This is a genomic window from Bradyrhizobium australafricanum (assembly GCF_020329495.1).
GTDB lineage: Bacteria > Pseudomonadota > Alphaproteobacteria > Rhizobiales > Xanthobacteraceae > Bradyrhizobium > Bradyrhizobium australafricanum.
The window spans coordinates 1-56774 of record NZ_JAGKJL010000003.1 but is presented as its reverse complement, the minus strand read 5'-3'; the positions used below and the strand labels follow the sequence as shown (position 1 = coordinate 56774).

Here is a 56774-nt window from a genome sequence, read left to right as displayed (position 1 = left end):
GAGCGGCAGGGCGTGTACCGGGGCAGTGCCGACGACAAACGCGACGGCTTCATCCATTTTTCCACCGCCTCCCAGGTGGCCGAGACCGCGCGCAAGCACTACCAGGGGCAAACTGGCCTGTTCCTGGTCGCGGTCGATGCCGATGCGCTGGGCGATGCCCTGCGCTGGGAGCGGTCGCGCAACGACGAGCTGTTCCCGCATCTCTATGGCGAGCTCGACCTCGGCGCGGTCATCGAGATCCTCGACCTGCGCGCGCGCTCCGACGGTGGCCACGACGTTCCGGAGCTCAAGCCGTGATCCGTGCCTTCGACGCCTTCTCGCTGCCGCTGCTGCGTTGGTTCGATCCCGAGGATGCCCATCGCATGGCGATCCAGGGCCTGAAGCTGCTGCCGCCGATCCGGCAGCGGCCGGATGATCCCAAGCTCGCGGTGCGCGCCTTCGGACTCAACTTTCCAAATCCGATCGGCATGGCGGCGGGCTTCGACAAGAGCGCGGAGGTGCCCGACGCGCTGCTGCGGCTCGGCTTCGGCTTTGTCGAGATCGGCTCGGTGACGCCGAAGCCGCAAGGCGGCAACCCGCGGCCGCGGCTGTTTCGCCTGGAGCGCGACGAGGCCGTCATCAACCGCATGGGCTTCAACAATGACGGTGCGGAGGCCGTGCTGCGGCGGCTCGCCGCGCGCGCCAGCGCCGGCGGCATCGTCGGGGTCAATGTCGGGGCCAACAAGGATTCGCCCGACCGCGCCGCCGATTATGTGAAGCTGATCGAGACGTTTGCGCCGGTCGCGAGCTATTTCACCGTCAATGTCTCCTCGCCGAACACGCCGGGCCTGCGCAATCTGCAGCAATCGGCGGCGCTCGACGATCTGCTGGCGCGGGTCATCGACACCCGTGAGCGCGTGCGCAAGAACGCCGGCGACTCGCCGGTGCTGCTCAAGATCGCGCCCGACCTCAGCCTCGCCGAGCTCGACGACGTCGTGCACATCGCCCGCTCGCGGCGCGTCGACGGCATGATCGTCGCCAACACCACGCTGGCGCGTCCCTCGACCTTGCGTGAGGAGAATCGCGCCAAGGAGCAGGGTGGCCTGTCGGGCCGTCCACTGTTCCGGCTGTCGACGCGGATGGTGGCCGAGACCTATGTCCGTGTCGAAGGCGCGTTTCCGCTGATCGGCGTCGGCGGCATCGACAGCGGCGGCGCCGCACTGACCAAGATCCGTGCCGGGGCCAGCCTGATCCAGCTCTATTCCTCGCTGGTCTACAAGGGCCTCGGCCTCGTCGACGACATCAAGCGCGATCTGTCCTCGACCCTGCTGCGCACCGGCCGCGACTCGCTGTCGGAAATCGTCGGTGCCGACGCCGCGACGATTACAGCCGAGGAGTGGCCGGTGAGGTAGGTGCGGGTAGCCCGGATGAAGCGAAATCCGGCTGCGCCCTAACCTCCCCTTGAAAAGGGGAGGTCGCTTTGCTCGCCAGAGCAAAGCGGGTGGGGATCAGCTCTCTCCATGAGCTGCGTCGCCTGTGGCTGACCCCCATCCCGACCTTCCCCCTTTCAGGGGGAAGGGGAAGAGAACTTCGTAGCCCGGATGAAGCGAAGCGAAATCCGGGACGGACTTCCCGCGGATGCAGACCCCGGATTTCGCTTCGCTGCATCCGGGCTACGGACTTACGCCGTCTTGAACGTCTTCCGCAGCAGCGCCGGATAGCGCAGGCCCTGCAGGCCGCCGCGCGCGACGTAGAAGCCGAGCAGCGCGATCCACAGGCCGGTGTTGCCGAACGAGCTGAGCGCCCACCAGGTGGCGAGGAAGATCGCAAGCGAGGCCAGCATCAGATTGCGCATCTCGCGCGCCCAGGTGGCGCCGACATAGATGCCGTCGAAGCCGAACGCGAACACGCCGGGCAGGGGTGCCAGGATCACGAACGGCAGGAACTCGCGCGCATAGCGGCGCACGTCGTCGCTGGTCGTCATCAGATTGATCAGCGCCGGTCCGAACAGCGCGAACAGCACCGACACCGCCAGCGCAAAGCCGATCCCCCACAGCAGCACCAGCCGGGTCGAATCGGAAAAGCCGCGTGGATCGCGCGCGCCGAATGCGCGGCCGCACAGCTGTTGGGCGGCATTGGCGAGACCGTCGAGGAAGAAGGCGCTGACCAGCAGGAAATTGTTCAGCACCGAATTCGCCGCCAGCGTCACGTCGCCTTCGCGCGCGCCCTTGGCGGTGAAAAACAGGAACACGACGATCAGCGCCGCGGTGCGGACCATGATGTCGCGATTGACCGCCAGCATGCGCATCAGCTTGGCGCGGTCGAACAGCGTCGCCGCGGGAACGGCGAAGCCGCCTTGCGAGATCTGCCACGCCACCACGATGCCGGCGGCGAAACCGGCGGTCTCGGCGAGCACGGCGGCGATCGCGGCACCGGCAATGCCGGCGCCGTAGACCTGCACCAGCAGCACGGTCGCGGCCATGTTGATCAAATTGATCACGATCTGCAGCGCCAGCGCCAGATTGGCGCGGGCCTGGCCGACCAGCCAGCCGAGGATGACGTAATTGGCGAGCGCCAGCGGCGCCGACCAGATCCGGATCATGAAATAGGCTTTGGCCGCGCGCGTGACGCCTTCGCTGCCGCCCATCAGCTGGAACGTGACCGCGGCGAGCGGCACCTGCAGCGCGATCAGCGCCGCGCCGATCAGGCCGGCGACGATGAAGCCGCGCACCAGGATGGCGGCATATTCCTTGATCTCGCCGGCGCCCTGCGCCTGTGCGGTGAAGGCCAGCGTGCTCATGCGCAGGAAGGCGAACAGCCAGAACAGGCAGTCGAAGATCACCGAGGCCATCGCCACGCCACCGAGCAGCGCGGCGTCATCGAGCCGGCCGATCGCGGTTGTCGAGACGATGCCGATCAGCGGCGTGGTCAGGTTGGCGACCATCGCGGGGCCGGCGATGGCGAATACCTGGCGCGTCGTGATTTTCGGGTGGATGGGTGCGTGCATGGCTACAATTGCGGGGAATATACGCTTCTATCGCGTCAATCGTCGCGCGGCCATGCCGGAATTGTTCTCAGAGCAATGCGATGGCGGAGGGGCAGCGGGCAAGGCATTGCATGCTCAGAGCACCACGACCATGCCGTCGCTCGCCGCCGTGTAGGGCAAATCGTCGATGCGGCCGAGCATGTCGTCGCTCATATGGGTCAGCACCACGCGCCTGGCGTTGATGGCGGGCAAATGCGCTTCCAGCGTCTTCAGGCTGAGATGGTTCTTGACCATTTTGTCGTACATGTAGGCTTCGGCGATGAAGAGATCGGCGTCCTGCGCCGCCGGGATCAGCGCGTCGGTCCATTCGGTGTCGGCGCTGTAGCTGATGATGCGGCCTTCCGCCCCGACGCGATAGGCGAGGAACGGCCCGCCGGATTCGCCATGCACGACAGGGTAGGGCGTCACGATCACCTCGCCAAAGCTGCGCGTTTCGCGCGGCGCCAGCGTAACGACGGATAGATCGAAGCGTTGTTTGGTTTTGGAGGAATGCTCGAACATCACCTCCATCACCGCAGGCAGTTTCGTTTCGATGCCTTCGGGCCCGGCGATCACCAGCGGCCGGGTGCGGCGGGAGAACTGCGCGTCGAGCAGGAAGAACGGCAGGCCGGCAAAATGGTCGCCGTGGAAATGCGTGATCAGGATCAGGTCGATCGCGTCGCGGTCGATCTCGAGCCGCTTCATCGCCGGCAGCGACGAGGCGCCGCAATCGATCAGGAAATTGCTGCGCGCGCCGCTGACGTGGAAACAGGTGTTGAAGCGGCCGCCGGAGCCGAATGCATCGCCGCAGCCGACAAATCGCAATTGCATCGGCTGCGAACTCCCTGAGATCAGCGGCCGCGCGGCGCGCCGAACAGCCGCGACAACAGCCAGATCGGAATCACGATGACGGCGCCGAGCAGGAAGTAGCGCCAGGCCCAGTTGATCGCGTCGAAGCCGAAATCCCAGATGCTCTGGAACAGCCTGCGGATGCTGTTGAGGATGTTCCATGGATCGAGGCCGATCGCGGCGAGCACGACACCGACCAGAATCGACAGCAGAATCAACCGGAACGCCACAGAGAGCGGCGATCCGCCGAGAAAGCGGTACAGGCCGTCACTCCGGCCGGCCGGCAAGTCCCGGATGTCGTTTGGCATTGCTGTCTCCAATAGCGTTTTCGCGCGAAGTGGGCACCGGTTCGCGTGAAGAAAACGCGTCAAAACAAAACCTAGACCTCGGTTCCGATTCCATCAGAACCGAGGTCTAACGGAATCGCCCGCATTATAGGTCACGGCGGTGCACATGGGAAACCCGCGCACCGCGATCAATGGCTGTCATGCGCGCTTGGGATTTAACTTCCTGTCATGGAGATTAACATCCGTTCAAGCGTCTCCAGCCGGTCGGCTTCGCGCGGCGGCTTGTCCCAGCGCAGGCGGCTGATCCGGGGGAAGCGCATTGCGACGCCGGACTTGTGACGCGGCGAGCGCTGCAAGCCCTCGAAGGCGACCTCCAGCACCAGCCCCTGATCCGGCTCATGCACGACATGCCGCACCGGGCCGAACTTCTCGGTGGTGTTGCGGCGGACGAAGCGGTCGATCTGCAACAGCTCCTCGTCGGTGAAGCCGAAATAGGCCTTGCCGACCGGCACCAGCTCGTCGCCATCATCGCCATGGGTCCAGACCCCGAACGTATAGTCGGAGTAATAGGACGAGCGCTTGCCGTGGCCGCGCTGGGCATACATCAGCACCGCGTCGATGATGTGCGGATCGCGCTTCCACTTCCACCACGGACCTTTCGGCCGTCCAGGCAGATAGGGCGCGTCGCGCCGCTTCAGCATCACGCCTTCGACCGCGTCGGCATCGTCGCCGGCGCCGGCGCTCTTGGGATCGGCACGCGCCGCGGCTAGCTCTTCCCAGCTCGCGAACGGGACGGTCGGCGACAGATCGATGCGCGGATCATTCAGCTTGGCGACGAAGGCTTCGAGATGCGCGCGGCGTTCGGTGAAGGGCAGCTCGCGCAGATCGTTCTCGTCGTCGCCGAGCAGGTCGTAGGCGCGCAGGTGGATCGGAAATTCCTTGATCAGCTTCGGCGAAACGACCTTGCGGTTCAGCCGCTGTTGCAACACGTTGAAGGTCTGCACGCGGCCGTCGCGCAGCACCAGTAACTCGCCGTCGATCGCGCCGGGCAGATACAGCGACGGCACGAGATCCGGAAAGCTGCCGGTGATATCCTCGCCGGTGCGCGAATAGAGCCGCGCCTGGACGTGGCCGCGCGCATCGCGGCCGGACACCGCCTGCACCCGGATGCCGTCCCATTTCCATTCCGCGCTGAAATCGGCGGCGTCGAGGTTGGCGAAATCGCCATCCTCGATCGCATGCGCCAGCATCACCGGGCGGAACGGCGCAGGGTCGCGGTTGACCGGTTTGTCTCCGCGGCCCTCGAGCCAGGCGAACAGCTCGAGATAGGGCGGCGACAAGCCCGGCCACAGCAGCTCGATCTCGTGCGGGTCTTTGTCGCCGAGCGCCGCCGCCGCGGTCTTCGCCAGCCGCGCCGAGATCCCGATCCGCATCGCGCCGGTGACGAGCTTCAAGAGCGCCCAGCGCCCGGTCTCGTCGAGCTCGTCCAGCCAGCGCGCCAGCTGCGCCGGCAGCTCGGCCTTGCCGAGCGTGCGCAATGTGGTGACGACGTCGGTGAGGGTTGGAGGAGGCGGGTTGTTGTGGCGGGCATCGGGCGGCAAGCTTTCTTCACCTCTCCCGCTTGCGGGGGAGGTCGGATCGTTCGGCTGCGCGTCAGCGCGGTCGGGCGATCCGGGTGGGGGCTGTTTCCGCTTGTTGAACGTATGGAGAGACCCCCACCCCGACCCTCCCCCGCAAGCGGGAGAGGGAGAAGATTTCGGCCACATCAGCGCGACCGTCTCCGAGAGGTCGCCGACGTAATCATAGGAGTAGCCAAACAGCACCGGGTCGGCGCGTTCGGTGATCAGGTCGCGGATCAGGCCGGGCTTGGCGTGCTTGAACGACAGCGCGCCGGTCAGCGCCGCCAGCGCGTAGCCGCGGTCGGGGTCCTCGGTCTCGCGGAAATAGGCGACCAGCAGCTTGATCTTGTTGTTGCGGCCGGGCTCGTAGGCGAGGCGGTCGAGCAGCTCGGCAAAACGGTTCATGTTTCCGCCTCGCCGGCGGGCTGGGCCTCGCCGGTCAGTGCGGCCGTCTCGCCTTCATCCTCGTCGCCATAGCCGACCAGGTCGAGCGGCCGCGCGGCAAGGCCCCTGGTCTTGCACCAATGCACCAGCGCATCTTCCTGGCCGTGGGTGACCCAGATCTCGCCGGCGCCAGTGGCGGCGATCGTCGCCGTCAGCCCGTCCCAATCGGCATGATCCGAGATCACCAGCGGCAGCTCGACACCGCCCTGGCGGGCCCGGGCGCGAACGCGCATCCAGCCCGAGGCGAATGCGGTGACTGGATCGGGAAAGCGACGCGTCCAGACATCGGATGTCGCGCTTGGCGGCGCCAGCGTAATGGTGCCGGCAAGCTCGGCCTTCTTCATGCCGCGAGCGGGCCGGAGCTCGCCGAGCGCAATGCCGCGCTCCTGATAGTAGTAAGTGATCTTCTCCACCGCGCCGTGCAGGTAGATCGGCGCGTCGTAACCGGCCTCGCGCAGCAGCGCGATCACGCGCTGCGCCTTGCCGAGCGAGTAGGCGCCGACCAGATGCGCGCGCTCCGGGAACAGTTTGACCGAGGCCAGCAGCTTGTTCACCTCGCCGGCGGCATCGCCATGGCGGAACACCGGCAATCCAAACGTCGCCTCTGATATGAAGACGTCGCAGGGCACCAGCTCGAACGGCGCGCAGGTCGGGTCGCGCGCATCCTTGTAGTCGCCGGAGGCGACGATGCGGGTGTCCTTGCAGGTGACCGATATCTGGGCGGAGCCCAGCACATGACCGGCGGGATGAAACGTCACCGTGACGTCGCCGAGCCTGATCTCCTCGCCATAGGCGATCGCCTGCACAGAGCCGGCGAAGTTCTCGCCGTAGCGCAGCCGCATCATGTCGAGCGTTTCCTGGGTCGCGAGCACAGCGCCGTGGCCCGCCCGCGCATGGTCGGAATGGCCATGGGTGATCAGTGCCCGCTCGACCGGCCTGACAGGATCGATGTGGAAGCCGCCGGGCTTGCAGCAAAGCCCGGCCGGGACGGGCATCAGGATGTCTTGCGGGCGCATCGCCCCTATATAGGCGCTCGACCCGCGATGTTTAGCCGGATCCGCGGGCTTGACCCGTGCATCCATCTCCGGAAAAAGTCCGTGCTTTGATGGATGGCCGGACCCGGCCGAGATTGGTTCCTTAAAGCGAATGGCCCCCCGCCTGTTTCTGTCCTCCGGCGACCTCGTCGCCGACCGCCGCTACGAGTTCGCGCGCGACCTGCAATTGAAGGGCGATCTGCCGGCCGCCGCCGAGCTGCTCGAACAGGCGATCGAGCTCGTGCCGAAATTCCCGTCGGCCTGGTACACGCTGGGCAAGATCCGCCTGGAGCTCGGTCAGCGCGAGGCCGCGATCGCAGCGTTCCGCGGCGCGCGCGACGCCGATCCCGAAGACCGTCATGGCGCCGGCCTTCGTCTGATGCAGCTCGGCGTCGAGGCCGTCAGCGCGATGCCGCCGGGCTATGTCCAGACGCTGTTCGATCAATATGCGCCGCGCTTCGAGGCCGCGCTGGTCGGCGATCTCGGCTATCGCGGCCCGGCACTGCTGTTCAAGGCGGTGCTGTCGGTGCGTGCGGGCGCAAAGAAACCGGCCTTCTTCAAGCGTGCGATCGATCTCGGCTGCGGCACCGGGCTGGCGGCCGGCGCATTCGCCCGGCATGTCGATCGCTTCATCGGCATCGACCTGTCGCCGCGCATGATCGACAAGGCGCGCGCCACCGGCCTCTATGCCGAGCTCGAGGTCGACGACATGTTGAAGGCCATTTCGGCCAAGCGCGAGGCCAGCGCCGAATTGATCCTGGCCGCGGATGCAATGGTCTATGTCGCCGATCTCGCGCCGGTGCTCGCCGAGGCCAGCCGTGTGCTGGTGGCGGGCGGCGTGCTCGCCTTCACGGCCGAGACCCATGACGGCGAAGGCGTCATCATCGGCGAGGGACTGCGCTACGCCCACAGTGCAGCTTACGTGCGCGACTCCGTCGCTGCCGCGGGACTGACGCTGGCCCAGCTCGACGATCTCTCGGCGCGCAATGAAGACAATATTCCGGCACCCGGACTCGTCGCCGTGGCCGTGAAGCGGTGACGCACCCTCTCCCCTTGTGGGAGAGGGGCGCTTCGCGCAGCGAAGCTGGGTGAGGGGTCTGCCTCCGCGGATAGAGCCCCCTCATCCGGCTCGCATCTTCGATGCGAGCCACCTTCTCCCACAAGGGGAGAAGGGAAGAGTCATTCACGTTACGCACCCAAACTTGAGTCTACACGCTACGCATTTGCCGTGACGCGGCATTGCGCCGCAAAATCATGACTTCGCGCTTGCCCGGCGCAGGGCGGAATGCGAGAGCTTTTCGCCTCAGGGAGAGAAATAATGAAAAAGCATACACGGCGCGAGTTCGGCGCCACCGCATTGTCTGTGATCGCCGCGTCCGTGCTGCCCGCGCCTTTCGTCCGGGCCGCCGACAAGAAGTACGATCCGGGTGCGAGCGACACCGAGATCAAGCTCGGCCAGACCGTGCCGCATTCCGGCCCCGGCTCGCTCTATGGTGTGCTCGGCCGCGTCGGCGAAGCCTATTTCCAGATGCTGAACGACAAGGGCGGCATCAACGGCCGCAAGGTGAAATTCCTCACCATGGACGACGCCTACAGCGCGCCGAAATGCGTCGAGGCGACGCGCCGCCTGGTCGAGCAGGAGGAGGTGCTGGCGCTGTATGGCTCGCTCGGCACCGCGCCGCAGACCTCCGTGCATAAATACCTCAATTCCAAGGGCGTTCCCCAACTGCTGTTGAACACCGGCGCCTCGAAGTGGAACGACCCGAAGAATTTCAAATGGACCATGGCGGGCCTGCCGCTCTATCCGACCGAGGCACGCGTTCTCGCCAAGCACGTCGTCAGCGTGAAGCCGAACGCCAAGGTCGGCATCCTCTACCAGAACGATGATTTCGGCCGCGACTTCCTCGGGCCGTTCAAGAAGGTGCTGGCCGATGCCGGCGGCAAGGCACAGGTGATCATGGAGCAGACCTATGATCTGACCGATCCGACGGTCGATTCGCAGCTCATCAATCTCTCGAAGTCGGGCGCCGACGTCTTCTACAACATCACCACCGGCAAGGCGACGTCGCAGTCGATCCGCAAGGTGACCGAGCTCGGCTGGAAGCCGCTGCAATTGCTGTCGGCGGGCTCGACCGGTCGCTCGATCCTGAGCGCCGCTGGCCTCGAGAACGCCAAGGACATCGTCGCGATCCGCTACAACAAGGAAGTCGGCGTGCCGCGCTACGAGAAGGATCCGGACGTGATCGCGTTCGAGGAGCTGCGCAAGAAGTACCTGCCGAACATCGACCCCGACAACACCATCGCCTTCGCCGGTTACGGCCAGGCGGCGACGATGGGCGAAATCCTGCGCCGCTGCGGCGACGATCTGACCCGCGCCAACGTGCTAAAGCACGCCACGACGCTCGCCGGTTTCCACTCGCCCTATTTCCTTGACGGCATCAATTACAGCTACACGCCCGACGACTACACGCCGATGAAGACGCTCTATGTCTCGATCTTCAACGGCAAGGATTGGGACCTCTCCGGCCAGCCGATGACGGAGTAGTTGGGTAAGCCTCGCTCTCTCGTCCCCCTCGCCCCGCTCTTGCGGGGAGAGGGCGGGGTGAGGGGCTTCCCTCCGCGAGGCGGTGTGTGTCGAAAGACCTGTACCCCCTCACCCGGATCGCATCTGGCGATGCGACATAGCCGAAGCTTCGCTTCGGCGTTTCTTTGAACGGCCGCCAAGGGCGGCCTATGCCTCTCCCCGCAGGCGGGGCGAGGTGACTTCCAGGCGCTTCGCAGCGCACGGAGCGCGCTGGTAGTCCTGCCACCTGCCGCCATTTCCGCTCCGCCCTCGACGAAGCCGCCTGAACCACCTACCTCTTGGGCGTGTCGACGCTCGATCTCTTCTCCGTTCCGCCGTCGGAAACGGCCGATCTCCTGCCGCGCCGGTTTCGCGACTGGTTTGCTTCACGCGGCTGGTCGCCGCGCGAGCATCAGCTCGCGCTGCTGGCGAAGGCGCGCGAGCAACGCTCCGCGCTGCTGATCGCACCCACCGGAGCGGGCAAGACGCTGGCGGGGTTCTTGCCGACACTGGTCGAATTGGCGGGCGAGCCGGGCGGCTCCAAACTGTCGCGGCAAACGAGCGAAGGCGCCATCGCGGCCGATCCAAGGCCGAAAGTCGTCTCCACCGGCCGCGGTGTTCGCCGCAGCGACGGGCTGCACACGCTGTACATCTCGCCGCTGAAGGCGCTCGCGGTCGATATCGCGCGCAATCTGGAGACGCCGGTCGCCGAGATGGGGCTGCCGATCAGGATCGAGACCCGCACCGGCGACACGCCGGTGTCGCGGCGGCAGCGGCAGCGGCGCTATCCGCCGGACATCCTGCTCACCACGCCGGAGCAGCTGGCGCTGCTGCTGGCATCCGACGACGCGCCGTTCCTGTTCTCTTCGCTGAAGCGCATCGTGCTCGACGAGCTGCATGCGCTCGTCACCTCCAAGCGCGGCGATCTGCTGTCGCTCGGACTTGCGCGGCTCTGGACCATCGCGCCGCAGATCCGCGCCATTGGTCTGTCGGCGACGGTCGCCGAGCCGGAGCAGCTCGCGCGTTTCCTGGTGCCGCAGCCCGGGGGCCAGAATGCGTCCGCCGACGTCGTCACCGCCGGCGGCGCGGCGCCGCCGGTCGTCGAGATGCTCGACACCAGGGAGCGGCTGCCGTGGTCCGGCCACAGCGCGCGCCACGCGCTGCCCGAGGTCTACGAGCTGATCAAGCGCAACAAGACCACGCTGGTGTTCGTCAACACCCGCAGCCAGGCCGAGATGCTGTTCCAGGATCTCTGGCGCATGAATGACGATGGCCTTGCGATCGCGCTGCATCACGGCTCGCTCGACGTCGCGCAGCGCCGCAAGGTCGAGGACGCGATGGCCGCTGGAAAACTGCGCGGCGTGGTCTGCACCTCCTCGCTCGATCTCGGCGTCGATTGGGGCGATGTCGACCTCGTCATCAATATCGGTGCGCCGAAAGGATCGTCGCGGCTGATGCAGCGGATCGGCCGCGCCAACCACCGCTTCGACGAGGCCTCGCGCGCCGTGCTGGTGCCGGCCAACCGCTTCGAGGTGCTGGAATGCCGTGTCGCGATCGACGCGATCGCCGAGAATGCGCAGGACACGCCGCCGCTGCGCTCGGGCGCGCTCGACGTACTGGCCCAGCACGTGCTGGGCTGCGCCTGCGGCAAGCCGTTCCTGTCCGATGAGCTCTATGATGAGGTCAGGACCGCCGCGCCCTATGCATCGCTCGCACGCACCGATTTCGACGATGTCGTCGATTTCGTCGCCACCGGCGGCTACGCGCTAAAGACCTATGAGCGTTTCGCGCGCATCAAGCAGGACAAGCAGGGCCGCTGGCGCGTCACCAATCCGAAGGTGCGGCAGAGCTATCGCCTCAACGTCGGCACCATCGTCGAGGAGACCATGCTGAAGGTGCGGCTGGTGCGCTCGCGCGCCGGCGGCCAAGGAAAAAGTAGCGGATCGACTGGCGCGATCGCCCGCGGCGGCCGGATGCTCGGGGAGATCGAGGAGGTCTTCATCGAGGGCCTCGTGCCCGGCGACACTTTTGTCTTTGGCGGTGAGGTGGTGCGCTACGAGGCCTTGGTTGAAGACCAGGTCTATGTCTCCCGTGCCAATGATAAAGATGCGAAAGTGCCGTCCTATATGGGCGGCAAGTTTCCGCTGTCGACCTATCTTGCCGAACGCGTCCGCAAGCTGCTGGACAACAGCCGCGCCTGGAACGGATTGCCGGATCAGGTGCACGACTGGCTGTCGCTGCAGCGGAAATTCTCGCGTGTGCCGGCGGTGCGCGAGCTCTTGATCGAGACCTTTCCGCGCGGCGGCAGCCATTATCTGGTGTGCTATCCCTTCGAGGGCCGGCTCGCGCATCAGACGCTCGGCATGCTGCTGACGCGCCGGCTGGAGCGCGCCCGCGCCCGTCCGCTCGGCTTCGTCGCCAACGAGTATGCGCTTGCGGTCTGGGGCGTCGGCGATCTCTCCTTCATGATCCGGCACGGCAAGCTCGATCTCAATGCGCTGTTCGATCCCGACATGCTCGGCGATGACCTCGAAGCGTGGCTTGCGGAATCCGCGCTGATGAAGCGGACCTTCCGCAACTGCGCCATCATCTCCGGGCTGATCGCGCGCCGCTTCACCGACGAGGAGAAGTCGCGCCGCCAGGTGCTGTTCTCGACCGACCTGATCTATGACGTTTTGCGAAAACATCAGGCCGATCACGTGCTGCTGCGTGCCGCGCGCGGCGATGCCGCCACGGGGCTGCTCGATCTTCGCCGCCTCAGCGACATGCTTTCGCGCATCCACGGCCGAATCACCCACAAGGATCTCGACCACGTTTCTCCGCTTGCCGTCCCCGCGCTGCTGGAAATCGGCCGCGAGTCAGTTTATGGCGAAGCATCCGACGAGCTTCTGGCCGAGGCGGCCGAGGAACTCGTGCGGGAGGCGACGACGTAACGCTGGTACTCTGGGGAACAGGACGTGACGGCAAGCGCGCTAGCTTTGCGAGACGGTGACGACATGCGCGTTTCGAGGGTCACGGTGGCAGATGTCGGCTTCGTGGCGGATTTCTCCGGCGCGCTGTTCTGGGAACAGCAGAGCCTGCTCGTGGTCTCCGACCTGCATCTGGAAAAAGGCTCGAGCTTCGCCAGCCGCGGCGTGCTGCTGCCGCCCTACGACACGGTCGCGACACTGGGCCGGCTCGCTGCTGTCATCGCGCGGCACGATCCGCGGCAGGTGATCGCGCTCGGCGACAGCTTTCACGATCGCGATGCGCATGAACGCCTGTCCAATCCGGACCGCGAGGCGCTCGCGGCGTTGCAGCTGCGGCGCAACTGGATCTGGATCTCGGGCAATCACGATCCGGCGCTGCCGTCCGATCTCGGCGGCGTGGTCGCGACCGAAGTCGCGATCGGTCCGATCGTGTTCCGCCATGAGCCGACCGGCGCCGCCGGCGAGATCGCCGGACACCTGCACCCCAAGGCGCGGGTGCCGACCCGCGGCCGCTCGATCGAGCGCCGCTGCTTCGCCTGTGACGGCGAGCGCGCGGTGATGCCGGCGTTCGGCGCCTACACCGGCGGCCTGAGCATCCGCGATGGCGCGTTCACACGGATCTTCGGATCGCCCGGCTTCATGGCCCATGTGCTCGGCGACAACCGCGTCCACGCGTTCGTCGCGTCGCGGTGTTATTGAGGGGCGCGTACCACACACTCGGTGTCGTCCCGGGCAAGCCAACGGGTCGGCGCGAAGCGCCGCCCGATGACAGGCTCCGCGCGACCCGGGACCCATAACCACCACTGTTCGAGATTGCGCAAAGCTGTGGCCCCAGCGCGGCATCACAACTGCATGCGGTGGTTATGCGTCCCTGCTTTCGCACTAGGGCATTTACACATCTCTTCGAGGCTAGAAAACCGACTCATCATCAAGGGGTTAGCTACTAGGCGAGAGCCGAAATCGGCGGGCGCAACCCTAGTGCAGATGAGTAAGTTCTCTGCGGTTTTCGGCCAACTCTTTGAGAAGACTCCGGAAAGACTGCGGAGGATATGTATATACGCTAGTGCTTTCGCAGGGACGACAGCAGAGATTGTTGCGCGACCTCGCCCTAAGCCGCCTTCGCCTGCACGCTTTCGCAATACTCCGCGAGCCTGTCCGCCAGCCGGAGTGTCGCCGGGCTGGCTTCGGGCGCGGCGACGAGGGCGACCTCGGTGCGGTCGATCGGCGTAAAGCCGTCCTTTGCGGTCAGCACGCGATGCTCCGCCTGGATCGACATTTCCGACAGGATGCTGAGCCCGAGGCCCGCGGCGACCGCGGCCTGGATGCCGGCGAGGCTGGAGGAGGTGTAGGCCATGTGCCAGTTGCGGCCGGCGCTCTCCAGCGCATGGATGGCGCGGGCGCGGTAGAGACAGCCCGAGGCGAAACCGATCAGCGGAACCGAGCCGGCCGTCGTATTGCGCGGGTGGCTCTTGCTGGTGACCCAGTGCACGCGTTCCGGCCACACCGCGATGCCGCCCTTCTCATTGGCGGCGCGCTTGATCAGCGCGAGATCGAGATCGCCGCATTCGAGATCACGGTACAGGAACAGGCTCTGGCCGGAGCGCACGTCGAGCCGCAGATTCGGATGGCTGCGCGCAAAGGTCGCGAGCAGCTTTGTTAGCCGATAGGCGGCAAAATCCTCGGTGATGCCGATCCGGATCGCGCCTTCGCTGCCGGGGCGCGAGAGCACGTCGCGGGCCTCTTCGGCGAGCGACAATAGCCGCCGCGCATAGGTCAACAGCCGCTCGCCGGCTTCCGTCGGGGTGACGTCCTTGCCGCTACGGATCAATAGCGGCTGGCCGACATCCTCCTCCAGGCGCTTGATCTGCTGGCTCACCGTCGACTGCGTGCGGTGGACGCGCTCTCCGGCGCGGGTGAAGCCGCCGGCATCGACCACCGAGACGAAACTGCGCAACAGCTCCAGGTCGAGCATCGCAGCCTCCATTTGTAAATCCACTGCACGCCATTCTATCATTTAATTTCCAAATATCAAGGCGCGGGCCTAGATCATGGCCGAAGGAGAATTCGCCCATGTCCGCCGCTACCTCGATGGCCGCCCCCCGCGCCCGCTTCAACACCCTGCCGCTGCTGATTGCCCTGTTCTGCCTGCTCTGGAGCTACGCGTTCGTGGCCGGCAAAATCGGCGTCACCGACTGCCCGCCGCTGATCCTGCTCGCCGCGCGGTTTTCGCTCGCCGGGGTCTTGATCCTCGCCATCTCCTGGCTGCGCCGCGACCAATGGGATCTCACCTGGCGCGATGCGGCGGTGTTCGCCGTGCTCGGCGTCGCCAACAACGCGCTCTATCTCGGCCTCGGCTATACCGGCCTGAAGACGGTCTCCGCCGGACTTGGCGCGCTGATCGTCTCGGCCAATCCGGTGTTCACCGCCATGCTGGCAGCGCTGTTCCTCGGTGAGAGCATGACCTTGCGCAAGGTGATTGGTCTCGTGCTCGGCATCGTCGGCGTCGCCTTCATCGTCTGGCATCGCATGTCGGTCGGATCGGACAGCCCGCATGGCATCTTGTTCACGCTGGCCTCGCTCGCCTCGATCGTCGCCGGCATCGTGCTGTTCAAGCTGCTGGCACCGAAAGGCAGCCTGTGGATCGGCAACGGCATCCAGAACATGGCCGGCGGCCTTGCGGTGATGCCGTTCGCCTTCACGCTCTCCAGTGTCAGCGACATCGTGCCCAGCATGCGGCTTGCCGGCGCCTTCGCCTTCCTCGTGCTCGGCGGCTCGATCCTCGCCTATCTGCTCTGGTTTCATCTCCTGAAAGTGTGTGGTGCGACCGCCGCAAGCGCCTATCACTTCCTGATGCCGCCGCTCGGCATGCTGTTCGCCTATCTCGTGCTCGGCGAGCATGTCGAATTTCGCGACCTGCTCGGGATCGTTCCGGTGGCGCTCGGCATTTACCTAGTGACCCGCCCGGCGGCAGCCGCGGCCAACAGGAGTAGGACGTGAGCATCACCATCACGCTGATCGGAGGTCCCACCGCCCTGATCGAGATCGACGGGTTCCGCCTGCTCACCGATCCGACCTTCGATGCGCCCGGCGAGTATCAATTGCCGCATGTGAAACTGGAGAAGCTGACGGGCCCCGCGCTCGGCGCGCGCGATGTCGGCGCGATCGATGCGGTGCTGCTGAGCCACGACCAGCATTCCGACAATCTCGACCATACCGGCCGGGATTTCCTTAAAGAGGCGAAGCGCGTGCTGACGACGGAGGCCGGCGCCAGGCGGCTCGGCGGCAACGCCGAGGGCTTTGCGCCCTGGGCCTCGACCGAGTTGCAGAAGGGTGGCCGGACCCTCACCATCACCGCGACGCCGGCGCGGCACGGACCGGCGGGGATCGAGCCGTTGTCCGGCGACGTCATCGGCTTCGTCGTGCAGCCGGCAAAACCGGGCCGTCCGGTCTATGTCAGCGGCGACACCACCTGGTTCGACGGCGTCGCCGAGGTTGCGCGGCGCTTCGACTGCGGCGTGGTGCTGCCGTTCGCCGGCGCCGCGCAAACCCGCGGCCCCTTCCATCTCACCATGGACACCAATGACGCGATCGAGACCGCGCACGCCTTTGCGGACGCGGTGATCGTGCCGGTTCATACCGACGGCTGGGCGCATTTCCGGCAAAGCGCGAACGACCTGCGCGCGAGCTTCGATACGCTCGGCTTCGGCCGCCGTCTGCGCATCCTCGAACCCGGCGTCGCCACGGTCATCGAGCCGTAGGTTCGCCTCAGGAACCTTGCCGGTATCCGGCTCGTTGTCAGACGGCTGGAACCGGACATGACGCGGCAAGGGACAATCTCACCACACGACAAACATGACGATGCGCCGGCGGCGAAGCCTCGGCGCCAGCCGTTCAGTTTCAGCCGTGTCCTGAAGACGCTCGGCCCCGGGCTGATCACCGGCGCTTCCGACGACGACCCTTCGGGGATCGGCACCTACAGCCAGGCCGGCGCGCAACTCGGCTACGGCATTGGCTGGACCATGCTGCTGACGTTTCCGCTGATGAGCGCGATCCAGGAAATCTCGGCGCGGGTCGGCCGCGTCACCGGGCATGGCATCGCGGGCAATGTATGCCGGCATTATCCAGGCTGGCTGCTCGCCGTCGTGGTGACGCTGCTGTCGATGGCCAACACCATCAATATCGCGGCCGACCTCTCGGCCATGGCCGATGCGGCAAAGCTTCTGATCGGCGGTCCGGCCATTCTCTATGTGGTGCTGTTCGGCGTCACCTCGGTGGCCGCGCAGATCTTCATGAACTACCGGCGCTACGTCACGATCCTGAAATGGCTGACGCTCAGCCTGTTCGCCTATGTCGCGGCGCTCGCCTTTGCCAAGGTGTCGTGGATGGAGGCCCTGGCCGGCGTGCTGCTGCCGCGCATCAGCTGGAGCGCCGACTATTTCACGACCATCGTTGCGATCCTCGGCACCACGATCTCGCCCTATCTGTTCTTCTGGCAGGCCTCGCAGGAGGCGGAGGAGCAGCGGCTCGACGCCACCAAGCATCCGCTGATCGAACGGCATTACGGCGCCCAGCACGAATTCTCGCGCATCCGCGCCGATACCATTACCGGCATGGCGTTTTCGAACCTGATCGCATTGTCGATCATCGTCACCGCCGCCGCATCGCTGCACGCCACCGGCAAGACCGACATCCAGACCTCGGCGCAGGCCGCCGAGGCGCTGCGCCCGATCGCCGGGCCGTTTGCCGAGGTGATCTTCGCGCTCGGCATCGTCGGCACCGGCCTTCTGGCGATTCCGGTGCTCGCGGGTGCGACGGCTTATGCGGTCGGCGAGGGCCGGCGATGGCGGGTTGGGCTGACGCGCAGGCCGAAGGAGGCGATCGCGTTCTATTCGGTGCTGGCGCTGTCGGGCGGCATCGGCATCGCGCTCAACTTCACGCCGATCGATCCGATCGCGGCGTTGTACTGGAGTGCGGTCGTCAACGGCGTGCTCGCGGTGCCCGTGATGGTGCTGCTGATGTTCATGGCCCGCCGCCGCGACGTCATGGACCGCTTTGTGGTCGGCGGCTGGCTGTACTGGCTCGGCTGGCTCTCGACCGGAGCGATGGCGCTCAGCGTGATCGCGATGGGGATCGGCTTCCTGCTGTAGCTTGTTCGAACTCCTCAACCCTCGCCGAACAGCGAGCTATCGATCTTGGTCGTCGATTTGACCTTTCGCAGGATGATCGTCGTGCGGTAGCTCGCGATATCGCTGTCCGGATGCATGAGGCGATCGAGGATGAACGATTGGTAGCGCGCGAGGTCCGAGGACACGATCCGTAGCGAGTAATCCCAATCGCCGGCAATCATGCAACATTCGACGACCTCCGGAAGGTCGATCACCTTCCGCTCGAAGCGCGTGAAGGATTCCCTGTTCTGTTGCTTGAGACGGACCTCGACGATCACGTCGAACCCGAGTCCAACCCGCGTCGGGTCCACCAGCGCCACATAGGAATTGATGACGCCGGCCTCTTCGAGGGTGCGAACGCGTCGCATGCAGGGGGCGGACGAGAGGCCGATCCGCTCGGCCAGCTCGAGATTCGTGATCCGCCCCTCGACCTGCAGCACGTCGAGGATTTTACGGTCGATCTCGTCAATCACGATCGCGGTTCCCATTTTTTTTCGCATTTTCGATCTTTTGCGCAATTGATTGCAGAAGAAGGGCTGAAATGCATCTCAAATCGCAATGTCATTGCCCTCGCGCGCGCATAAGATGTGGTGCGAGGGTTCTTTGATCGCCGCGACCGAGCAGCAAGGAGCGGGCATGGCCGGAAATGACGACAAATCCTTTTGGGATCGCGCGCGGCGGCACCTCATTCGCTATGGCGGGACGTTCGCTCCCGTCATCATCGAGCGCGCCTCCGGGTCCTTCGTCTATGACGCCGACGGCCGGGCCATCCTGGATTTCACGTCCGGGCAGATGAGCGCCGTGCTCGGTCATGGTCACCCGGAGATCGTCCAGACCATCAGCGAGCATGCCGAACGGCTCGACCATCTGTTCAGCGGCATGCTGACGCGCCCGGTCGTCGCGCTGGCCGAACAGCTCGCGGGCCTGCTGCCGCCGGGGCTTGATCGCGTCATGCTGCTGAGCACCGGCGGCGAGTCGAACGAGGCTGCGATCAAGATGGCCAAGCTCGCCACCGGCGGCTTCGAGACCGTCGCGTTCGCACAGTCCTGGCACGGAATGACGTCTGGCGCGGCCGGAACGACCTATTCGGCCGGCCGCAAGGGCTATGGTCCCGCGCCGGTCGGCTCGCTCGCGATCCCGACGCCGAACCCCTATCGCCCGCGCTTCGGCAACGCGGCCGACTGGCGGGCCGAGCTGGCCTACGCCTTCGATCTGATCGATCGCCAATCGACCGGCTCGCTCGCCTGCATGATCGCCGAGCCCATCCTCAGCTCCGGCGGGCTGATCGACCTGCCTGAAGGCTACCTTGCCGAACTGAAAGAGCTGTGCCGGGCACGCGGCATGCTGCTGATCGTCGACGAGGCGCAGACCGGCCTCGGTAGGACCGGCGCCATGTTCGCATTCGAGCGCGACGGCGCCGTGCCTGACATCCTGACCTTGTCGAAGACGCTCGGCGCCGGCCTGCCTCTGGCTGCGGTCATCACCTCCGCCGAGATCGAAGAGCGGTGTCACGAACGTGGTTTCCTGTTCTATACGACGCATGTGTCGGACCCGATGCCGGCCGCGGTCGGGCTGAAGGTCATCGAGATCATCCTTCGCGACAGATTGGTCGAGCGCGCCAGGATAGCGGGCGCGCGGCTGAGGGATGGGCTCCTCGCACTCCAGAACCGGTTCGAATGCATCGGTGACGTGCGCGGCAGGGGGCTGATGCAGGGCATCGAGATCGTGCGCGACCGTTACAGCAAGGAGCCTGACGAAGCGCTCGGAACGCGTGTCTCTCAGCGCTGCATGCAGCTTGGACTGAGCACTAACATCGTTCAGTTGCCCGGCATGGGCAGCGTATTCCGCATCGCCCCGCCGCTGACGATCAGCGACGACGAGATCGATCTTGGCCTCTCGATCCTCAGCGACGCGTTCGACAGCGCATTGCAAAGCAGGGCTGGCTAAATCAATCCTTGCGGAACACGATCGAGGCCATCCAGCCGGTCATCAGCGCCATGAACGCGGTGATCAGGCCGTAGACAAGGCCGTTATGCCGCGCGGTGGTGGCGACGAATTGCTCGAAGCCGACCTTGACGATCTCGAACGCGGTCTCGGCCTTGGTCACCAGCGCGCCGTCGGAAAACAGCTTGATCTCGACATTATAGGTGCCGATCGGCACCTCCGCCGGCAGCGGAATGCCTGTGCGGAACAGGGTCGGGGTCAGGAAGGTCACCGCCGAGGTCGCCTCACGGTACAGCCCGTGCTCGGAGCGCAGCCGCACGAAGGCGCTGCGGAACGGGTCGTTCGGCACCACGTCGGCATAGTCGGGCCCGACCCGCTGCATCAGCAGCACGTTGTTGAGCCCGAGCTGCTGCCGCCGCTGCACCTCGGGCGAGGCGATCTGGTCGAACGGGCGATTCGAGAACAGCGCGAGATAGCCCGGCACCTGCAGGAACTGGCGCGAGTCGGTGTTGATCCAGATGCCGAATTTGCGCTCCTTGCGCCGCGTCACCATGTCGGCGCGCGGGCCGGACACCGTGACGACGAGATCGTAATTGTTGCGATTGGGCGGCGCCTTGTCGTCCTTCTCGACCGAGCCGAACAGCACGAGCTCGCCGCCGGAATAGTTCGGCGTCACCGTGACGCGGTGGTTGGAGACCGACACGATCAGCCGCTCGGCATGAGCGGGCGCGGCCGCCAGGCCGGCGGCGGCGAAGCCGATGATCGCGAGCGCCGCGCGCAGCCTCATGGCGGGGCTCCGCCGGTTTCGCGGATGCTGTAGAGGTCCTGCGGCCGGATCACCAGTTCCACCGCAAAGCGGATGCCGACCGCGAGCACCAGCAGGCCGAGCAGCAGGCGCAGATGCTCGCCGCGGATCTTCTGGCCGGCGCGGGCGCCGAACTGCGCGCCGGTGACGCCGCCAACCATCAGGATCAGGGCCAGCACGGCGTCGACCAGATGGTTGGTCACCGCGTGCAGCATGGTTGCGAACACCATGGTGACGAGGGTGAGCACCATCGAGGTGCCGATCACGGTCGAGGTCGGCACCCGCAGCACATAGATCATCAGCGGCACCAGGATGAAGCCGCCGCCGATTCCCATCACCGCGCCGATGAAGCCGATCGCGAGTCCGACCACGACGACCGGGATGACGGAGAGATAGATCTTGGAGCGCTTGAAGCGCAGCTTCAGGGGCAGGCCGTGGATCCAGCCATGGCTGCCGGGCTTGCGCAGCGCGATCGGACCGCCGCGGCGGACGCGCAGCATCGCGCGCAAACCTTCCCAGAACATCAGCCCACCGACCGTCGTCAGCAGGATGACGTAGGACAGCGCGATCATCAGGTCGAGCTGGCCGAGCGAGCGCAGGAAGGTGAAGGTCCACACCCCGAACGTGGTGCCGAGCGTGCCTCCGACCAGCAGCACTGCCGCCAGCAGCGGATCGATCGCGCGTCTGCGCCAATAGGAAATGGCGCCGGAGAACGAGGAGGCCGCGATATGGCTGGCGACGGAGGCAACCGCGACCGCGGGCGCGATGCCGACGAAGATCAGCAGCGGCGTCATCAGGAAGCCGCCGCCGATGCCGAACATGCCGGAGACGAATCCAACCGCCGCACCCATCGCCAGGATGAGGAAGACATTGACCGGAATGTCGGCGATCGGGAGATAGAGCTGCACGCGCGTCGCTTCTTGTCGGTTCGCCGCGAACTCGGCACAAGGCCGCATCACGGCGTGATGTCGTTCTGGTCGGGCATTCTCCGGCTGAACGAATCCGGTCGGCGCGCAAGACGCAGGCGAACGCGGGTCGATTGCCGCGTTCTTGCATAACTGAAATCGGCGGGGGGAGGGACTAAAGAATCCGCTCCCGAGGGCATTTTTCGCCGCACCTGGCCGCCGTCTGCGGACGTGGTTGATAATTCAGATTAATGACGCCTGTGTCGCCTCACGGCCGATCGACCGGCTTGGTGATCAGGTTCAGCGCGAGCGCTTCTTTCGGGTTCAGCCAGCGGATATCGGAGGTTTGCGACATCGCCTCGACGATCCCGGAAGAGACGCCCATCTTGGTCATGTAGCCCAGCACCATGCCCTGGATGCGTTGGGCCTCGGCGAGGGGATCGCTGACGGGCGTGCTCGTCGTGAAGCGATGCACGCCGAGTCGCGAGCCCGCGATGCCATAGCGGGTCTGGCCGCCGGCATAGACCAGGACGCAGGCGCTGGCGCAGGACGCGGGGCGGAGCTTGCCCGAGGCGCCGGCGGTGGCGACCGCGGTGACCAGCCCGTGCGTGCGGATGACCTCGCCCATGATGGCGGCCTGGTTCAGCGCACCGCCCGGCGACGACAGCAGCACGACGTCGCCCGGTGCGAGACGCGCCTCGCTGAGCCGGTCGCGGAACCAGCTCGCGCTGGCCGAGCCGATCTTGCCGCTGAGCGCAAGCGCCCGCCGGCCGCGGCCCGATCCGTCGATGTCGACATCGGGAATCACCGCCGACGTCATGCTGGCCGCGATGTAGGTCTCGCGCCAGAAGTCCCAGGCGCCCGGCGTCGACAGGTCACGGTAAGCCTGGATGGCGACGCTCGACAGCAGCAGCACGAAGATGATGATGGACCAGAGCGAGAACCGGAAGGCGCGGGGCGGCGATGCCGCGTTCCGTTGCGGCGTCGGCGGAGGCGAGGCCGAGGGGCGCGGGGCGAATGGAGACGGCGCCTGCCGCGGCGGCGCAACGCGGGGACCGGTCGGCGACGAACGGTGGCCCGTTCCATCATCCTGGCGATCGTCGACAGACAAGCCTGACCCTCCGGAACGCGTGCGCCGACGGCGCGGAACTGCGCGCCTGTCTACACGGCGGAAGGCCGGAGGTATAGGACAGCGGCGCCGTCAAGGCGCCGCAGCCGTCTCGAACCTAGTGAGCTGGAGCGGCGAGCGCCGCGGTCCGCTTCGAGGGTTGCTTGACCGGCTTCGCCGCTGCGGGCTGCGCGGCCGCGCCGTCCCAGCCGCCGGCGGGCGCCGGCACATTGACCGCATCGCTCGGCTGCGGCTCGGCGGTGAAAGTCTGGATCGCCAGCTTCGCTGCGGCCAGCGACTGCGGGTCGAGCCGCTTGGCAATATCGTCGCGCTTGTGGCCGGCGTCGGCGTCGCCCTGCGCGGCCGCGAGGCTGAACCACTTGAACGACTCAGCGAGGTTCTGTTCGACACCGATGCCGCGGGCATAGAGGATGCCGAGATTGACCTGGCTGTCGGCAACGCCGCGATCGGCCGCCTTGCGGAACCACTGCGCGGCGCTCTTGTAGTCGGCGCCCTTGCCGCCGCCATCGGCGTCGAGCACGGCGAGATTGTGCATCGCCTTGGCGTTGCCGCGCTCGGCGGCCTGCACATAGTAGCGTCGCGCCACATCGAAATCGCGCTTCACGCTGAGGCCCTTCTCGTAGAAGGTGCCGAGCCGGAACATCGCGGGCACCACGCCGGCCTGCGCTGCGCGGGCATACCATTTGGCGGCTTCGTCGACATTGGCGGTCACGCCCTTGCCTTCGGCAAAGCGGACGCCGACTTCATAGGCCGCGGCCGCATCGCCCTTGATCGCAGCCGTGCGCAGTGCCGGACCGCCGATCGCGTCGGGTAGCTTCTCGCCCGCCGGGATCTGGACCATGGCGAGCTTGCCGCCGAGCGGCGGTGCGGTCGGAATCGTGCCGGTGACGTCGTTGGCGGCGGCTGTTGGCGCGGCGGTCGGCTCAGGCGCGGCGGCGGGTGCGGGCGCGATTGCCGGTGGGATCGTCACCTGCGCGCTGTCGAGCGTGTTCGGCGCCGGAGTGTTGTTGGACTGGCGGCCGAGCGGGGTCGGCGAGGTCATCGACGGCCCGGGCACTGACGGTCCGGGCACGCCGGACGGCGCAGCCGGGGCGGGCGCGAAGGAATTCTCGGCAGGCGGCTGCATGGGCGGCGTGGCCGGCTCGCTGTGCTCGATCGCCGGCACCTGCGGCGTGGAGCTGGTGTCGAGCAGATTCATCGCCATCTTGGCGGTCGAGAGCAGGATCACGACCACGCTCGCGCCGACCAGCAGCGAACGGATCTTGGAGGTGATGGTCGAAGGCTGCGCCTCCGGCGCGCCAGTCGCCGTCGCGCCGGCCGCGGCCGTGCCGGCCTTGGCGGCAGCCGCCTTCGCGGCCTTGTCGGCCTTCTCCTTGGCCTTGGCTGCAGCCTTGCTCGCGGCGCGCGCCGCCTTCTCGTTGACGGGTTGCGCGGCAGCGGCCTGCGCGGCGCGGCGCGCGGCGGCGATGAAGCTCGATGTCGAGACCGGCTCCTTCTTGCCGGCGGGAAGATCAGAGATCGCGCGCTCGGAATCCGCGATCCGCTCCGACGGCGAAGCGACGCGGCCGGAGGGGCGTGTGCCCGGTTCGAGCGGATGATCCGGTGGCAGGTCCGGCGCGATCGCGGCGCGTGCGGACGCCGCATGCGGCTCGAGGATCTCGCTGATCGCGCGCGGCGGTAGCGGCGGCGGCGCGCTCTCGACCGGCTGCGCGGCATGGAATTCGCGCGGCGCGGACATGAAGTGCTCCTGCGCCAGCGCAGGATTGGGCAATTCGGGCCTGTACGATTCAGGCTTGTACGCTTCAGGTTTGGGCTGCGCGATCGGCTGCGACATCGCCGCGCGCGGCATCTCCATCCGCGGAGCTTCCATCCGCGACTCGGCCGGCGCGGGAGCAGGCGGCGCGGTGCGCACCGTACGCAGATCGTTCTCGATCATCGCGAGACGATCGACGACATGGCCGAGCGTGTTGTGAACGGTCTCCAGCGAATCCTGAGTGCGGCGGTCGGTCTCCGACTGGCTGAAGCGGATGTCGGACAGCTCGCGCTTCACCATGTCGACGATGCCGCTGTCCATCATCGGCTGCGGCGAGGAGGTGCTGACGTTGCGGGCGGCGTCGGCGAGCGAGGCGATGTGGGCGTGCTGCGCCTCGAGGTGCCGCATGATGTCGTGCAGCGCTTCCTCGACCCGGCCGAGATTGCCGGAGCGCTGGTCGGCGGACTCCAGGCGCTCGAGCAGATACGAGACGCGCTGCTCGAGATGGGTGAATGCCGACGAACTGTCGTTGCCGACCTGCAGGCGGTCGATCCGCTCCGACAGCGAGCGCAGGGCGCCTTCGATGGCATCGGTGTTGTCATAGCCGGCCGGCCGCTCGCGGGTCTCCAGCGTCGAGGCCAATGCGGCAATGCGTTGCTCGATCCCGGCGAAGGCATCGCCATGGCTCTCGGCGCGCGACATCTGCGACAGCTGGTCGACCTTCGCGGCCAGCGCATGCACGTCCCCGGAGAGCTGCAGCAGCGCGTCGTTGGAGGCGACGTTGGAGACGATGGCGCGCAGCGCGGCGATCGCGCTCTCGAGCTGATGCACCGTCGACGGATCGTCGTTGGCGCGCAGGATCATGTCGAGCTTGGCGCCGAGATTGCGGATCGCCTCGTCGTAGCCGGTGAGCTGCTCGGCGGGCGTCAGCGTGCGCAGCGCCTCGCGGATTTCCGACAGCGCGCGTTCGATGCCGGCGATCGCCTGGCCTTGGCCGTTGCGGCCCTCCTGGCGGAGCTCGTCGATCCGGTGATGCAGCGAGCGGATCTCGTTCTCGATCGACTCGATCGCCCGGCGCGGCATCGCCTCGGTGATCGCCTGGCGGATCTCCGCAAGCTCGCCGCGGAAGGCCGCGATCGACTGTTCAATATGGTCGGGCCGCTGCAGCGCCTCGATCTGGCTCGTGATCTTGAGCAGCTGACGCTCGAGCGAGGAGAAGTCGGGCCCGGCCGGCGGCGGTGGCGCATAGGCGGCCATCGGCGGCGTCGATTGCGGCATCGGCGGCGCGCCGCGCGGCGGCATCTGGCGTTGCGCTGATACGTCGAGCTCGTTCTGGCGCGCGGCGATCTCCGCGATCGCGAAATCGAACGAGGCCGGGCTCAGTGGCGGCGAGGGGCGATAGACCTGGGCTGCGGCCCGCTCGACCGCCTCCGCCTGGCGCAGCCTCTCCTCCAGTTGCCGGTCATGCATCTGCGGCTCGCGCTGCATCTGCGACTCACGCATCGGCTGTGGCTGCGGCTCGCGCGCCGGCTGCGGCCGCGAAATTTGCGACAGCCGGGCATCGAGGCGCGAAATCGCGTCGTTCAGCTGTCGCGCGACGGCGGGCTGGCCGCGCGGCACTTCGGCGCGCACCGCTTCGGCGCGCGTCAGAGGCTTTGCAATTTGTTCGATCTGCCGGGTGATGGCGTCGAGCCGCTGGTGGATATCGGCGACCTCGCGGCTTTCCCGGCTCGGCATCGGCTGCCGTTGCTCCATGCGCCAATCCGGCGGGCTCGGTTCACCGACGGTGGAGTTGAGCCAGTCGTTCAACGACATGCCGGCGCGGCGCGCAGCCGCCTCGGCCCTGTCGCGGACGGAGGGATCGATGCCGTCAACACTCCACGATACGCGCGAATTCATGATTCCGTCCGGTCCCGACTCCGGCGCTACACCCTGCGCCCGCAGCCTCCCCGCGCATTCCCGTTAAGAGACAATCGAATTCTGCGCCGGGCGTCTGCTTCAGCTGCTGACTTTTTCCCGTCACGGTAAATAACGGGTTAAGGAATGCGGCCGACGGGCACTAAAGTTAGGGAATCCGGGAACCTGTTGCGCCGGATCAGGACAGCGACTTGTGTCGCCGCCAAGCTTCTCCTTCCCCCTGAAAGGGGGAAGGTCGGGATGGGGGTCAGCCGCACACACTGCTGCGTGTGGAGAGAGATGATCCCCACCCGCTTTGCTCTTCGAGCAAAGCGACCTCCCCTTTTCAAGGGGAGGCTGAAGATTTGTTTCTAGCCGTTGCTTTCGCGCTTGCCGTCGTCGAGCGGCAGCACATTGCTGCGGCCGGACATGGCCGAGAGCGCGTCGAGCGCCTCCTCGCACCATTCCACCACCATGCGCTCATGGCGCATGCCGAGGCGCAGACTGAGCATCTTGCCGACATCGGCCGGCGGCGCGGTGCCGTCGGGGAAGCGCTTGTTGAGCAGGCGCTCATAGCGCTCATAGCGGTCGCGGTGATGCTCCAGCCGCGCCATCAGGTCGTTGCGCAGCGGCTCGATATCGACGCAGTCGAGCGCATAGAGCCGGACCAGAAGGTCATCCTTGATCGAGGGCGGCACGCTCGGGCGCGCTGCCCAGTGCTTCAGCGCCGCGCGGCCTTCGGCGGTCAGGGTATAGACCAGCTTGTTGGGCTTGCCGGACTGCACCACCTCGCGGCCCTGGACATGGCCCTTGTCGCGCAGCCGCGAGAGCTCCCGGTAGATCTGCTGATGGTCGGCCTTCCAGAAGAAGCCGATCGACGCATCGAACGTCTTGGCGAGCTCATAGCCCGTCATCGGACGTTCCGTGAGGCAGGCAAGGATTGCGTCACCGAGTGCCAACGCCCACCTCCATCTCAGTTCCCCAAAAAGCCATTCTGAAGTTCGCTTGACTTTATGCGTTAGTGTGCATATGCGTCAATATGCATATGTTGATCGGCGTGCCGCCCTGTCGCGCGCGCCGATGTCCAGGCTTCTTAACCCCGCCGCAGGAGACGTCCGAATGAGCAAGCCGGGCCTCGACAAGTGGTACGCCTACATGAAGTCCCACGACACCGCCGCTCTGTGGGACCTGCTGGATCCCGACGCGGTGTTCGAAAGTCCGGTCGTGCACACGCCGCAGCGTGGCCGCGACATCACCTTCAAATATCTCACCAGCGCCGCCAAGGTGCTCGGCGGCCCGACCTTCAAGTATCTCGGCGAGTGGCGCAATGACACCGGCGCGGTGCTCGAATTCGAGAACGAGATTGACGGCATCAAGCTCAACGGCGTCGACATCATCACGTTCGATGGTGACGGCCGGATCACGCATTTCAAGGTGATGGTGCGTCCGCTCAAGGCGATCAACCTGCTGCATCGGATGATGGGCGAGGAGTTGATGAAGCAAAGCGGCGCAACGTCGCAATCACAGTCGCGATAGCATCTGCCGCGGACCTCCGGAACCGGATAAGGTCCGCTCCAACAACCCAAGGACACGCTGCGCAGCGTCCGTCGCATATGCGGCCACGTGCCAGCCGGGAGACCAGCATGCCAACCTACAAAGCCCCCGTCGAAGACGTCAGCTTCCTGCTCAACGACGTTTTCCAGATCGACCGCTACGGCAATCTTCCCGGCTTCACCGATGCCTCGGCCGATGTACGCGAGGCGATCCTCGGCGAGGCCGCCAAGCTCAGCGAAGAGGTGCTGCAGCCGCTCAATCGCACAGGCGATCTCGAAGGCTGCAAGCGCAATGACGACGGCAGCGTCGCCACGCCGAAGGGCTTCAAGGATGCCTTCAAGCAGGTCGCCGAAGGCGGCTGGCTCGGCCTCTCGGCGCCGACGGAATTCGGCGGCCAGGGCCTGCCGGTGACGCTCTCGCAGGCCGTCAACGAATTCCAGATCTCCGCCAACATGGCGTTCTCGATGTATGGCGGGCTGACGATGGGCGCGACCGCGGCGCTGCTGGTGCACGGCACCCCCGAGCAGAAGCAGACCTATGTGCCGAAGATGGTCGCCGGCCAGTGGACCGGCACCATGAACCTGACCGAGCCGCAGTGCGGCACCGATCTCGGCCTGCTCCGCACCAAGGCGGTGCGCCAGGCCGACGGCAGCTTCAAGATCACGGGCACCAAGATATTCATCTCCGCCGGCGAGCACGACCTCACTGAGAACATCATCCATCTGGTGCTGGCGCGCATCGAAGGCGCGCCGGCCGGCATCAAGGGCGTCTCGCTGTTCGTGGTGCCGAAGGTGCTGGTCAATGCCGACGGCTCGCTCGGGCAGCGCAACGGCGTCAGCTGCGGCTCGATCGAGCACAAGATGGGCATCCACGGCAATTCCACCTGTGTGATGAACTACGACAACGCCACCGGCTGGCTGATCGGCGAAGAGAACAAGGGCATGCAGGGCATGTTCGTGATGATGAACGAGGCCCGCCTCGGCGTCGCCGTGCAGGGCCTCGCGCAGTCCGAGGTCGCCTATCAGAACGCGGTCGCTTATGCCCGCGAGCGCCTGCAGGGCCGCTCGCTGACCGGCGTGAAGGAGCCCGAGAAGCCGGCCGATCCGATCATCGTGCATCCCGACGTGCGCCGCACGCTGCTCACCATCCGCGCCTTCAACGAGGCGGCGCGCGCCATGGTAGTATGGACCGCGCTGAAGAGCGACGTCGCGCACCGCTCCAACGACGCTGGGGATCGCCAGGCTGCCGACGATCACATGGGCCTGATGACGCCGGTGCTAAAGGGTGTCCTGACCGACACCGGGTTCGCCAACACGGTCTCGGCGCAGCAGATGTTCGGTGGCCATGGCTACATCGCCGAGCACGGCATGGAGCAGTTCGTGCGCGATGCGCGCATCGCGATGATCTATGAGGGCGCCAACGGCATCCAGGCGCTCGACCTGGTCGGCCGCAAGCTGCCGCGCGACGGCGGCCGTGCCGCGATGGCGTTCTTCGGCGAGGTCGGCGCTTTTGCCAAGGAGCATGGCGCCGACGAGGCGATGAAGCCGTTCATCACCCCGCTCTCCACCGCGCTCGGCCATCTGCAGCAGGCCACCGGCTGGCTGATGCAGAACGCGCTGGCCAAGCCCGACAATGCCGGCGCCGCCGCGACCGACTACATGAAATTGTTCGGCCTCGTCGCGCTCGGCTACATGTGGGCGAAGATGGCCAAGGTGGCGCAGGACAAGGCCGCCGCCGGCACCACGCCCTACCTCAACACCAAGCTTGTGACCGGCCGCTTCTTCATGGAGAAGCTGCTGCCGGAGACCGCCGTGCATCTGGCCCGGATCCAGAGCGGCAGCGCCACCACGATGGAATTGGCCGCGGAAGCGTTCTGAAGCGTTTTCCAGCGAAGTGGAGACCGGTTCGCGTGAAGAAAACGCGTCAAACAAGAAAGCCCTGAAAATTGCCGCCGCACTGCTGCGGCGGCGTGTCCTTCCGTATATATTATGATCCTCATATCAAGGAGGGCGTCATGCCTGAGGCATACATCTACGATCACGTTCGTACCCCGCGCGGCCGCGGCAAGGCCGACGGCGCGCTGCACGAGGTCACCGCGCTGGCGCTCGCCACGGTGCCGCTGAAGTCGCTCAAGGAGCGCAACAATTTTCCCGAGGATTCCGTCGACGACGTCGTGCTCGGCGTGGTCGATCCGGTCGGCGAGGCCGGCTCGGACATCGCCCGTTTCGCGGCGCTGAACGCCGGCCTCGGCGAGAAGGTGCCGGGCGTGCAGATCAGCCGCTTCTGCGCCTCCGGCCTCGATGCCGTGAACTTCGCCGCGGCCCAGATCATGAGCGGCCAGCATGAGCTCGTGATCGGCGGCGGCGCGGAATCGATGAGCCGCGTCGGCATCGGCGCCTCCGGCGGCGCCTGGCCGATGGATCCCTCGATGGCGGTGCCGGCCTATTTCATGCCGCAGGGCATCTCGGCCGATCTGATCGCGACCAAATACGGTTTCTCGCGTGACGACGTCGACGCCTACGCGGTGCAGAGCCAGCAGCGCGCGGCCAAGGCCTGGGACGAGGGCCGCTTCGGCAAGTCGGTGGTGCCGGTCAAGGACGTCAACGGCCTGACCATCCTCGCCAAGGACGAGCACATGCGCCCGACCACGACGATGCAGTCGCTGGCGCAGCTGCAGCCGTCCTTCGCGGCGATGGCGGCGATGGCCGGCTTCGACGCGGTGGCGATCCAGTCGCATCCCGAGGTCGAGAAGGTCAATTACGTGCATCACGCCGGTAATTCCTCCGGCATCGTCGACGGCGCCGGCGCCGTGCTGCTCGGCAGCAAGGAGGCGGGCGCCAAGCACGGGTTGAAGCCGCGGGCGAAGATCCGCGCATTCGCCAATATCGGCTCGGAGCCCGCGATGATGCTGACCGGCCCGGTCGACGTCACCGAAAAGCTGTTCGAGCGCTCCGGCATGAAGAAGTCGGACATCGACCTGTTCGAGCTCAACGAGGCCTTCGCCTCGGTGGTGCTGCGCTACATCCAGGCGTTCGACATCGACAACGCCAAGATCAACGTCAATGGCGGCGCGATCGCGCTCGGCCATCCGTTAGGGGCGACCGGCGCGATGATCCTCGGCACCGTGCTCGACGAGCTTGAGCGCACCAACAAGGAAACCGCGCTGGTGACGCTGTGCATCGGCGGCGGCATGGGCACCGCCACCATTATCGAGCGCGTCTGAGGCGAGGGGAGCGAGCAACATGGCTTACAAGAATTTCAAGTTCGACGTCGACGCCGACGGCATTGCGCTCGTCACCTGGGACATCCCTGATCGTTCGATGAACGTGTTCGACGAGATCTCGACCCAGGAGATCGGCGAGATCATCAAGCAGACGACCAGCGATCCTGCGATCAAGGGTGTCGTGATCACCTCGGCGAAGGAGGCGTTCTGCGCCGGCGCCGACCTCTCGATGCTCGAGGGCATGAACCGCTCTTACGCGCAGCTCTTCAAGGAGAAGGGCGAGGAAGCCGCGAACCAGATGCTGTTCGAGCAGAGCCGCCAGATGTCGCAGTCGTTCCGCGCGATCGAGACCTCGGGCAAGCCGTGGGTCGCCGCGATCAACGGCCTTGCGCTCGGCGGCGGCTTCGAGATCACGCTGGCCTGCCACTACCGCGTCGCGGCCGAGAACCCGAAGACCCGGCTCGGCCTGCCCGAGATCAAGGTTGGCCTGTTCCCCGGCGCCGGCGGCACCCAGCGCGTGCCGCGTCTTGTGCAGCCGGCGGACGCGATGCAATTGCTGCTCAAGGGTGAGGCGGTCAATCTCACCCGCGCCAAGGCACTCAACCTGATTCACGCGGTGGTGCCGGCAGCCGACCTGATCAAGGCCGCGAAGGACTGGATCAAGGGCGGCGGCAAGGCGGTCGCGCCGTGGGACGAGAAGGGCTTCAAGCTGCCCGGCGGCCCCGTCTTCTCCAAGATGGGCATGCAGATGTTCCCGGCCGGCAACGCGATCTATCGCCGCGAGACCTACGACAATTATCCGGCCGCACGCGCCATCATGAGCTGCGTCTATGAGGGCCTGCAGCTTCCGATCGACGCCGCGCTGCGGGTCGAGTCGCGCTACTTCACCAAGGTGCTGCGCTCGAAGGAAGCGGCGGCGATGATCCGCTCGCTGTTCCTGTCGATGCAGGAACTGAACAAGGGCGCCCGCCGCCCGGCGGGCGTGCCGCCGACCAAGGTCAAGAAGCTCGCCGTGATCGGCGCCGGCTTCATGGGCGCCAGTGTCGGCTATGTCTCGGCGCAGGCCGGCATCGACGTCGTGCTGGTCGATCGCGACCAGGAAAGCGCCGACAAGGGCAAGGGCCACGCCAAGACCGTGGTCGATGGCCTGATCGCCAAGGGACGGATGAAGCAGGACGCGGCCGATGCCATCCTGGCGCGGATCTCGGCCACATCAGACTACAACGTGATCTCGGACTGCGACCTCGTCATCGAGGCGGTGTTCGAGGATCGCAAGGTCAAGGCGGATACCTATGCCAAGGCCCAGCCGCTGCTGAAGCCGGGCGCGATCTTCGCCTCCAACACCTCGACCCTGCCGATCAATTCGCTGGCCGAGGAGTTCAAGGACCAGGGCAAGTTCATCGGCATCCACTTCTTCTCGCCGGTCGAGAAGATGATGCTGGTCGAGATCATCCTCGGCAAGAACACCGGCGACGTCGCGCTGGCGACCGCACTCGACTATGTCCGCGCGATCGGCAAGACGCCCATCGTGGTGAACGACTCCCGTGGCTTCTTCGCCAACCGCTGCGTGATGCGTTACATCTCCGAGGGCAACGAGATGCTGCTCGAGGGCGTGCCGCCGGCGATGATCGAGAACACCGCCAAGATGGCCGGCATGCCGGTCGGGCCGCTGTCGCTGCAGGACGAGGTCGCGCTCGATCTCGGCCTGAAGATCACCAAGGCGACCGAGGCCGATCTCGGCCCCAACGCGATCGACCAGGCGCAGAAGAAGCTGATGGTCGAGATGGTCGAGAAGCAGGGCCGCTTCGGCCGCAAGAACGGCAAGGGCTTCTACGACTATCCCGAGAAGGGCAAGGGCCAGAAGAGCCTGTGGCCGGGGCTCGCCAATCTGCAGCCCAAGCAGCTCGATCCCGACACGCTCAGCGTCGAGGAGTTGAAGCAGCGCTTCCTGGTGGTGCAGGCGGTGGAGGCCGCGCGCACCGTCGAGGATCACGTCATCACCGACGTGCGCGAGGCCGATGTCGGCTCGATCCTCGGCTTCGGCTTCGCGCCGTTCACCGGCGGCGCGCTGTCCTACATCGACTTCATGGGCACCAGGAACTTCGTCGCGCTCTGCCACAGCTTCGAGAAGAAGTACGGCTCGCGCTTCACGCCGCCGAAGCTGCTCGAGGAGATGGCCGCCAAGGGCGAAACCTTCTACGGCCGCTTCCCGCCGAAGAAGCAGGCGGCGTAAAGTCGTCGCCTTTCAAAATCGCGATGAGATGGCGAGGTCTCTCCGCTCCCTCTCCCCGTTCTTACGGGGTCGAGACGAGCGTAGCTCGCTCTTAGAGGGTTGGGGTGAGGGGCCGTCTCCGCGAGTTTGATGCAGCGAGTTCGCGGAGACTCCCCCTCACCCGGATTGCAACTGTCGATGCAATCCGACCTCTCCCCGCACGCGGGGCGAGGTGATGCGGAGTCCGCTGCTGCGACCTGAAGTACAGTCATCGATCCGACTTGATCCTGTTGTGCGACGGTCATGCCGGTCAAAGTCCCGCCACGCTTGTTCCCAACTGGCACCACGCTGCTGGCATCACTCTTGCTGGTCGATCGCCGGGGCGACGATCAGCGTGAGGGTGTCGTGCGATGAGTTCTGCGCTCAGGGAAAATGCCGCGGAGGTCGTGGCGAAGGATCCGTTGCCTTCGTTGTCGCCGTCGCGGCGGTGGAAGCCGCTGCGTCTGCGGGGCAAAGGCCCGTCATGGACCGGCCTCGCGCTACTCGTTCTGGCCGCGGATATTGTGCTCGCCGCGGCGGTCTGGCAGGCCGTCAATTTCTTCAGCCATTGAGTCGTTATGCCCCGGCGAGAGGAAGGCGCCGGCGAGATAGGCGAACTGGTTGAAGGCGAGGCAGGCGACGACGATCGGAGCGCCGGTGGCAAAGGAAAAGCCGTCGGATTGGAGCACGATCGCCGCGAGCACCGCGATCAGCGGCGACTCCAGCATCAATGTCCAAACCCGAAAGTACAAACTGGTTGCCAGCCCAACCAGGGTGCTGGTCAATAAAAGGGTAAAGGCGATCGTCACATTTTTAGACCAGTTGGAGCGGAGGGCGCCGCAGGTCATAGTCGGTCAGTTGTATCGCTCGAACAAGGACGGCCACGCCCTCAGCCGGAACTACACCGACTTAGTATTAATCGCTATAATGCAGGTTAAATTGAGACTTTCCGCCTCCGGTGTCGAGAAAGGGGATCGGCGAATCCACAACAAAATAGAGCCGGATCGATCGACCCGGCTCTATCGCGGTGGTGGTGAGCGAGCTCAGGCCGCCTTGAGCAGGCCTTCCTTCTTCAGCGCTTCCTGCACCTTCGGGCGCGCCGCGACGCGGGCCTTGTAGGCGGTCACGTTCGGCAGGCCGGTGAGATCGAAGCCGAGCCGGTCCTGCGCCCACATGATCATGGTGAAGAGGTAGCCGTCGGCGATCGTGAACTGGTTGCCCATCAGATAGTCGCGTCCGGCGAGCTGGCTCTCGACATATTTGAACTTGCCCATGGCGCGGTCCTTGAAGAAGGCCTTGGCGTCGTCGGCGAGCACGGGCGAGAACATCGGGCCGAGATTCTTGTGCAGCTCGGTCGTGGTGTAGTTCAGCCATTCGAGCAGCTTGTAGCGCTCGTTGGAGTCCCTCGCCGGCGCCAGCTTCTTGTCGGCGGCCTTGTCGGCGATCATCTGGATGATGATCGGCCCCTCGGTGACCATCTCGCCGGTATCCAGCGCCAGCGCCGGCACCTGGCCCTTAGGGTTCACCTGGAGGAAATCGTCGCCGTTTTCGAGCTTCTTGGCGCGCAGATCGACCTTGACCAGGTCGTAGGGGAGCCCGGCCTCGAGCAGGGCGATATGGGGGGAGAGGGAGCAGGCACCGGGGGTGTAATAAAGCTTCATAGGGGTATTCCTTCCCTTGTTCTTGGCGTCCGGAGAGGGATTGCCTACATGCGCCTGCATGAAATAGTCAAGATTGATGCAGATGCATTCAGTGCGGTACAGTCGGTGCCGGGACCCCTATGAGCTAGACCATGAAACGCAAGCTATCGAGCGAGGCGACGGCCGCCTGGATCCGCCTGATGCGGGTGCCGAGCCGGGTGCTGGACTGCGTCGAGCAGGATTTGAAGAAGGCCGGTTTTCCGCCGCTCGCCTGGTATGACGCCTTGCTCGAGCTGTCCCGCGCGCCGTCGGGCGAGCTGCGCCCGGTCGAGCTCGAGCGCCAGATGCTGATCCCGCAATATTCGACCTCGCGGCTGATCGACAAGCTGGTCGACGAGGGGCTCGCCGCCCGGCGCGAATGCAAGATCGACAAGCGCGGCCAGTTCGTCGAGATCACCGAGGCCGGGCGCGAGCTGCAGAAGAAGATGTGGAATGCCTATTCCGCCGCGATCGACAAGCATGTCGGCTCCAAATTGTCCGACGCCGACGCGACCAGGCTGTGCGGTCTGCTCGACCGGCTCGGCTGCGCCTGCGGCGACGCCAAAGGCGACGTCAAGAACGAGACCAAGGCTGACAGCAAGGCTGCGCCTGCGCGAGACGGCGTGCCTGCCCGATGATATTGCTGATTCCATCATCCGCAGCCGTTGTGGCTCGCGGATGTCCCTGCCACCGCGCGCCTTCGATCGAAGCGCCCTTGAGTTGGATTATCTATGGCGCGTGACCAGATCGACATGACGCCGCTGCAGTCGCGCGACGAACTCGTGGCGTGGCTTGAAGCCGGCGTGAAGCCTGAGTCCGAATTCCGGATCGGCACCGAGCACGAGAAGACTCCCTTCACGCTCGAGGGCCATCAGCCCGTGCCCTATGAAGGCGCCAAGGGCATCGGCGCGCTGCTCGAAGGCATGAAGCTCCTGCTCGGCTGGGAGCCGATCATGGAGCGCGGCAACATCATCGGCCTCTATGACGTCACCGGCGGCGGCGCGATTTCGCTCGAGCCCGGCGGGCAGTTCGAATTGTCGGGCGCGCCGGTCGAAACCGTGCATCAGACGCAGTCGGAATTGATGGCGCATCTGGCGCAGGTGCGGGAGATCGCAACCCCGCTCGGCATCGGCTTCCTCGGCCTCGGCATGACGCCGTCCTGGTCGCGCGCGCAGATCCCCGTGATGCCCAAGGGGCGTTACAAGATCATGCGAAACTACATGCCGAAGGTCGGCAAATACGGCCTCGACATGATGTTCCGGACCTGCACGGTGCAGACTAATCTCGACTTCTCCTCCGAAGCCGACATGGTGAAGAAGCTGCGGGTGTCGCTGGCGCTGCAGCCGATCGCGACCGCATTGTTCGCCAATTCGCCGTTCACCGAAGGCAAGCCCAACGGCTTCCTGTCGTTCCGTTCCGAGATCTGGCGCGACACCGACAATGCGCGCAGCGGCATGGTGCCGTTCGCGTTCGAGGACGGCATGGGCTTCGAGCGCTATGTCGATTACGCGCTCGACGTTCCGATGTATTTCGTCAAGCGCGGCGAGGAATATATCGACGTCTCCGGCTCCTCGTTTCGGGATTTCTTCGCCGGCAAGAATGCCGCCTTCCCGGGCGAGCGCCCGACCTTGTCGGACTGGGCCAATCACCTCTCGACGATCTTCCCCGAGGTGCGGTTGAAGCGTTACCTCGAAATGCGCGGCGCCGACGGCGTGCCGTGGGGCCGGCTGCCGGCGCTGCCGGCGTTCTGGGTCGGGCTGCTCTACGACAATGACAGCCTCGATGCCGCCTGGGACATCGTCCGCCACTGGACCGCGCCGGAGCGGCAGGCGCTGCGTGACGACGTGCCGCGTTTCGGCTTCAAGTCGCGGATCAAGGATCGCTATCTGTTCGAGATCGCCAAGGAGTGCCTGATCCTGTCGCATGCCGGATTGCGGCGGCGCGGCCGGATCGATCATCTCGGACGCGACGAGAGCCGCTTCCTCGAGCCGCTCGAGCGTATCATCGAAGCCGGTCGCTCGCCGGCGGAGGAGATGCTGGAGAAGTTCAACGGTCCCTGGAAGGGCTCGGTGGAACCGGCCTATCAGGAATACGCCTTCTAATCCCCGCTCGGCCCCGATCCGGGCGTGAGGCGCACGCGGACGGCGGTGGTGTCGCACCCGCCGTTCATCAGCCGTACAGGTTCATGGCGTTCAAATGACGCCCCGCGAAACGCGCGGGGCTGCGCGAATTTGAAAGCAATCTCATGGAGATAGGCCGCCTCTTTAGGGCGTGTGTGGTGGTGTTTGCGGCTCTTGCGGCCGCGGTCGTCGCACGCCCGGCATTGGCGCAGACCAATTTCGACCGCCCCGGCGGCGACTATCTCAACGCGCCGGTGACGACGGGCGATCCGGCCGATTGCGCGCTGACCTGCGAGCGTGACCGCCGTTGCCGCGCCTGGAGCTTCAACTATCCGACCGACGCCAATAATGGGGCGGTGTGCTGGCTGAAGAGCACCGTGCCGCCACGGGTGCAGAACGTCTGCTGCGTCTCCGGGGTGCGCGGCGCGGGTGTGGTCGAACCGCGCAACGGCGCCATCGAAACCTCGATCGACCGGCTCGGCGGCGACTACAAGAATTTCGAACTGAAGAGCAGCGACGGCGACGAGGCCTGCCAGGCGGCCTGCACCGCCGACAACAAGTGCCGCGCCTGGACCTACGCCCGGCCCGGCTATGCCGGCCGCGACGCGCATTGCTTCCTGAAGAAAGAGATCAAGCCGCCGCGCCGCAAGGCGGGGTTCACGTCGGGCGTGGTGCGGTGAATCCGTAGCCCGGATGGAGCGAAGCGTAATCCGGGACCGCGCTCACCGTGGATGGGCCTGCCCCGGATTTCGCTGCGCTTCATCCGGGCTACGCGACGACGGGCTACTCCGCCGCCAGCACCGTGATCTCGGGCCAGAGCGCCTTCCAGCGCGCCGCCTTCGTCGCATAGTTCGCCGGCGAAAAGTTCGCGGTCCGGTTCGGCCGCACGATCATGCCGGCGACATCATCGAAACCGTTCGGCGCATAGACGTCGTGGCCGCGCGTGGTGCGGCGGATGCCGATCTGCGTGTTTTCGGTGAGGAAGCGATCGATGCCGTCGGTCGAACGCGACAGCGCCGGGTAGGGCAGGCCGTGCTTGTCGGGATACCAGAGATGGACGCGGGCCTGGTTGCGCACCTCGATCGCGACACCGAGACGGCCGAGCCGTGCCTTGAGCTCGCGGATCACCGCATCCTCGGCCTCCCATGAGGTATCCGGATCGAAATAGAAGATGTCGTGGTCGCTGATGCCATGATCGAGCGGCCGGCTGGTCAGCACGTTCCACACGGTCTGCACCAGGCAGCCGGCGACCAGCCACGCATCGGGCAGACCGAGGCGGTACAACTCGTCGGTGATGGCTTGATTGGCCGGGTTGCGCAGCGCGGCTGCGAGGAATTCGTCCTGCGTCACGACGAGGCGGTCGCGTCGTAGTCCCGGACCGCCTTCTTCGACGCCAGCGTGCGCCAGTGCCGGCGCAGCAAGGGCTCGACGGCCTGACGTTTGGCCTTCGACAGGCGGATCAGGACCGTCGGGTAGTCGCGGTAGTGATCGGTGAAGTAGAACACCTTGGGCTGATGCTCGACCAGCATGTCGCGCTCCTCCGGCGGGACGCCCGGAATCACCAGGCTGTCGCCGTCCTCCTTGAGCCGCACCAGCATCTTGTTGCGCACCTTCAGCGCCGGCGTGCCGTAGGAAGAGCCGTCCTCGACCTCCGGCCACGCCAGCGCGATGTGCCTGATGTCGTCGAAGGTCACGACTGTCATCCCACAAGGAATGTAGCCCGGATGGAGCGAAGCGAAATCCGGGACATCTTGCCGAGTGGGAGATCCCGGATTGCGCTGCGCTCCATCCGGGCTCCGCGTCTACTGCACCGAGGTGAAGAAGCGCGCGAGGCGGAAGCCTGAGAGCCAGGTCCAGACCGGCTGGCTGCGGATGCCGAGGTCCCAGGAGCCGACCACGGCGTCGGCGCGGCCGATCAGATTGTCGATCGGCAACAGGCCGACGCCGCCGTCGCGCACCGGCACGCGGCTATCGGCGGAATTGTCCCGGTTGTCGCCGAGCACGAACAGTTTGCCCGGCGGCACCGTCACCTCTTGGGTGTTGTCGAGCCGGCCGTTGTCGCGGATCTTGAAGATCGCGTGGTTGACGCCGTTCGGCAGCGTCTCGATATAGCGATACGCCTCCTCGCCGCCGCCGCGATCGTCTTCGGCGAAGCCGGTGCCGTCGGGCTTCAGCGTCGCCGCATGATCGTTGATGAAGAGCTGACCCTGCCGCATCTGGATGCGATCGCCCGGCAGCCCGACCACGCGCTTGACCCAGGCCTGCGAGCGGTCGCCCGGCCAGCGGAACACGACAACGTCGCCGCGCTTCGGCGTCTCGCCGAACACGCGGCCGGTTTCCGGCAGCGTGATCTGGATCGGCAACGAAGCCGCGCCGTAGCCATAGGGATATTTCGAGGCGACCAGCGCGTCGCCGATCAGCAGCGTCGGCTCCATCGATCCCGACGGCACGTAGAACGGCTCGGCGATCGCGCCCTTGGCGAGGAACACGACGGCCACGATCGCGGCCAGTTGCACGGCTTGCCCGCGCCAGCTGGTCGGCTTGGCCGTCACGACTTCGTTTCCGCTGCTCACTAGCCCGTTCCTCCGACCGTAATCCGTTCCATCCTGAGCGTCGGCTGGCCAACGCCGACCGGCACGCCCTGGCCGTTCTTGCCGCAGGTGCCGATTCCCGTATCCAGCGCAAGATCGTTGCCGATCATGGTGATCCTGTGGAGATCGGTCGGTCCGTTGCCGATCAGCATGGCGCCCTTCAGCGGCGCGCCGAGCTTGCCGTTCTCGATCTTGTAGGCCTCGGTGCACTGGAACACGTATTTGCCCGAGGTGATGTCGACCTGGCCGCCGCCGAAATTGGCGGCGTACATGCCGTTCTTCACCGAGGCGATGATCTCGGCCGGGTCGCGGTCGCCCGACAGCATGTAGGTGTTGGTCATGCGCGGCATCGGCACATGGGCATAGCTCTGCCGACGACCGTTGCCGGTCGGCTTCATGCCCATCAGCCGGGCGTTCTGGCGGTCCTGCATGTAGCCGACCAGAATGCCGTCCTCGATCAGCACGGTGCGGTTGGTCGGCGTGCCCTCGTCGTCGATCGAGAGCGAGCCGCGGCGCGAGGCCATGGTGCCGTCGTCGACCACGGTGACGCCCTTGGCCGCGACCTGCTGGCCCATCAGGCCGGCAAAGGCGGAGGTCTGCTTGCGGTTGAAGTCGCCCTCGAGACCATGGCCGACGGCCTCATGCAGCATCACGCCGGGCCAGCCGGCGCCGAGCACCACGTCCATCTCGCCGGCGGGCGCCGGCACCGATTCGAGATTGACCAGCGCCTCGCGCAGTGCGCCGTCGGCGGCGTCGCGCCAGGCCTTGGTCTCGATGAAGCGCGCATAGCCCTCGCGGCCGCCATAGCCCTTGCTGCCGCTCTCCTGGCGGTCGCCCTGGCCGGCGACGACGGAGATGTTGACGCGCACCAGCGGGCGGATGTCGCGATAGCTCTCGCCGTCGGGCCGCAGGATCTCGACCACCTGCCAGGTCGCGGTGAGGCTGGCCGAGACCTGACGCACCCGCGGGTCCTTGTCCCTGACATAGGCGTCGATCTCGCCGAGCAGCTTGACCTTGGCCTCGAACGCCGGGCCGTCCAGCGGGTTCTCGTCGCCATAGAGCTTGATGTTGGTGTGGGCGGGCGCCGCGGCGAAAGTGCCGGCATAGCCGCCGCGCACGGCCGCGACCGCATCGGCGGCGCGGATCAGCGCCGGGATCGAGACGTCGGAGGAATGCGCATAGCCGACCGCGTCGTCCTTGACCGCGCGCAGGCCGAAGCCCTGCGAGGTGTCATAGGTCGCCTGCTTCAGCCTTCCGTTGTCGAACACCAGCGCCTCGGTCTGCCCGAACTCCAGGAACAGCTCGCCGTCGTCGGCGCCTTCAAGGCCGCGCGACACCTCGCGGCGGACGGCATCGCGGTCCAGATTGGCGCGGTCGAGCAGGGAGGTCGTGGCGGGATTGGTCATGGTCACTCCGACGCAATGCGATTGCTTGGCGATTCCTCGTCATCCTTGCCTGAAGCGCAACTGATTGCCAGTGGGGAACCCGCAGCAGGGATTTCGGGGATTGAAGCAGAGACGAGCGGAAAACTCATCTTACAACCCGGAAACCTGTACCGGTCCCGGTTCAGGCCCGGACGCCGATCACCAAAGATAGTGGTTGGGGTGGCAAACCGGGAGTGCCTGCGACTATGCGGTCGATCACAGTGCCCCGTCGGGCTCCTCACCTTGTCGTCATCACCTTGAGCGCCGATCCGCCTTCCGCGGCTGGCCTTCGCGCTCGGCTGCATCGCCCGATTGCGGCTTCGGCTGTGCGGTGCCCTGCGCCGAGGTCGGAAAGCCATGCTCCTGTGCCCAGCGGTACAGTTCGTCGAACACCGGCTTGAGCGCCTTGGCGGACGGCGTCATCTCGTACTCAACCCGGGGCGGCACCTCGGGATAGACCGTGCGCTTGACGAGGCCGTTGGCCTCGAGATCGCGCAGCTGCGTGGTCAGCATGTGCTGGGTCACGCCGGGGATCGACTGGCGCAGCTCGCCGAACCGCCGCTTACGCTCGACCAGTTGCCAGAGGATGTCGCCCTTCCATTTCCCGGCCAGCACCGACAGCGCGCGATGAAATTGCGCCGACAGGTCGCCGTTGCACGGCTCGGACGCCGCCGGAGGCTCGGCAGGCTCAATAGTCAGTTTTTTCATACTACCTCACAAAAAGCATCCTACTTGTTCTTTTCATCTTACTCCCGAATTTAGACCACCGAAAGCCGCGGGCCAGCCGCCGATCGGTCGGGTGGCCGCGGTCCGGCCTTACGAACAACTCGGGAGTCATCAATGTCAGTTGCAGTTGCCGCGGCGCCGTCGCGCTGGAAATCCGTCAGCCTCTGGGTCGTCAGGGGACTGCTCGCTTTGGCCTTTGCCGCCGCTGGCGCCGCCAAGCTCTACGGTGTGCCTATGCTGGTCGAGGAATTCGAGCATATTGGGCACGGTCAGTGGTTCCGCTATTTCACCGGATCGCTGGAGCTGCTCGGCGCGGTCCTGATCCTGCTGCCCCCGGTCGCGGCGTTCGGCGGCGTGCTGCTGAGCTGCATCATGGTCGGCGCCACCATCACGCATCTGTTCGTGATCGGCGGCTCGCCGGTGCCCGCCCTCGTGCTGCTGACATTGAGTGTGATCGTCGCCTACGCCAAGCGTAGCCAGTTCGCCCTGCTCGCGAGCGCGCCGTGAGGCGAGCGCGATGCGCGTCTCTCGCCGCAAGCTGACGGTCGTGACCGGGCTGGTGCTGGCCTTCGCGGTGCCGTTCGCCGCGACAATGCTGCTCACCGGTTCGGTCGCGGCGGTCTCGAAACCCGAGCCCAAGAAACCTGAGTCCAGCAAGCCGGAGCCGCGCATGCACCGCCTGGTGCTGCCGATCAACAGCGACGACCCGACCACGATGCGGGCGCTGATCTCGACCGCGCTCAACCTCCCGAAATATTATCGGGAGCGCAACGAGCCGTTCGAGATCGAGGTCGTCGCCTACAATGCTGGCGTCCACATGCTGCGCGCCGATACCTCGCCGGTGAAGGATCTGCTGCGGGTGGTGCGGGGGCTCACGCCCGACATCCGCTTGGTTGTCTGCGAAGCCACCAAGCTCGGCATGGAGCGCGCCGAGGGACATCCGCTGGTGCTGCTCGATCATGTCGACCTGGTGCCGAACGGGCCCGGGCGCATCATCGAATTGCAGGAAGCCGGCTGGTCCTACATCCGGTCCTGAGCGATGTGGCCATCAAGCCAAGCGGAGAACTTGTCATGACGTCAGCTCACGCACCGACGCGCCGCGCGGTCGTTGCCGGCATGATTGGCGCCGGCGCCTCGCTCGCAATGCCCGCCGGAGCTGCGCGCGCAGCGTCGGGACCGCCGCAATTCGGCACCATCCGGCATCAGTTCACGCAGGTCGAAGGCGCCCGCCCGGTGCCGCCGGTCGCGATCCCGGCGCTCGCCGGCGGCGCGCTCGATCTCACGGCGTTCAAAGGCAAGATGGTGCTGGTGAACTTCTGGGCCACCTGGTGCGCGGCGTGCCGGACCGAGCTGCCGATGCTGGACCGCCTTGCCGCCAGCGGCCGTCGCGATCTCGTGGTCGTCGCTATCAGCACCGATCGCAACCGCGCGCCGGTCGCGCCCTACGTCAAGCAGCTCAAGCTGCGCCACCTCGCGATCGGCTTCGATCCCGGTGGTCTCGTCTCGCGCGTCGACGCCGCCGAGGTCGATACGCCGTTCGCGCTCTACGGCATGCCGATCTCATTTTTGATCGGCATCACCGGGCAGGTCGAAGGCTACATGACGGGTGAGGCGGACTGGCTGTCCACGGAGGCGATCGCGTTGTTCGACTATTACGCCGGCGTCCGTTGAGATGGCGTAGCCCGGATGAAGCGCAGCGAAATCCGGGACTGGTCAATCCGCGATGATGGCGGCCCCGGATTGCGCTGCGCTCCATCCGGCTACGCTTTCCTGTGCCGCTCGGCGCCGCTAGGGCAATTTGTCATACCCCTCCGCCAGGCCATTCAGGCTGAGCGGAAAGCCGATCCCTTCCTCGGGCGTCTCGAAGATGATGAAGGTCGCGGTCTTGGCGTTCTTGAGCTGGCCGAGCAGCTTGTCGTCCATCACGACCTCGGCGACGCAGCCATTGGGCAGGCACCTGACAAAACCGGCGCGGCCGACGTCCTGATTGTCGAGCTTGAGGCCGAGGCCGGAGGGCAGCAGCACGCCGAGCGGCGCGACCACGCGCATCAGGCGGCTCTTCTGGTCGGCGGTCTTCAGCACGATCACGGTCAGGCCGGCATTGGAGCGGTCTTCCGCTACCACGCTCTGGATCAGCGCGCATTGCTCGGCCTGGGCGCCGGGCGGAGTGTCGCAGCGGATCTGCCAGTCGCCGTGGACCGAGCGCACCGCGCCTTGCGCGTTCGCCGGCTGGGTCAGGCCAAGAGAAAGGCCAAGAGAAAGGCCGAGGCAGAGGGCCAGAATCGCGAGGCCGCCGAGCCGGCTGGCCATCGTCAAACGAATGTTCGAAGCGCCCATCCGGGTCGATCCTTATAGATGTTCGGTCGGTCCGGCCGTCCGGCCGCCGGTAGCACGCGCGCCACGATGCGCTTCCCGGAAGCGAATCATGATCTCATCTTCTTGTTTGAGCATGATCTTTCGGAAAACCGGTTTCCACTCTTCCGGATCATGCTCAGGCGTCGACTGATACCGCAATGACGGCGCCTTGAAGGCGATCGTGAAGCCATTCTCGCGCCGGATTGGGGCAGCCCGCAGCGAATCAGGTTCCTGTGCGCTGCCCTGTCTGTGGGTACATCCGGTAATCCCCCTGTCAAGCGGCATGGACAATTGGTCCAAGTGCTTTCGCTTGATTTTGCGGGAAAAATCGCAAGCGGCAGCTTCATCGCAGGCGCATGGCTTTCGGCCCCACTACTGCATTGCGAGCGCCGGAGAATTATGGTTTGAGAGGCTGGATTTCGACGCGTTCTAGCGATCTGGCTCCCGTACCCACCTTGACTCAGAGACGGGTATGTCCGGAAGGCCGTTTGTCAGGGCGGATCGTGCTGCATTTTCGGCCACATGCCGGGGGTGCTTTGGGGAATAATGCAAGGGAGCGCGAGCGGCATGAAGATGTCGATTGGCCGGTTGGGCAGGCAATTGCTGGGGTTGGCGGTGGCGGGTGTGGCGTCTGTCGCCGCGGGATCGGCCTTCGCCGAAATGGGGCAGCCGGCGCCGTGGGAGCACACGCTGCAGGAAGGCGTGACCCCGGTGATGGAAAACATCATCTGGTTTCACAATTTCCTGCTGGTGCTGATCACCCTGATCACGCTGTTCGTGCTCGCGCTGCTCATCATCGTGGTGGTGAAGTTCAACGCCAGGGCCAACCCGGTCCCCTCCAGGACCACCCACAACACGCTGATCGAGGTGGCCTGGACGCTGATCCCGGTGCTGATCCTGGTCGGCATCGCGGTGCCGTCGTTCCGCCTGCTCTTCCTGGAGCTCGACGTGCCGAAGCCGGACCTCACGGTGAAGGTCACCGGCAAGCAGTGGTACTGGTCCTACGCCTACCCGGATAACGGCAAGTTCGAGTTCGACTCGCTGCTCGACAAGGACAAGCAGCCGCGCCTGCTCGGCGTCGACAACGAGATGGTGGTCCCGGTCAACAAGGTGGTGCGGATCCAGACCACCGGCGCCGACGTGATCCACTCCTTCGCGGTGCCGGCCTTCGGCGTGAAGATCGACTCGATCCCCGGCCGCCTCAACGAGAGCTGGTTCAAGGCCACCAAGACCGGCGTGTTCTACGGACAGTGCTCGGAACTGTGCGGCAAGGACCATGCCTTCATGCCGATCGCGGTCAGGGTCGTCAGCGACCAGGAATTCGCGACCTGGGTTGAAGGCGCGAAGAAGAAGTTTGCGACCAACCCGGCGAATTCCTACGCCTCGGCTGGTCAGGCGGCGCAGTAAGCCTCACGGCTTACGGCGCGGATGGAATAAGGGCGACGGGACCGCAAGGTCCGAGAGGGACTGCAAGGCAGGATTTTGAACATGGCGACAGGCGCAGCGACACACGACGATCACGCCCATGACGATCACGCCCACCATCCGACCGGATGGCGGCGTTATCTCTACTCCACGAACCACAAGGACATCGGTACGATGTACCTGATCTTTGCGGTGATCGCGGGCATCATCGGCGCGGCGATGTCGATCGCGATCCGTGCCGAGTTGATGTATCCGGGCGTCCAGATATTCCACGAGACGCACACCTATAACGTGTTCGTGACCTCGCACGGCCTGATCATGATCTTCTTCATGGTCATGCCGGCGATGATCGGCGGCTTCGGCAACTGGATGGTGCCGCTGATGATCGGCGCGCCGGACATGGCGTTCCCGCGCATGAACAACATCTCGTTCTGGCTGCTGCCGGCCTCGTTCGCGCTGCTGGTGATGTCCACCTTCGTCGAGGGTGAGCCGGGCGCCAACGGCGTCGGCGCGGGCTGGACCATGTATGCGCCACTGTCGACCTCGGGCCATCCGGGACCGGCGGTCGATTTCGCGATTCTCTCGCTCCATCTCGCGGGTGCCTCGTCGATCCTCGGCGCCATCAACTTCATCACCACGATCTTCAACATGCGCGCGCCGGGCATGACCCTGCACAAGATGCCGCTGTTCGTGTGGTCGATCCTGGTTACCGTGTTCCTGCTGCTGCTGTCGCTGCCGGTGCTCGCCGGTGCGATCACCATGCTGCTGACCGACCGCAATTTCGGCACCACCTTCTTTGCGGCTGACGGCGGCGGCGACCCGGTGCTGTTCCAGCATCTGTTCTGGTTCTTCGGCCACCCCGAAGTGTACATCCTGATCCTGCCCGCCTTCGGCATGATCAGCCAGATCGTCTCCACCTTCTCGCGCAAGCCCGTGTTCGGCTATCTCGGCATGGCCTACGCCATGGTCGCGATCGGCGGCATCGGCTTCGTGGTGTGGGCGCACCACATGTACACCGTCGGCATGTCCTCGGCGACGCAGGCCTATTTCGTCGCCGCCACGATGGTGATCGCAGTGCCGACCGGCGTGAAGATCTTCTCGTGGATCGCCACGATGTGGGGTGGCTCGATCGAGTTCAAAGCTCCGATGATCTGGGCGATCGGCTTCATCTTCCTGTTCACCGTCGGCGGCGTCACCGGCGTCGTGCTGGCCAATGCCGGCGTCGACCGCGTGCTGCAGGACACCTACTACGTGGTGGCGCACTTCCACTACGTGCTGTCGCTCGGCGCCGTGTTCGGCATCTTCGCCGGCTGGTACTACTGGTTCCCGAAGATGTTCGGCTACATGTACTCGGAGCGGATCGCCAAGGCGCACTTCTGGTTCACCTTCGTCGGCGTCAACCTGGTGTTCTTCCCGCAGCACTTCCTCGGCCTGTCGGGCATGCCGCGCCGTTATGTCGACTATCCGGATGCGTTCGCCGGCTGGAACCTGATCTCCTCCTGGGGCTCGTACATCTCCGGCATCGGCGTCCTGATCTTCATCTACGGCGTGATCGATGCCTTCGTCCGTAAGGAGCAGGCCGCAAACAATCCGTGGGGCGCCGGTGCGACCACGCTGGAGTGGACGCTGACCTCGCCGCCGCCGTTCCACCAGTTCGAAGTGCTGCCCCGCGTGCAGTAAATCCACGACAACGCGGCGCACTTAAGGGTGCGCCGCGCCTTTTGAGAGAAGCGAGACCTGATCTTGTCGGTTGTCGATCACAACGCCATCGAGCTGCCCCGGATTTCCGAGGCCGAAGTGGGCGACTACATCGCGCTGTTGAAGCCGCGCGTGATGTCGCTGGTGATCTTCACCGCGCTGGTCGGGCTGATGATCGCGCCGGTGCACGTGCATCCGGTGCTGGCGTTCACCTCGATCCTGTGCATCGCGGTCGGTGCCGGCGCTTCCGGCGCGCTCAACATGGCCTATGAGGGCGACGTCGACGCGCTGATGACGCGCACCGCCAACCGGCCGATCCCGCGCGGCCGCATCACGCAGACCGAGGCGGCCGCGTTCGGCATCACGCTCGCCTTCTTCTCGGTGATGACGCTCGGCATCCTGGTCAACTGGGTGGCGGGCGCGCTGCTTGCCTTCACCATCTTCTTCTATGCTGTGGTCTACACGATGTGGCTGAAGCGCTGGACCGCGCAGAACATCGTGATCGGCGGCGCCGCCGGTGCCTTGCCGCCGGTGGTGGCTTGGGCCGCCGCGACCGGATCGCTCTCGGTCGAGCCGATCCTCCTGTTCCTGATCATCTTCTTCTGGACTCCGCCGCACTTCTGGGCGCTGGCGCTGTTCCGCAGCGACGACTATGCGCGCGCCGGCATTCCGATGCTGCCGGTGGTCGCCGGTCCCGACGCGACCCGGCTGCAGATCCTGCTCTACACCATCGTGCTGGTCGCGATCGCGCTGGCGCCATGGCCGCTCGGCTATTTCGACGCGATCTACGGCGTCACCTCGCTGGTGCTCGGCGCCGGCATGCTGTGGCTTGCCATCGAGGTCTATCGCCGCCGCGAGGGGACGGCCGCCAACCGCGCCACGCGCCGGCTGTTCGCCTTCTCGATCCTCTATCTGTTCGCGCTGTTCGCCGTCCTTCTCGCCGAGGTCGTGGTCCGCGCGATTGCGCCTGTCTTCATCGGATAGGGAGCCGGGGGGCGAGATGGGGGCGCATGGGATATCAATGGACGAGAAACGCGAACCAGAAGGCATCGTCCTCACCGAGGCGCAGTTCAAGAGCCGCCGCCAGCGCTCGATCGCGATTGCGCTCGCGCTGGGCATCCTGGTCGTGCTGTTCTTCGCCGTCACCCTCGTCAAGGGGCCAGCCGTGCTGGTGCGGCCGCTGTGAGTGAGATGGCGAACCAGGGACCGCAGCAGGGTGAGGGCGCCAAGGTCACGCGCCGCACGCTGACGCGCGACGCCGTGGTTGCCTCGATCTGCGGCTTCGTCGTGGTGCTGATGGTCGGCGCGTCCTACGCGGCCGTGCCGTTCTACAACTGGTTCTGCCGCACCACCGGCTTCAACGGCACCACCCAAGTCGCGACCTCGGTGCCTTCGGATGCGCCGCTCGCGCGCACTATTTCGGTCAGCTTCGATTCAAACGTCGCGCCGGGCCTGCCCTGGAAATTCGAGCCGGAGCAGAACACGATCGACGTCAAGATCGGCCAGGTGGTCACGGTCTACTACACCGTCACCAACCAGTCGGCGCGCACCACCACCGGCCAGGCGTCCTACAATGTCGCGCCGCTGACGGTCGGCGCCTATTTCCAGAAGATCAACTGCTTCTGCTTCACCGAACAGACCATGGCGCCGGGCGAAAAGCGCGAGATGGCCGTGGTGTTCTATGTCGATCCGGCGCTGGCCAAGGACAGCGAGAACGACACGTTGAAGACGATCACCCTGTCCTACACCTTCTTCCCCGTGCGCGACGCCGCGCCGAAGCCCGTGGCGGCGGGCGAGGCGGAGCAGCGCAAGGGCGGCTAGTTTTGTAATTTAAGATTTAAGACGTGCCTTGCGGCACGCGAATGGAGAGACGGCAATGGCTGAGGCGCAAGTCAAGCATCACGACTATCATCTCGTCGACCCGAGCCCGTGGCCGGTGGTCGGCTCGATCTCGGCCTTCATCATGGCGTTCGGCGCGATCGGCTGGATGCACCACATGTTCTCCGCGGCCCCGATCGTGTTCGGCGTCGGCACCATCGGCGTGCTCTACACGATGGCGAGCTGGTGGGGCGACGTGATCAAGGAAGCCCAGTACAAGGGCGACCACACCCGCGTGGTGCAGATCAGCCACCGCTACGGCATGATCCTGTTCATCGCCTCCGAGGTGATGTTCTTCGTCGCCTGGTTCTGGGCCTTCTTCAATGCGGCGCTGTTCCCGGCCGACGCGGTGCATGCCACCCGCGATGCGGTGTTCGGCTGCGGCGCCGGCACGGCGATGGGCGCCTGCTCCGTTCCCGGTACCTGGCCGCCGCACGGCATCGAGACCTTCGATCCCTGGCATCTGCCGCTGCTCAACACGCTGCTGCTCCTGACCTCGGGCACCACCGTTACCTGGGCGCACCATGCGCTACTGGAGAACGACCGCCAGGGCCTCAAGCAGGGCCTGATCCTCACCGTGATCCTCGGTGCCCTCTTCACCTGCGTGCAGGCCTATGAGTACGCCCATGCGACGTTCTCGTTCGGCGGCAACGTCTATGGCGCGACCTTCTTCATGGCGACCGGGTTCCACGGCTTCCACGTGCTGGTCGGCACCATCTTCCTGCTGGTCTGCCTGATCCGCGCCTATGCCGGCCACTTCACGCCGAAGCAGCACCTCGGCTTCGAGTTTGCCGCCTGGTACTGGCACTTCGTCGACGTGGTCTGGCTGTTCCTGTTCATCTGCATCTACGTCTGGGGCCACGGCGCCGAGACGATGGCCCACGGCGCACACTAATTGCCGGCCGACGTGCTAAGAGGGGGCGGCCGAATGGCCGCCCCTTTTTGTTTCCCTTCTCCCCTTGTGGGAGAAGGTGGCGCGGATGTAATCCGCGCCGGATGAGGGGTCTCCATCCGCGGAGACAGACCCCTCACCCGGCTACATCTCGCTCCGCTCGATTTCGCCACCCTCTCCCACAAGGGGAGAGGGGAAGGAGCCAAATGACCGATACCCCGCCGACCGTCACTGAGAGCGCACTGCGCGGCATCGCCTGCCGCTGCCCGCGCTGCGGCAAGGGCAAGCTCTATTCCGGCTTCCTGACGCTGGCGCCGCGCTGCCAGGCCTGCGGCCTCGACTTCGCCTTCATCGATTCCGGCGACGGGCCGGCGATCTTCGTCATCATGCTGGCCGGCGCGATCGTGGTCGCGGCGGCGCTGATCGTCGAGGTGAAGTACCAGCCGCCGTTCTGGGTGCATGCCGCGCTGTGGCTGCCGTTGATCCTGGTCACAACGATCCTGCCGCTACGATCGATGAAGGCACTTCTGATCGCGCTGCAATTCCACCACAAGGCCGCCGAAGGCCAATTGATCGAGCGCGACCCGAAATGAATGATGTGACGACGCGCCGGCCGAGCGCGGCCGGCTTCGGCATTTTCACGTTGATCCTGATCGCGGTGTTTATCGCCCTCGGTTTCTGGCAATTGCAGCGCCGGGTCGAGAAGCACGCGCTGATCGCAGCGCTCGAGGCGCGGCTGGCCGCGCCGACCGAGGCGCTGCCGCCGCCGTCGGCATGGCCGACGCTGACCTCCGCCAAGGATGAATTCCGCCGCGTGACCCTGACCGCGACCTATGCGAAGCAGCCTGACGCGATGGTGTTCAGCTCCGGCTCCGCCGTGCGCGACGACATTTCGGGTCCCGGCACCTGGGCGTTGCTGCCGGCGAAGCTCGCCAGCGGCGAGACCGTCGTGATCAACACCGGCTTTGTCCAGAACACGATGCAGGATCGCGCCTTCGAGGATCGCGTGGTCGGCCGCCTCGTCACCGGCGCGCCGGTTGAGCTGACGGGCTATATCCGCTTTCCCGAGCCGCCGGGCCGGCTGACGCCGAAGGAAGATCCGGCGAAGCGGCTGTGGTTCGTGCGCGACCATCGCGCGATGGCGCAGGCGCTCGGCTGGGGCCAGGTCGGGCCGTTCTACATCGACCTCGAGGCGCCGGTGCCCGACAGCGGCACGCCGAAGCCCGGACCGCTCAAGGTGCGGCTCAAGGACGACCACATGCAGTACGCCATCACCTGGTTCTCGCTGGCCGCTGCGGTCACGATCGCCTTCGGCCTGTGGTGGCGCGGCCACCGGCGCCGCGCCTCTGGTCGAACCTAGTCGCATCATGGTTTGATTGACCCGCGAAGGGGACTTCGCGGCAAGCAATCAGGGTGTGCCATGGAGAAATACGGCGCCGGGCCAATCGTTGTCCTGGACTATGACCCCAACTGGCCAGCCATGTTCGAGACGGAGCGCGCGAGGATCGAGCACGCGCTCGGCTCGCTGGCCCTGGCCATCGAGCATGTCGGCAGCACCGCGGTTGCGGGCTTGCCGTCGAAGCCGATCATCGACCTGATGGTCGGTGTCCCCGGCCTCGCGGAGGCGCGGGAATGCTGCATCAAGCCGATCGAGGCGCTCGGCTACAACTACATACCGGAATACGCGGCGTGGCTGCCCGGCGAGTTGTTCTTCCGCAAGGGTCCTCCGGGCCCGTGGACCCATCATCTGCACCTGATGGAGCCATCCAATCCGCGCTGGGAAACGCTGCTGGTGTTTCGCGACTATCTTCGCGCGCACCCCGAGGCGGCCCGCGCCTACGCGGATATCAAGCAGGCCCTCGCTGCCTCCTCGAGAGAGGACATCGCGGCCTACCGCAACGGCAAAACGCGTTTCGTCGAGGAGACGACCGCGAAGGCCCGCTCGTGGCGCGCGGACCTGTCCGGTCGATAGCGCGGCCGCGCCACGTCTGCATTCTGCCGTAGCGCATCCATGCCCGCGCCGGGATCAATGACCCATGGGAGCGGGGCCGCCGAGCTTGACCTTGCGCAAGGTCAGCGCCAGCGGGATCGCCGCGAGCGAGATCAGCATCAGGACCCAGAACGCATCCATGTAGGACAGGAACGAGGCCTGGGTCTGCACCTGCTGTCCGATCCACTGGATCGCCTGACTGTGCGCCTGCGCCAGCGAACTGCCCTGGGCGACGAAGAAGTCGGTGAGCTGGTGCAGCGTGTCCTGATATTGCGGGCTGGACGGTGTCACCTGCTCGACCAGCCGGCTCTGGTGGAATTGCTGGCGATGCGTCAGCACGTTGGACACGATCGAGACGCCGATCGAGCCACCGGTGTTGCGCGCCGCGTTGATCAGCGCGGAGGCCTGGTCGGTCTTCCCAGCGGGAATGCCGTCATAGGACGCCGCCATGATCGGCACGAAGATCAGCGGCAGGCCGACGCCGATCAGCATGCGCGAGCGCGCCATGAACCAGAAGCCGAGATCGCCGTAGACGTTGGTCATGCTGTACATCGAGGCGGCGATCACCAGCGCGCCGGCAACGATCAGGTATTTCGGCTGCACCCTGGCGGCGAGCCGGCCGACCGCGAACATCATCATCATGGTGACGACGCCGCCGGGCGAGAGCACGAGGCCGGCCCAGGTCGCGGTGTAGCCGAAATCCTGCTGCACCAGCTGCGGCAAGAATTGCGTGGTGGCGAGCAGGATGGCGCCGGTTGCCAGCATCACCAGGAAGCAGGCGCCGAACTGCCGGGTTGCGACCATGTGCAGGTCGATCATCGGATTGCGCCGGGTCATCTCCCACGGGATCATCAGCACGAACGCCGCGGCGCAGATCACTGCAAAGGTGATGATGAAGGGCGAGGCGAACCAGTCGTCCTCGAGGCCGCGGTCGAGCACCACCTCGAGCGCGCCGAGGAAGGTCGCGACCAGCGCGAAGCCGATGAAGTCGAACCTGTTGTCCTGGGGCTGCGCTCCCTTGGCTTTCGCGGTCGCGGGCTCCTGCAGCACGGCCGCGATCAGCGCGATCGCGAACACGCCGACCGGCGCGTTGATCAGGAAGCACCAGTGCCAGGAGAGGTTGTCGGACAGCCAGCCGCCGAGCGTCGGCCCGACCACCGGCGCCACCACGACGGCAATGCCGAACACCGCGAACGCCTGCCCGCGCTTGGCCGGCGGGAAGGCGTCGGCGAGAATCGATTGCGCAACCGGCACCATGCCGCCGCCGCCAAGACCTTGCAGGATACGGAACAGCAGCAGCGCGTTCAGATTGGGCGCAAAACCGCACAGGATCGAGCTGACCGTGAAGATGCCGAGGCAGATCAGGAAGAACGTCTTGCGCCCGAGCGTGCGGGCGAGGAAGCCGGAGGCGGTCAGGATGATGGCGTTGGACACCAGATAGGTGGTGACCACCCAGGAGGCCTCATCCTCGCTCACGCCCATGCCGCCGGCGATATAGGGCAGCGCGACGTTGGCGATGGTGGTGTCGAGCACCTCCATGAAGCTCGCGAGCGCGACCACGATGGCGATCAGCCAGGGATTGACGGTGACATTCGGAGTCGAAAAGCCTTTGGCGTCGATGGCGGCGGCACTCATCACAGCCTCCCGAGGCTCGACTTCTCAAGGCGCTCGAACAGGGACGGCGCGGGATTGATCCGCACCGTCGGCACCACGGACATGCCCGGGCCGAGCGCGACGTCGGCCGGTGGGTTGTCCATCACGATCTTCACCGGCACGCGCTGCACGATCTTGACGTAGTTGCCGGTGGCGTTCTGCGCCGGCAGCAGCGAGAACGCCGTGCCGGAGCCCGGCTGCACGCTCTCGACATGGCCCTGGATGGTGCGTCCGGGATAGGCGTCGATCTTCATCGTCACCTTCTCGCCCGGCCGCATCTTGTCGAGCTGGATCTCCTTGAAGTTCGCGGTGACCCAGGTCTGGTCGGGCACGAACATCGTGAGGTTGGTGCCGGCCTGGGCGAACTGGCCGACCGCGGCCGACAGGTTGACGACGCGGCCCGGCTGGGCGGCGGTGACCGTCGTATAGGACAGATTGAGCTTGGCCTGGTCGCGCTGCGCCTCGGCCTGGGCGAGGTTGGCGACCGCGCTCTTGCGCTGCGCCTTCAGCGACTCGACCTGGCGCTGCGCGAGGTTGAGCGTCGCCTGCGCGCTCAACAGCGCAGCCTGCTGCTGATGCAGCTGCGAGGTGAACTGCTCGGAATTCTGCACGGTGCCGTAGCCGGATTGCTCCAGATGCTGGTAGCGCGTTGCCTGCTGCTGGGCGAACACCAGCGCCGCCTGCGCCTGGTCGACCTGCGCCTGGTTGGCAGCAATCTGCGCCTGCTGCACGTCGAGCTGCGCATCGACATTCTCGATGCTGGCGCGCGCGGCCGCGACCTGCGCCTCGGCCTGAGCCAGCGCGACGCGATAGTCGCGGTCGTCGAGCCGGGCGATCACGTCGCCGGCCGCGACATGCTGGTTGTCGGTGACCGGGACGGCGGTGATGTAGCCGGAGATCTTCGGCGCCAGCGCCGACTGCCGCGCGGCGATGAAGGCGTCGTCGGTGGATTCGAAATGCGCGCTGTAGTCCATGTAGAGATAGCCGCCGCCAATGGCTGCGGCGAGCAGCACGGCGCCGATCGCGGAGACGACCGGACGGCGGCGGAGAAAGCTGGGCCGTGTTGCCTTGCCGATGATCTCCGGCGGGATTGTTGCCGGCGGAGCGGGCTCCTTGTCCGCAGGGCGCTCCTGCGCCGGAGCCCGCGCCGTGATCTCCGGCTGCTCCGATGTGACGTTGGGCTCATGCGAGGCCGGCGCCGAGGGGGCACCCTCGATCCCCTGGTGGCCCGGTTGGTCGCGCTCCAAGACAGTGTCTTCAAACATGATGGCGGCTCCTGCTGTCAGGCGAGGTCTGCAAGGCCTTCGCAAAAAGGAACGGGACCGTTCCGTTCCATGCGGCAAATAGTCTCGCCACGGCGCGTCGTCAATAGAAACGGAACTGTATCGTTCTATTTACAACTAGATGTGATAAGGCTATATTGGCTGATATTGCCGGCCTGACCGGCCCATCGAACCCGGGTCGATACGATGACCACCAGCACCCTGAAGAAGCCGCGGGCGCCGAAAACCAGGCCGGTCGAGGTGCGCGCCGGCCGGCCGCCGAAGGAGCTCGCCGGCGAGGTCGATGCACGCATCCTCGACGCCGCGCGCCGGGTGTTTCTGCAGCGTGGGTTCGAGGGCGCGAGCATCGATGAGATCGCGGAAGTCGCGCGCTCCGGCAAGCGGACGATTTATGCGCGCTTCCGCGACAAGCGGGCGCTGTTCACGGAAGTGGTGACGCGGGACATCCTGGCACGCATCGCTGAGTTCAAGGCCGATCCGCCGGTCGGCGCGACCATCGAGGAGCGCCTCACCAGCGTTGCCTCGACCTTGCTGCATTGGGGCTTCGATGCCGACCGGATCGGCCTGATGCGGCTCGCCATCGCGGAGGCGCACCGCTTCCCGGATCTCGCGGCCAACGTCAACCGCCGGGCGCGCGCGCTCAGCACTGAGCTCGGCATTCACCTGCTGCGCGACCTGACGCAATCCGACGAACTCGGCAAGCTGCCGGCCTTCGCGCCCGAACACCTGCCGACGACGGCGCGGATGTTCCTCGACATCATCGCGGTGCCGATGCTGCTCCGGGCGCTGTTCGAGGTGGATCTGAAGGCGCTCGATCCCGAGATCGACGCCCATGTCGCGCGCGGCGTCGCGTTTTTCGTTGCTGCGTGCCGGACCGGCTGGGTGGAGAATCTCAAGCCATAAGCGCGCTCAATCGGGCGCGCGCTCCACGGCGTGACGCAGCCAGACCATGCCGCCTTCCAGTGTCTCGCAATGGGTGAGCCGGAGCGATTGTCCGGCGCCGGGGCGGTCGCCGTCGGAGCCGTGATAGTCGACGATGCTTTGCGAGCCGGCGACGCCATCGACCGCCGGGAAGATCAATGTGCTGAACTCGTCGATCAGTCCATGCTTCAGGAAGGCGCCGTTGATCCCGCCGCCGCCTTCGAGCAGTAGCGTCCTGGCGCCGAACAGCGACGCGAGCTGCGCCATGGCGCCCGGCAGGTCGTCGCCCTTCGTGCCTGCAAAGATGTAGGACGCACCGTCCTCGCGCAGCTCGGCGAGATGCGCGTCGGACACCTGTTCGCCGAGCACCGCGACGGCGTGATCGCCGCCGACATTGTCCTTGCCGAAATGCACGCGGCCCGACGGATCGATGCCGACAGCAAGCTTGCGGCCGTTGCGGTTGCCGAGATGCGCCTCGCGCGCCAGCCTCAGTGGGTTGGCGATATGCCGCTCCGTTCCCTTGGCCATCTCGTTCATCGTGACGCGGCCAATGATCCATCCATCGGCATCGAAGCCGTCATGGATCCGTTCGTAGTGCGAACGCAGCACGTCGGCCGGAATCCCGGCGGCGGCCTTGGTGAAGCGGCTGGGATGAAGCCGGCCGTCGATCGACGTGCCCATGTGGCAGATGATGTGGGGGCGCATAGGCTGAACTCTTCGGTGGGGGATGACCGCGCCACAGGGG

At 65.9% G+C, this 56774-nt stretch carries 54 protein-coding genes (1 of these 54 running past the window's edge); 30 read left to right on the top strand and 24 right to left on the bottom strand.

Annotated elements, in window-relative coordinates; translation table 11 throughout:
* Together J6525_RS03735 and J6525_RS03730 are read left to right on the top strand one after the other, a co-directional pair.
* Positions 1-297, top strand: partial view of a DUF952 domain-containing protein gene (locus J6525_RS03735; RefSeq protein ID WP_199805200.1) — the 3' portion only. Its footprint begins 48 nt before the window's first position; only the last 297 of its 345 coding nucleotides appear in the window; the start codon falls outside the window, past its left edge; its stop codon occupies positions 295-297.
* Positions 294-1391 carry a quinone-dependent dihydroorotate dehydrogenase gene (locus J6525_RS03730; protein WP_225642147.1) on the top strand — a complete coding sequence of 366 codons (1098 nt, stop codon included), beginning with the start codon at positions 294-296 and terminating at the stop codon, positions 1389-1391. The genes J6525_RS03735 and J6525_RS03730 overlap by 4 nt, the downstream gene beginning before the upstream one ends.
* 269 nt (positions 1392-1660) lie before the next feature.
* On the opposite strand, the gene J6525_RS03725 is transcribed toward J6525_RS03730, so the two are convergent.
* From J6525_RS03725 to J6525_RS03705, 5 genes are all read right to left on the bottom strand, one after another.
* Positions 1661-2986: an MATE family efflux transporter gene (locus J6525_RS03725; protein ID WP_225642145.1), complete on the bottom strand. Its 1326-nt coding sequence runs from the start codon at positions 2984-2986 to the stop codon at positions 1661-1663.
* Between the two features lie 114 nt (positions 2987-3100).
* Positions 3101-3835, bottom strand: coding sequence for an MBL fold metallo-hydrolase (locus J6525_RS03720; RefSeq protein ID WP_225642143.1), 735 nt, complete (start codon positions 3833-3835; stop codon positions 3101-3103).
* Positions 3836-3855: 20 nt separating this feature from the next.
* Positions 3856-4161, bottom strand: coding sequence for a DUF6460 domain-containing protein (locus J6525_RS03715; RefSeq protein WP_028334595.1), 306 nt, complete (start codon positions 4159-4161; stop codon positions 3856-3858).
* A 194-nt stretch (positions 4162-4355) separates the two neighbouring features.
* Entirely contained in the window at positions 4356-6164 is a 1809-nt protein-coding gene (locus J6525_RS03710; RefSeq protein ID WP_225642141.1) for a cisplatin damage response ATP-dependent DNA ligase, read from the bottom strand.
* On the bottom strand, positions 6161-7219 hold the full coding sequence (locus tag J6525_RS03705) for a ligase-associated DNA damage response exonuclease (RefSeq protein ID WP_225642139.1): 1059 nt from the start codon (positions 7217-7219) through the stop codon (positions 6161-6163). Before J6525_RS03705 ends, J6525_RS03710 begins: the two co-directional genes overlap by 4 nt.
* Positions 7220-7349: 130 nt before the next feature.
* Between J6525_RS03705 and J6525_RS03700 the strand changes: the two genes are divergently transcribed.
* From J6525_RS03700 to pdeM, 4 genes are all read left to right on the top strand, one after another.
* Positions 7350-8276, top strand: coding sequence for a class I SAM-dependent DNA methyltransferase (locus J6525_RS03700; RefSeq protein ID WP_225642137.1), 927 nt, complete (start codon positions 7350-7352; stop codon positions 8274-8276).
* 279 nt (positions 8277-8555) lie between these two features.
* Positions 8556-9782 carry an ABC transporter substrate-binding protein gene (locus J6525_RS03695; protein ID WP_076832391.1) on the top strand — a complete coding sequence of 409 codons (1227 nt, stop codon included), beginning with the start codon at positions 8556-8558 and terminating at the stop codon, positions 9780-9782.
* A gap of 323 nt (positions 9783-10105) precedes the next feature.
* Positions 10106-12733, top strand: coding sequence for a ligase-associated DNA damage response DEXH box helicase (locus J6525_RS03690; RefSeq protein ID WP_225642581.1), 2628 nt, complete (start codon positions 10106-10108; stop codon positions 12731-12733).
* A 63-nt stretch (positions 12734-12796) separates the two neighbouring features.
* Entirely contained in the window at positions 12797-13468 is a 672-nt protein-coding gene (gene pdeM / locus J6525_RS03685; protein WP_176937110.1) for a ligase-associated DNA damage response endonuclease PdeM, read from the top strand.
* 409 nt (positions 13469-13877) lie between these two features.
* Here pdeM and J6525_RS03680 read toward each other — a convergent pair whose 3' ends face one another.
* Positions 13878-14741, bottom strand: a complete 864-nt coding sequence (locus J6525_RS03680) for a LysR family transcriptional regulator (protein ID WP_225642136.1) — start codon at positions 14739-14741, stop codon at positions 13878-13880.
* 98 nt (positions 14742-14839) lie between these two features.
* Between J6525_RS03680 and J6525_RS03675 the strand changes: the two genes are divergently transcribed.
* From J6525_RS03675 to J6525_RS03665, 3 genes are read left to right on the top strand one after another with little or no spacing between them, the layout of a single operon-like run.
* The gene (locus tag J6525_RS03675; protein ID WP_092088029.1) at positions 14840-15766 is read left to right on the top strand and encodes a DMT family transporter; all 927 of its coding nucleotides are present in this window, start codon (positions 14840-14842) and stop codon (positions 15764-15766) included.
* Positions 15763-16527, top strand: coding sequence for an MBL fold metallo-hydrolase (locus tag J6525_RS03670; protein ID WP_225642134.1), 765 nt, complete (start codon positions 15763-15765; stop codon positions 16525-16527). The genes J6525_RS03675 and J6525_RS03670 overlap by 4 nt, the downstream gene beginning before the upstream one ends.
* A gap of 57 nt (positions 16528-16584) precedes the next feature.
* Positions 16585-17916 carry an NRAMP family divalent metal transporter gene (locus J6525_RS03665; protein ID WP_225642132.1) on the top strand — a complete coding sequence of 444 codons (1332 nt, stop codon included), beginning with the start codon at positions 16585-16587 and terminating at the stop codon, positions 17914-17916.
* A 14-nt stretch (positions 17917-17930) separates the two neighbouring features.
* Here J6525_RS03665 and J6525_RS03660 read toward each other — a convergent pair whose 3' ends face one another.
* Positions 17931-18422, bottom strand: a complete 492-nt coding sequence (locus tag J6525_RS03660) for an Lrp/AsnC family transcriptional regulator (RefSeq protein ID WP_092088035.1) — start codon at positions 18420-18422, stop codon at positions 17931-17933.
* A gap of 148 nt (positions 18423-18570) precedes the next feature.
* Between J6525_RS03660 and J6525_RS03655 the strand changes: the two genes are divergently transcribed.
* On the top strand, positions 18571-19881 hold the full coding sequence (locus J6525_RS03655) for an aspartate aminotransferase family protein (protein ID WP_225642130.1): 1311 nt from the start codon (positions 18571-18573) through the stop codon (positions 19879-19881).
* A gap of 1 nt (position 19882) precedes the next feature.
* On the opposite strand, the gene J6525_RS03650 is transcribed toward J6525_RS03655, so the two are convergent.
* The 5 genes from J6525_RS03650 to J6525_RS03630 all read right to left on the bottom strand — a co-directional run bounded on the left by J6525_RS03650 (position 19883) and on the right by J6525_RS03630 (position 27325).
* Entirely contained in the window at positions 19883-20665 is a 783-nt protein-coding gene (locus J6525_RS03650; protein WP_092088037.1) for a TIGR02186 family protein, read from the bottom strand.
* Positions 20662-21591: a sulfite exporter TauE/SafE family protein gene (locus J6525_RS03645; protein WP_076832838.1), complete on the bottom strand. Its 930-nt coding sequence runs from the start codon at positions 21589-21591 to the stop codon at positions 20662-20664. The genes J6525_RS03650 and J6525_RS03645 overlap by 4 nt, the downstream gene beginning before the upstream one ends.
* A gap of 265 nt (positions 21592-21856) precedes the next feature.
* Positions 21857-22699 carry a COG3904 family protein gene (locus J6525_RS03640; protein ID WP_225642128.1) on the bottom strand — a complete coding sequence of 281 codons (843 nt, stop codon included), beginning with the start codon at positions 22697-22699 and terminating at the stop codon, positions 21857-21859.
* Positions 22700-22814: 115 nt separating this feature from the next.
* Positions 22815-26369: a tetratricopeptide repeat protein gene (locus tag J6525_RS03635; protein WP_225642126.1), complete on the bottom strand. Its 3555-nt coding sequence runs from the start codon at positions 26367-26369 to the stop codon at positions 22815-22817.
* 368 nt (positions 26370-26737) lie between these two features.
* Positions 26738-27325 (bottom strand): PadR family transcriptional regulator, encoded by a 588-nt coding sequence (locus tag J6525_RS03630; RefSeq protein ID WP_057016062.1) that lies wholly within the window; start codon positions 27323-27325, stop codon positions 26738-26740.
* A gap of 160 nt (positions 27326-27485) precedes the next feature.
* On the opposite strand from J6525_RS03630, the gene J6525_RS03625 reads away from it, so the two are divergent.
* From J6525_RS03625 to J6525_RS03610, 4 genes are all read left to right on the top strand, one after another.
* A complete protein-coding gene (locus tag J6525_RS03625; protein ID WP_225642124.1) occupies positions 27486-27902 on the top strand; it encodes a nuclear transport factor 2 family protein in 417 nt (138 codons plus the stop codon).
* Between the two features lie 107 nt (positions 27903-28009).
* Positions 28010-29797 carry an acyl-CoA dehydrogenase C-terminal domain-containing protein gene (locus J6525_RS03620; RefSeq protein ID WP_092088045.1) on the top strand — a complete coding sequence of 596 codons (1788 nt, stop codon included), beginning with the start codon at positions 28010-28012 and terminating at the stop codon, positions 29795-29797.
* Between the two features lie 137 nt (positions 29798-29934).
* Positions 29935-31143, top strand: coding sequence for an acetyl-CoA C-acetyltransferase (locus J6525_RS03615; protein ID WP_225642122.1), 1209 nt, complete (start codon positions 29935-29937; stop codon positions 31141-31143).
* Between the two features lie 19 nt (positions 31144-31162).
* Positions 31163-33376, top strand: coding sequence for a 3-hydroxyacyl-CoA dehydrogenase NAD-binding domain-containing protein (locus J6525_RS03610; protein WP_092088047.1), 2214 nt, complete (start codon positions 31163-31165; stop codon positions 33374-33376).
* A gap of 518 nt (positions 33377-33894) precedes the next feature.
* Here the strand turns inward: J6525_RS03610 and J6525_RS03605 are convergent.
* Positions 33895-34203: a hypothetical protein gene (locus J6525_RS03605; RefSeq protein ID WP_225642120.1), complete on the bottom strand. Its 309-nt coding sequence runs from the start codon at positions 34201-34203 to the stop codon at positions 33895-33897.
* A 234-nt stretch (positions 34204-34437) separates the two neighbouring features.
* On the bottom strand, positions 34438-35055 hold the full coding sequence (gstA, locus tag J6525_RS03600) for a glutathione transferase GstA (RefSeq protein ID WP_092088051.1): 618 nt from the start codon (positions 35053-35055) through the stop codon (positions 34438-34440).
* Positions 35056-35186: 131 nt separating this feature from the next.
* Between gstA and J6525_RS03595 the strand changes: the two genes are divergently transcribed.
* The 3 genes from J6525_RS03595 to J6525_RS03585 all read left to right on the top strand — a co-directional run bounded on the left by J6525_RS03595 (position 35187) and on the right by J6525_RS03585 (position 37873).
* Positions 35187-35711 (top strand): MarR family winged helix-turn-helix transcriptional regulator, encoded by a 525-nt coding sequence (locus J6525_RS03595; RefSeq protein ID WP_028338998.1) that lies wholly within the window; start codon positions 35187-35189, stop codon positions 35709-35711.
* 93 nt (positions 35712-35804) lie between these two features.
* The gene (locus tag J6525_RS03590) at positions 35805-37175 is read left to right on the top strand and encodes a glutamate--cysteine ligase (protein ID WP_092088053.1); all 1371 of its coding nucleotides are present in this window, start codon (positions 35805-35807) and stop codon (positions 37173-37175) included.
* 143 nt (positions 37176-37318) lie between these two features.
* Positions 37319-37873, top strand: a complete 555-nt coding sequence (locus J6525_RS03585) for a PAN domain-containing protein (RefSeq protein ID WP_225642118.1) — start codon at positions 37319-37321, stop codon at positions 37871-37873.
* 103 nt (positions 37874-37976) lie between these two features.
* Here J6525_RS03585 and J6525_RS03580 read toward each other — a convergent pair whose 3' ends face one another.
* The 5 genes from J6525_RS03580 to J6525_RS03560 form a co-directional block, all read right to left on the bottom strand.
* On the bottom strand, positions 37977-38543 hold the full coding sequence (locus J6525_RS03580) for a nucleotidyltransferase family protein (protein ID WP_225642116.1): 567 nt from the start codon (positions 38541-38543) through the stop codon (positions 37977-37979).
* Entirely contained in the window at positions 38540-38887 is a 348-nt protein-coding gene (locus J6525_RS03575) for an MmcQ/YjbR family DNA-binding protein (protein WP_225642114.1), read from the bottom strand. The genes J6525_RS03580 and J6525_RS03575 overlap by 4 nt, the downstream gene beginning before the upstream one ends.
* A 108-nt stretch (positions 38888-38995) precedes the next feature.
* The gene (lepB, locus tag J6525_RS03570; RefSeq protein WP_016847099.1) at positions 38996-39766 is read right to left on the bottom strand and encodes a signal peptidase I; all 771 of its coding nucleotides are present in this window, start codon (positions 39764-39766) and stop codon (positions 38996-38998) included.
* Positions 39766-41190, bottom strand: a complete 1425-nt coding sequence (gene tldD / locus J6525_RS03565) for a metalloprotease TldD (protein ID WP_028334625.1) — start codon at positions 41188-41190, stop codon at positions 39766-39768. Before tldD ends, lepB begins: the two co-directional genes overlap by 1 nt.
* Before the next feature lie 270 nt (positions 41191-41460).
* Positions 41461-41916, bottom strand: coding sequence for a winged helix-turn-helix transcriptional regulator (locus J6525_RS03560; RefSeq protein WP_092088060.1), 456 nt, complete (start codon positions 41914-41916; stop codon positions 41461-41463).
* A 132-nt stretch (positions 41917-42048) separates the two neighbouring features.
* Between J6525_RS03560 and J6525_RS03555 the strand changes: the two genes are divergently transcribed.
* The 3 genes from J6525_RS03555 to J6525_RS03545 are packed head-to-tail and all read left to right on the top strand — an operon-like array spanning position 42049 to position 43605.
* On the top strand, positions 42049-42441 hold the full coding sequence (locus J6525_RS03555; protein ID WP_225642112.1) for a DoxX family protein: 393 nt from the start codon (positions 42049-42051) through the stop codon (positions 42439-42441).
* Positions 42442-42451: 10 nt separating this feature from the next.
* A complete protein-coding gene (locus J6525_RS03550; protein WP_225642110.1) occupies positions 42452-42970 on the top strand; it encodes a DsrE family protein in 519 nt (172 codons plus the stop codon).
* A gap of 35 nt (positions 42971-43005) precedes the next feature.
* Positions 43006-43605 (top strand): TlpA family protein disulfide reductase, encoded by a 600-nt coding sequence (locus tag J6525_RS03545; protein ID WP_225642108.1) that lies wholly within the window; start codon positions 43006-43008, stop codon positions 43603-43605.
* A 117-nt stretch (positions 43606-43722) separates the two neighbouring features.
* On the opposite strand, the gene J6525_RS03540 is transcribed toward J6525_RS03545, so the two are convergent.
* Positions 43723-44271 (bottom strand): invasion associated locus B family protein, encoded by a 549-nt coding sequence (locus tag J6525_RS03540; protein ID WP_076832351.1) that lies wholly within the window; start codon positions 44269-44271, stop codon positions 43723-43725.
* A gap of 12 nt (positions 44272-44283) precedes the next feature.
* Positions 44284-44589 (bottom strand): hypothetical protein, encoded by a 306-nt coding sequence (locus J6525_RS03535; RefSeq protein WP_092088071.1) that lies wholly within the window; start codon positions 44587-44589, stop codon positions 44284-44286.
* 267 nt (positions 44590-44856) lie between these two features.
* Here J6525_RS03535 and coxB point away from each other — a divergent pair, with 267 nt between their 5' ends.
* The 9 genes from coxB (at position 44857) to J6525_RS03490 (ending at position 52154) form a co-directional block, all read left to right on the top strand.
* Positions 44857-45696 carry a cytochrome c oxidase subunit II gene (gene coxB / locus J6525_RS03530; RefSeq protein ID WP_026191935.1) on the top strand — a complete coding sequence of 280 codons (840 nt, stop codon included), beginning with the start codon at positions 44857-44859 and terminating at the stop codon, positions 45694-45696.
* Positions 45697-45777: 81 nt separating this feature from the next.
* Positions 45778-47394, top strand: a complete 1617-nt coding sequence (gene ctaD, locus J6525_RS03525; protein ID WP_057016079.1) for a cytochrome c oxidase subunit I — start codon at positions 45778-45780, stop codon at positions 47392-47394.
* A gap of 63 nt (positions 47395-47457) precedes the next feature.
* Entirely contained in the window at positions 47458-48396 is a 939-nt protein-coding gene (locus J6525_RS03520) for a heme o synthase (protein ID WP_028334631.1), read from the top strand.
* Between the two features lie 37 nt (positions 48397-48433).
* Positions 48434-48598, top strand: a complete 165-nt coding sequence (locus J6525_RS03515) for a cytochrome c oxidase system small membrane protein (RefSeq protein ID WP_225642106.1) — start codon at positions 48434-48436, stop codon at positions 48596-48598.
* A 5-nt stretch (positions 48599-48603) separates the two neighbouring features.
* Positions 48604-49233 (top strand): cytochrome c oxidase assembly protein, encoded by a 630-nt coding sequence (locus tag J6525_RS03510; protein WP_057016082.1) that lies wholly within the window; start codon positions 48604-48606, stop codon positions 49231-49233.
* A gap of 55 nt (positions 49234-49288) precedes the next feature.
* Positions 49289-50185: a cytochrome c oxidase subunit 3 gene (locus J6525_RS03505; protein ID WP_057016083.1), complete on the top strand. Its 897-nt coding sequence runs from the start codon at positions 49289-49291 to the stop codon at positions 50183-50185.
* Positions 50186-50388: 203 nt separating this feature from the next.
* Positions 50389-50775, top strand: a complete 387-nt coding sequence (locus tag J6525_RS03500; protein WP_026191934.1) for a DUF983 domain-containing protein — start codon at positions 50389-50391, stop codon at positions 50773-50775.
* Positions 50772-51542: an SURF1 family protein gene (locus J6525_RS03495; protein WP_225642104.1), complete on the top strand. Its 771-nt coding sequence runs from the start codon at positions 50772-50774 to the stop codon at positions 51540-51542. Before J6525_RS03500 ends, J6525_RS03495 begins: the two co-directional genes overlap by 4 nt.
* 60 nt (positions 51543-51602) lie before the next feature.
* A complete protein-coding gene (locus tag J6525_RS03490; RefSeq protein ID WP_092088077.1) occupies positions 51603-52154 on the top strand; it encodes a GrpB family protein in 552 nt (183 codons plus the stop codon).
* Between the two features lie 54 nt (positions 52155-52208).
* Here J6525_RS03490 and J6525_RS03485 read toward each other — a convergent pair whose 3' ends face one another.
* Both J6525_RS03485 and J6525_RS03480 read right to left on the bottom strand, forming a co-directional pair.
* Positions 52209-53807: a DHA2 family efflux MFS transporter permease subunit gene (locus tag J6525_RS03485; protein ID WP_225642102.1), complete on the bottom strand. Its 1599-nt coding sequence runs from the start codon at positions 53805-53807 to the stop codon at positions 52209-52211.
* A complete protein-coding gene (locus J6525_RS03480) occupies positions 53807-55090 on the bottom strand; it encodes an HlyD family secretion protein (RefSeq protein WP_376708423.1) in 1284 nt (427 codons plus the stop codon). Before J6525_RS03480 ends, J6525_RS03485 begins: the two co-directional genes overlap by 1 nt.
* A gap of 204 nt (positions 55091-55294) precedes the next feature.
* On the opposite strand from J6525_RS03480, the gene J6525_RS03475 reads away from it, so the two are divergent.
* Positions 55295-56011 (top strand): TetR/AcrR family transcriptional regulator, encoded by a 717-nt coding sequence (locus J6525_RS03475; RefSeq protein ID WP_092088083.1) that lies wholly within the window; start codon positions 55295-55297, stop codon positions 56009-56011.
* A 6-nt stretch (positions 56012-56017) separates the two neighbouring features.
* On the opposite strand, the gene J6525_RS03470 is transcribed toward J6525_RS03475, so the two are convergent.
* The gene (locus tag J6525_RS03470; protein ID WP_092088085.1) at positions 56018-56734 is read right to left on the bottom strand and encodes a dihydrofolate reductase family protein; all 717 of its coding nucleotides are present in this window, start codon (positions 56732-56734) and stop codon (positions 56018-56020) included.
* Between the last annotated feature and the right edge of the window lie 40 nt (positions 56735-56774).

Coding starts and splice junctions, on each gene's coding strand:
- coxB (WP_026191935.1), top strand. CDS start 44,857: ATGAAGATGTCGATTGGCCGGTTGGGCAGGCAATTGCTGGGGTTGGCG.
- J6525_RS03650 (WP_092088037.1), bottom strand. CDS start 20,665: ATGAGGCTGCGCGCGGCGCTCGCGATCATCGGCTTCGCCGCCGCCGGC.
- gstA (WP_092088051.1), bottom strand. CDS start 35,055: ATGAAGCTTTATTACACCCCCGGTGCCTGCTCCCTCTCCCCCCATATC.
- J6525_RS03620 (WP_092088045.1), top strand. CDS start 28,010: ATGCCAACCTACAAAGCCCCCGTCGAAGACGTCAGCTTCCTGCTCAAC.
- J6525_RS03615 (WP_225642122.1), top strand. CDS start 29,935: ATGCCTGAGGCATACATCTACGATCACGTTCGTACCCCGCGCGGCCGC.
- J6525_RS03515 (WP_225642106.1), top strand. CDS start 48,434: ATGGACGAGAAACGCGAACCAGAAGGCATCGTCCTCACCGAGGCGCAG.
- J6525_RS03485 (WP_225642102.1), bottom strand. CDS start 53,807: ATGAGTGCCGCCGCCATCGACGCCAAAGGCTTTTCGACTCCGAATGTC.
- J6525_RS03550 (WP_225642110.1), top strand. CDS start 42,452: ATGCGCGTCTCTCGCCGCAAGCTGACGGTCGTGACCGGGCTGGTGCTG.
- J6525_RS03545 (WP_225642108.1), top strand. CDS start 43,006: ATGACGTCAGCTCACGCACCGACGCGCCGCGCGGTCGTTGCCGGCATG.
- J6525_RS03655 (WP_225642130.1), top strand. CDS start 18,571: ATGGCCGGAAATGACGACAAATCCTTTTGGGATCGCGCGCGGCGGCAC.
- J6525_RS03495 (WP_225642104.1), top strand. CDS start 50,772: ATGAATGATGTGACGACGCGCCGGCCGAGCGCGGCCGGCTTCGGCATT.
- J6525_RS03500 (WP_026191934.1), top strand. CDS start 50,389: ATGACCGATACCCCGCCGACCGTCACTGAGAGCGCACTGCGCGGCATC.
- J6525_RS03555 (WP_225642112.1), top strand. CDS start 42,049: ATGTCAGTTGCAGTTGCCGCGGCGCCGTCGCGCTGGAAATCCGTCAGC.
- J6525_RS03665 (WP_225642132.1), top strand. CDS start 16,585: ATGACGCGGCAAGGGACAATCTCACCACACGACAAACATGACGATGCG.
- J6525_RS03490 (WP_092088077.1), top strand. CDS start 51,603: ATGGAGAAATACGGCGCCGGGCCAATCGTTGTCCTGGACTATGACCCC.
- J6525_RS03710 (WP_225642141.1), bottom strand. CDS start 6,164: ATGAACCGTTTTGCCGAGCTGCTCGACCGCCTCGCCTACGAGCCCGGC.
- J6525_RS03585 (WP_225642118.1), top strand. CDS start 37,319: ATGGAGATAGGCCGCCTCTTTAGGGCGTGTGTGGTGGTGTTTGCGGCT.
- J6525_RS03540 (WP_076832351.1), bottom strand. CDS start 44,271: ATGGGCGCTTCGAACATTCGTTTGACGATGGCCAGCCGGCTCGGCGGC.
- J6525_RS03480 (WP_376708423.1), bottom strand. CDS start 55,090: ATGTTTGAAGACACTGTCTTGGAGCGCGACCAACCGGGCCACCAGGGG.
- J6525_RS03475 (WP_092088083.1), top strand. CDS start 55,295: ATGACCACCAGCACCCTGAAGAAGCCGCGGGCGCCGAAAACCAGGCCG.
- J6525_RS03510 (WP_057016082.1), top strand. CDS start 48,604: ATGGCGAACCAGGGACCGCAGCAGGGTGAGGGCGCCAAGGTCACGCGC.
- J6525_RS03505 (WP_057016083.1), top strand. CDS start 49,289: ATGGCTGAGGCGCAAGTCAAGCATCACGACTATCATCTCGTCGACCCG.
- J6525_RS03635 (WP_225642126.1), bottom strand. CDS start 26,369: ATGAATTCGCGCGTATCGTGGAGTGTTGACGGCATCGATCCCTCCGTC.
- J6525_RS03725 (WP_225642145.1), bottom strand. CDS start 2,986: ATGCACGCACCCATCCACCCGAAAATCACGACGCGCCAGGTATTCGCC.
- J6525_RS03680 (WP_225642136.1), bottom strand. CDS start 14,741: ATGCTCGACCTGGAGCTGTTGCGCAGTTTCGTCTCGGTGGTCGATGCC.
- pdeM (WP_176937110.1), top strand. CDS start 12,797: ATGCGCGTTTCGAGGGTCACGGTGGCAGATGTCGGCTTCGTGGCGGAT.
- J6525_RS03470 (WP_092088085.1), bottom strand. CDS start 56,734: ATGCGCCCCCACATCATCTGCCACATGGGCACGTCGATCGACGGCCGG.
- J6525_RS03705 (WP_225642139.1), bottom strand. CDS start 7,219: ATGCGCCCGCAAGACATCCTGATGCCCGTCCCGGCCGGGCTTTGCTGC.
- J6525_RS03610 (WP_092088047.1), top strand. CDS start 31,163: ATGGCTTACAAGAATTTCAAGTTCGACGTCGACGCCGACGGCATTGCG.
- J6525_RS03715 (WP_028334595.1), bottom strand. CDS start 4,161: ATGCCAAACGACATCCGGGACTTGCCGGCCGGCCGGAGTGACGGCCTG.
- J6525_RS03695 (WP_076832391.1), top strand. CDS start 8,556: ATGAAAAAGCATACACGGCGCGAGTTCGGCGCCACCGCATTGTCTGTG.
- J6525_RS03590 (WP_092088053.1), top strand. CDS start 35,805: ATGGCGCGTGACCAGATCGACATGACGCCGCTGCAGTCGCGCGACGAA.
- tldD (WP_028334625.1), bottom strand. CDS start 41,190: ATGACCAATCCCGCCACGACCTCCCTGCTCGACCGCGCCAATCTGGAC.
- J6525_RS03595 (WP_028338998.1), top strand. CDS start 35,187: ATGAAACGCAAGCTATCGAGCGAGGCGACGGCCGCCTGGATCCGCCTG.
- J6525_RS03625 (WP_225642124.1), top strand. CDS start 27,486: ATGAGCAAGCCGGGCCTCGACAAGTGGTACGCCTACATGAAGTCCCAC.
- J6525_RS03660 (WP_092088035.1), bottom strand. CDS start 18,422: ATGGGAACCGCGATCGTGATTGACGAGATCGACCGTAAAATCCTCGAC.
- J6525_RS03700 (WP_225642137.1), top strand. CDS start 7,350: ATGGCCCCCCGCCTGTTTCTGTCCTCCGGCGACCTCGTCGCCGACCGC.
- J6525_RS03675 (WP_092088029.1), top strand. CDS start 14,840: ATGTCCGCCGCTACCTCGATGGCCGCCCCCCGCGCCCGCTTCAACACC.
- J6525_RS03720 (WP_225642143.1), bottom strand. CDS start 3,835: ATGCAATTGCGATTTGTCGGCTGCGGCGATGCATTCGGCTCCGGCGGC.
- ctaD (WP_057016079.1), top strand. CDS start 45,778: ATGGCGACAGGCGCAGCGACACACGACGATCACGCCCATGACGATCAC.
- J6525_RS03560 (WP_092088060.1), bottom strand. CDS start 41,916: ATGAAAAAACTGACTATTGAGCCTGCCGAGCCTCCGGCGGCGTCCGAG.